General features: G+C 68.4%; 54 protein-coding genes and 1 pseudogene (1 of these 55 running past the window's edge). 31 read left to right on the forward strand and 24 right to left on the reverse strand.

The genetic code is table 11. The features are described 5' to 3' along the window. Positions 1-45: 45 nt before the first annotated feature. Positions 46-1,170: a peptide chain release factor 2 gene (prfB, locus tag IT779_RS04825; RefSeq protein ID WP_196147968.1), complete on the reverse strand. Its 1,125-nt coding sequence runs from the start codon at positions 1,168-1,170 to the stop codon at positions 46-48. 144 nt (positions 1,171-1,314) lie between these two features. Beyond that, positions 1,315-2,172: a helix-turn-helix transcriptional regulator gene (locus IT779_RS04830; RefSeq protein WP_196147969.1), complete on the reverse strand. Its 858-nt coding sequence runs from the start codon at positions 2,170-2,172 to the stop codon at positions 1,315-1,317. Positions 2,173-2,316: 144 nt separating this feature from the next. Between IT779_RS04830 and IT779_RS04835 the strand changes: the two genes are divergently transcribed. Further along, entirely contained in the window at positions 2,317-2,913 is a 597-nt protein-coding gene (locus tag IT779_RS04835) for an NADPH-dependent FMN reductase (protein ID WP_196147970.1), read from the forward strand. 149 nt (positions 2,914-3,062) lie between these two features. Here the strand turns inward: IT779_RS04835 and IT779_RS04840 are convergent, their stop codons facing one another. After that, positions 3,063-3,569: a GNAT family N-acetyltransferase gene (locus tag IT779_RS04840; protein WP_332838656.1), complete on the reverse strand. Its 507-nt coding sequence runs from the start codon at positions 3,567-3,569 to the stop codon at positions 3,063-3,065. 143 nt (positions 3,570-3,712) lie between these two features. Next, a complete protein-coding gene (locus IT779_RS04845) occupies positions 3,713-3,985 on the reverse strand; it encodes a hypothetical protein (RefSeq protein ID WP_196147971.1) in 273 nt (90 codons plus the stop codon). 290 nt (positions 3,986-4,275) lie between these two features. Between IT779_RS04845 and IT779_RS04850 the strand changes: the two genes are divergently transcribed. Both IT779_RS04850 and IT779_RS04855 read left to right on the forward strand, forming a co-directional pair. Further along, the gene (locus IT779_RS04850) at positions 4,276-5,682 is read left to right on the forward strand and encodes an acyl-CoA dehydrogenase family protein (RefSeq protein ID WP_196147972.1); all 1,407 of its coding nucleotides are present in this window, start codon (positions 4,276-4,278) and stop codon (positions 5,680-5,682) included. Between the two features lie 52 nt (positions 5,683-5,734). Then, a complete protein-coding gene (locus IT779_RS04855; RefSeq protein ID WP_196147973.1) occupies positions 5,735-6,964 on the forward strand; it encodes an acyl-CoA dehydrogenase family protein in 1,230 nt (409 codons plus the stop codon). 757 nt (positions 6,965-7,721) lie between these two features. Here IT779_RS04855 and IT779_RS04860 read toward each other — a convergent pair. Beyond that, positions 7,722-8,303, reverse strand: a complete 582-nt coding sequence (locus IT779_RS04860) for a hypothetical protein (protein WP_196147974.1) — start codon at positions 8,301-8,303, stop codon at positions 7,722-7,724. Positions 8,304-8,511: 208 nt separating this feature from the next. Between IT779_RS04860 and IT779_RS38435 the strand changes: the two genes are divergently transcribed. Then, positions 8,512-8,634 (forward strand): hypothetical protein, encoded by a 123-nt coding sequence (locus tag IT779_RS38435; protein WP_269781536.1) that lies wholly within the window; start codon positions 8,512-8,514, stop codon positions 8,632-8,634. 582 nt (positions 8,635-9,216) lie between these two features. Here IT779_RS38435 and IT779_RS04865 read toward each other — a convergent pair. After that, entirely contained in the window at positions 9,217-9,909 is a 693-nt protein-coding gene (locus IT779_RS04865) for a hypothetical protein (protein ID WP_196147975.1), read from the reverse strand. A 148-nt stretch (positions 9,910-10,057) separates the two neighbouring features. On the opposite strand from IT779_RS04865, the gene IT779_RS04870 reads away from it, so the two are divergent. The 6 genes from IT779_RS04870 (at position 10,058) to IT779_RS04895 (ending at position 17,653) form a co-directional block, all read left to right on the forward strand. Then, a complete protein-coding gene (locus tag IT779_RS04870) occupies positions 10,058-10,564 on the forward strand; it encodes a winged helix-turn-helix domain-containing protein (protein WP_196147976.1) in 507 nt (168 codons plus the stop codon). A 147-nt stretch (positions 10,565-10,711) separates the two neighbouring features. Beyond that, the gene (locus IT779_RS04875; protein ID WP_196147977.1) at positions 10,712-12,334 is read left to right on the forward strand and encodes an acyl-CoA synthetase; all 1,623 of its coding nucleotides are present in this window, start codon (positions 10,712-10,714) and stop codon (positions 12,332-12,334) included. A gap of 150 nt (positions 12,335-12,484) precedes the next feature. After that, positions 12,485-14,143 (forward strand): acyl-CoA synthetase, encoded by a 1,659-nt coding sequence (locus tag IT779_RS04880; protein WP_196147978.1) that lies wholly within the window; start codon positions 12,485-12,487, stop codon positions 14,141-14,143. Positions 14,144-14,518: 375 nt separating this feature from the next. Beyond that, positions 14,519-15,082 (forward strand): hypothetical protein, encoded by a 564-nt coding sequence (locus IT779_RS04885; protein WP_332838657.1) that lies wholly within the window; start codon positions 14,519-14,521, stop codon positions 15,080-15,082. Between the two features lie 290 nt (positions 15,083-15,372). After that, a complete protein-coding gene (locus IT779_RS04890; RefSeq protein WP_332838658.1) occupies positions 15,373-16,833 on the forward strand; it encodes a PepSY-associated TM helix domain-containing protein in 1,461 nt (486 codons plus the stop codon). Positions 16,834-16,954: 121 nt separating this feature from the next. Further along, on the forward strand, positions 16,955-17,653 hold the full coding sequence (locus IT779_RS04895) for a hypothetical protein (protein WP_196147979.1): 699 nt from the start codon (positions 16,955-16,957) through the stop codon (positions 17,651-17,653). Positions 17,654-17,698: 45 nt separating this feature from the next. On the opposite strand, the gene IT779_RS04900 is transcribed toward IT779_RS04895, so the two are convergent. The 3 genes from IT779_RS04900 to IT779_RS37460 form a co-directional block, all read right to left on the reverse strand. Next, positions 17,699-17,947: a hypothetical protein gene (locus IT779_RS04900; RefSeq protein ID WP_196147980.1), complete on the reverse strand. Its 249-nt coding sequence runs from the start codon at positions 17,945-17,947 to the stop codon at positions 17,699-17,701. 12 nt (positions 17,948-17,959) lie between these two features. Then, positions 17,960-19,657 carry a sodium:solute symporter family protein gene (locus IT779_RS04905; protein WP_196148504.1) on the reverse strand — a complete coding sequence of 566 codons (1,698 nt, stop codon included), beginning with the start codon at positions 19,655-19,657 and terminating at the stop codon, positions 17,960-17,962. A gap of 182 nt (positions 19,658-19,839) precedes the next feature. Then, positions 19,840-21,267 carry a galactokinase gene (locus tag IT779_RS37460; protein ID WP_232541453.1) on the reverse strand — a complete coding sequence of 476 codons (1,428 nt, stop codon included), beginning with the start codon at positions 21,265-21,267 and terminating at the stop codon, positions 19,840-19,842. A 204-nt stretch (positions 21,268-21,471) separates the two neighbouring features. On the opposite strand from IT779_RS37460, the gene IT779_RS04920 reads away from it, so the two are divergent. The 3 genes from IT779_RS04920 to IT779_RS04930 are packed head-to-tail and all read left to right on the forward strand — an operon-like array spanning position 21,472 to position 24,211. Next, positions 21,472-22,068: a pyruvoyl-dependent arginine decarboxylase gene (locus tag IT779_RS04920; protein WP_232541454.1), complete on the forward strand. Its 597-nt coding sequence runs from the start codon at positions 21,472-21,474 to the stop codon at positions 22,066-22,068. Further along, positions 22,065-22,664 (forward strand): polysaccharide deacetylase family protein, encoded by a 600-nt coding sequence (locus tag IT779_RS04925; RefSeq protein ID WP_196147981.1) that lies wholly within the window; start codon positions 22,065-22,067, stop codon positions 22,662-22,664. The genes IT779_RS04920 and IT779_RS04925 overlap by 4 nt, the downstream gene beginning before the upstream one ends. Next, on the forward strand, positions 22,664-24,211 hold the full coding sequence (locus IT779_RS04930; protein WP_232541455.1) for a GGDEF domain-containing protein: 1,548 nt from the start codon (positions 22,664-22,666) through the stop codon (positions 24,209-24,211). The genes IT779_RS04925 and IT779_RS04930 overlap by 1 nt, the downstream gene beginning before the upstream one ends. 183 nt (positions 24,212-24,394) lie before the next feature. On the opposite strand, the gene IT779_RS04935 is transcribed toward IT779_RS04930, so the two are convergent. Both IT779_RS04935 and IT779_RS04940 read right to left on the reverse strand, forming a co-directional pair. Beyond that, positions 24,395-25,165 carry a DUF6319 family protein gene (locus IT779_RS04935; protein ID WP_196147982.1) on the reverse strand — a complete coding sequence of 257 codons (771 nt, stop codon included), beginning with the start codon at positions 25,163-25,165 and terminating at the stop codon, positions 24,395-24,397. Between the two features lie 125 nt (positions 25,166-25,290). Further along, a complete protein-coding gene (locus IT779_RS04940; protein ID WP_196147983.1) occupies positions 25,291-25,917 on the reverse strand; it encodes a TetR/AcrR family transcriptional regulator in 627 nt (208 codons plus the stop codon). A gap of 215 nt (positions 25,918-26,132) precedes the next feature. Between IT779_RS04940 and IT779_RS04945 the strand changes: the two genes are divergently transcribed. The 5 genes from IT779_RS04945 to IT779_RS04965 all read left to right on the forward strand — a co-directional run bounded on the left by IT779_RS04945 (position 26,133) and on the right by IT779_RS04965 (position 32,155). Beyond that, positions 26,133-27,173 carry an NAD(P)-dependent alcohol dehydrogenase gene (locus IT779_RS04945; protein WP_196147984.1) on the forward strand — a complete coding sequence of 347 codons (1,041 nt, stop codon included), beginning with the start codon at positions 26,133-26,135 and terminating at the stop codon, positions 27,171-27,173. A 225-nt stretch (positions 27,174-27,398) separates the two neighbouring features. Further along, positions 27,399-29,069 carry a class I adenylate-forming enzyme family protein gene (locus IT779_RS04950; RefSeq protein ID WP_196147985.1) on the forward strand — a complete coding sequence of 557 codons (1,671 nt, stop codon included), beginning with the start codon at positions 27,399-27,401 and terminating at the stop codon, positions 29,067-29,069. Positions 29,070-29,140: 71 nt separating this feature from the next. Continuing rightward, positions 29,141-30,001: an alpha/beta fold hydrolase gene (locus IT779_RS04955; RefSeq protein WP_196147986.1), complete on the forward strand. Its 861-nt coding sequence runs from the start codon at positions 29,141-29,143 to the stop codon at positions 29,999-30,001. Positions 30,002-30,121: 120 nt separating this feature from the next. Beyond that, positions 30,122-31,408, forward strand: a complete 1,287-nt coding sequence (locus IT779_RS04960; protein WP_196147987.1) for a DoxX family protein — start codon at positions 30,122-30,124, stop codon at positions 31,406-31,408. A 543-nt stretch (positions 31,409-31,951) separates the two neighbouring features. Further along, positions 31,952-32,155 carry a hypothetical protein gene (locus tag IT779_RS04965; protein WP_196147988.1) on the forward strand — a complete coding sequence of 68 codons (204 nt, stop codon included), beginning with the start codon at positions 31,952-31,954 and terminating at the stop codon, positions 32,153-32,155. Between the two features lie 37 nt (positions 32,156-32,192). Here the strand turns inward: IT779_RS04965 and IT779_RS04970 are convergent, their stop codons facing one another. Beyond that, on the reverse strand, positions 32,193-33,353 hold the full coding sequence (locus IT779_RS04970) for an alpha-hydroxy-acid oxidizing protein (RefSeq protein ID WP_196147989.1): 1,161 nt from the start codon (positions 33,351-33,353) through the stop codon (positions 32,193-32,195). A 94-nt stretch (positions 33,354-33,447) separates the two neighbouring features. After that, on the reverse strand, positions 33,448-34,257 hold the full coding sequence (locus IT779_RS04975; RefSeq protein WP_196147990.1) for a nuclear transport factor 2 family protein: 810 nt from the start codon (positions 34,255-34,257) through the stop codon (positions 33,448-33,450). A gap of 164 nt (positions 34,258-34,421) precedes the next feature. Here IT779_RS04975 and IT779_RS04980 point away from each other — a divergent pair, with 164 nt between their 5' ends. Further along, entirely contained in the window at positions 34,422-35,183 is a 762-nt protein-coding gene (locus IT779_RS04980) for a hypothetical protein (protein ID WP_196147991.1), read from the forward strand. A gap of 225 nt (positions 35,184-35,408) precedes the next feature. On the opposite strand, the gene IT779_RS04985 is transcribed toward IT779_RS04980, so the two are convergent. Continuing rightward, positions 35,409-35,951: a DUF2231 domain-containing protein gene (locus IT779_RS04985; RefSeq protein WP_332838659.1), complete on the reverse strand. Its 543-nt coding sequence runs from the start codon at positions 35,949-35,951 to the stop codon at positions 35,409-35,411. Positions 35,952-35,994: 43 nt separating this feature from the next. Continuing rightward, positions 35,995-36,591, reverse strand: coding sequence for a lipocalin family protein (locus IT779_RS04990; RefSeq protein WP_196147992.1), 597 nt, complete (start codon positions 36,589-36,591; stop codon positions 35,995-35,997). Between the two features lie 122 nt (positions 36,592-36,713). Between IT779_RS04990 and IT779_RS04995 the strand changes: the two genes are divergently transcribed. The 5 genes from IT779_RS04995 (at position 36,714) to IT779_RS05015 (ending at position 41,888) form a co-directional block, all read left to right on the forward strand. Next, positions 36,714-37,076: a hypothetical protein gene (locus IT779_RS04995; RefSeq protein ID WP_196147993.1), complete on the forward strand. Its 363-nt coding sequence runs from the start codon at positions 36,714-36,716 to the stop codon at positions 37,074-37,076. An 86-nt stretch (positions 37,077-37,162) separates the two neighbouring features. After that, on the forward strand, positions 37,163-38,023 hold the full coding sequence (locus tag IT779_RS05000) for a MerR family transcriptional regulator (RefSeq protein ID WP_196148509.1): 861 nt from the start codon (positions 37,163-37,165) through the stop codon (positions 38,021-38,023). A gap of 252 nt (positions 38,024-38,275) precedes the next feature. After that, the gene (locus tag IT779_RS05005; RefSeq protein WP_196147994.1) at positions 38,276-39,694 is read left to right on the forward strand and encodes an NAD(P)/FAD-dependent oxidoreductase; all 1,419 of its coding nucleotides are present in this window, start codon (positions 38,276-38,278) and stop codon (positions 39,692-39,694) included. A gap of 227 nt (positions 39,695-39,921) precedes the next feature. Next, entirely contained in the window at positions 39,922-40,593 is a 672-nt protein-coding gene (locus tag IT779_RS05010; RefSeq protein WP_232541508.1) for a DUF1365 domain-containing protein, read from the forward strand. Beyond that, a complete protein-coding gene (locus IT779_RS05015; protein ID WP_332838662.1) occupies positions 40,590-41,888 on the forward strand; it encodes a cyclopropane-fatty-acyl-phospholipid synthase family protein in 1,299 nt (432 codons plus the stop codon). Before IT779_RS05010 ends, IT779_RS05015 begins: the two co-directional genes overlap by 4 nt. On the opposite strand, the gene IT779_RS05020 is transcribed toward IT779_RS05015, so the two are convergent. Beyond that, complete coding sequence (locus IT779_RS05020; RefSeq protein ID WP_196147996.1) at positions 41,864-43,213, reverse strand: TIGR01777 family oxidoreductase; 1,350 nt, start codon at positions 43,211-43,213, stop codon at positions 41,864-41,866. The genes IT779_RS05015 and IT779_RS05020 overlap by 25 nt on opposite strands. An 88-nt stretch (positions 43,214-43,301) precedes the next feature. On the opposite strand from IT779_RS05020, the gene IT779_RS05025 reads away from it, so the two are divergent. Continuing rightward, positions 43,302-44,276: an SDR family NAD(P)-dependent oxidoreductase gene (locus tag IT779_RS05025; protein WP_196147997.1), complete on the forward strand. Its 975-nt coding sequence runs from the start codon at positions 43,302-43,304 to the stop codon at positions 44,274-44,276. Positions 44,277-44,567: 291 nt separating this feature from the next. Next, the gene (locus tag IT779_RS05030; protein WP_196147998.1) at positions 44,568-45,248 is read left to right on the forward strand and encodes a nuclear transport factor 2 family protein; all 681 of its coding nucleotides are present in this window, start codon (positions 44,568-44,570) and stop codon (positions 45,246-45,248) included. 856 nt (positions 45,249-46,104) lie between these two features. On the opposite strand, the gene IT779_RS05035 is transcribed toward IT779_RS05030, so the two are convergent. The 5 genes and pseudogenes from IT779_RS05035 to IT779_RS05055 form a co-directional block, all read right to left on the reverse strand. Then, positions 46,105-46,734: a sigma-70 family RNA polymerase sigma factor gene (locus IT779_RS05035; RefSeq protein ID WP_196147999.1), complete on the reverse strand. Its 630-nt coding sequence runs from the start codon at positions 46,732-46,734 to the stop codon at positions 46,105-46,107. A 471-nt stretch (positions 46,735-47,205) separates the two neighbouring features. Continuing rightward, positions 47,206-48,012 (reverse strand): ABC transporter permease, encoded by an 807-nt coding sequence (locus IT779_RS05040; RefSeq protein ID WP_196148000.1) that lies wholly within the window; start codon positions 48,010-48,012, stop codon positions 47,206-47,208. Then, positions 48,009-48,935: an ABC transporter ATP-binding protein gene (locus IT779_RS05045; protein WP_196148001.1), complete on the reverse strand. Its 927-nt coding sequence runs from the start codon at positions 48,933-48,935 to the stop codon at positions 48,009-48,011. Before IT779_RS05045 ends, IT779_RS05040 begins: the two co-directional genes overlap by 4 nt. A 305-nt stretch (positions 48,936-49,240) precedes the next feature. Continuing rightward, positions 49,241-49,728 (reverse strand): annotated as a pseudogene (locus IT779_RS05050) (MFS transporter); the annotation flags it as partial. Positions 49,729-49,733: 5 nt separating this feature from the next. Further along, positions 49,734-51,098: an NAD(P)-binding domain-containing protein gene (locus IT779_RS05055; RefSeq protein ID WP_196148002.1), complete on the reverse strand. Its 1,365-nt coding sequence runs from the start codon at positions 51,096-51,098 to the stop codon at positions 49,734-49,736. 102 nt (positions 51,099-51,200) lie between these two features. Here IT779_RS05055 and IT779_RS05060 point away from each other — a divergent pair, with 102 nt between their 5' ends. After that, positions 51,201-52,058 carry a helix-turn-helix domain-containing GNAT family N-acetyltransferase gene (locus tag IT779_RS05060; RefSeq protein WP_332838663.1) on the forward strand — a complete coding sequence of 286 codons (858 nt, stop codon included), beginning with the start codon at positions 51,201-51,203 and terminating at the stop codon, positions 52,056-52,058. A 56-nt stretch (positions 52,059-52,114) separates the two neighbouring features. Here IT779_RS05060 and IT779_RS05065 read toward each other — a convergent pair whose 3' ends face one another. Then, complete coding sequence (locus tag IT779_RS05065) at positions 52,115-52,825, reverse strand: cation transporter (RefSeq protein WP_196148004.1); 711 nt, start codon at positions 52,823-52,825, stop codon at positions 52,115-52,117. Continuing rightward, complete coding sequence (locus IT779_RS05070; RefSeq protein ID WP_196148005.1) at positions 52,825-53,154, reverse strand: ArsR/SmtB family transcription factor; 330 nt, start codon at positions 53,152-53,154, stop codon at positions 52,825-52,827. Before IT779_RS05070 ends, IT779_RS05065 begins: the two co-directional genes overlap by 1 nt. Positions 53,155-53,283: 129 nt before the next feature. On the opposite strand from IT779_RS05070, the gene IT779_RS05075 reads away from it, so the two are divergent. The 3 genes from IT779_RS05075 to IT779_RS05085 are packed head-to-tail and all read left to right on the forward strand — an operon-like array spanning position 53,284 to position 54,822. Further along, positions 53,284-53,652 (forward strand): ArsR/SmtB family transcription factor, encoded by a 369-nt coding sequence (locus tag IT779_RS05075; RefSeq protein WP_196148006.1) that lies wholly within the window; start codon positions 53,284-53,286, stop codon positions 53,650-53,652. Beyond that, positions 53,649-54,395 (forward strand): aquaporin, encoded by a 747-nt coding sequence (locus IT779_RS05080; protein ID WP_196148007.1) that lies wholly within the window; start codon positions 53,649-53,651, stop codon positions 54,393-54,395. The genes IT779_RS05075 and IT779_RS05080 overlap by 4 nt, the downstream gene beginning before the upstream one ends. A 16-nt stretch (positions 54,396-54,411) precedes the next feature. Next, positions 54,412-54,822, forward strand: a complete 411-nt coding sequence (locus IT779_RS05085; RefSeq protein ID WP_196148008.1) for an arsenate reductase ArsC — start codon at positions 54,412-54,414, stop codon at positions 54,820-54,822. A gap of 55 nt (positions 54,823-54,877) precedes the next feature. Here the strand turns inward: IT779_RS05085 and IT779_RS05090 are convergent, their stop codons facing one another. Beyond that, complete coding sequence (locus tag IT779_RS05090) at positions 54,878-56,089, reverse strand: MFS transporter (RefSeq protein ID WP_196148009.1); 1,212 nt, start codon at positions 56,087-56,089, stop codon at positions 54,878-54,880. A gap of 591 nt (positions 56,090-56,680) precedes the next feature. Here IT779_RS05090 and IT779_RS05095 point away from each other — a divergent pair. Continuing rightward, positions 56,681-56,895, forward strand: the 5' portion of a protein-coding gene (locus tag IT779_RS05095; protein ID WP_196148010.1) for a gamma-glutamylcyclotransferase family protein. 55 nt of this gene lie beyond the right edge of the window; only the first 215 of its 270 coding nucleotides appear in the window; the start codon lies at positions 56,681-56,683; its stop codon lies beyond the right edge, outside the window.

Raw genomic sequence — 56,895 nt, forward strand, 5'->3', positions numbered from 1 at the left:
CGTTTCGACCCCGCCGATATCTTCGAACGGGGACGAATTCCGTTTCTACGCCGACTGATTCGCCTGCTCCCGCATCCGCCATCTGATACCGGACTCGATGAAGGAGTCGATTTCGCCGTCGAGCACCGCACTCGGATTGTTCACCTCGTAGTTGGTGCGCAGATCCTTCACCATCTGGTACGGATGCAGCACATAGGAGCGCATCTGGTTACCCCAGGACGCGCCCTCGGTGGTCTTGAGCGCGTCCATCTGGGCGCGCTCCTCCTGACGTTTGCGCTCGAGCAGCTTCGCCTGGAGCACACGCATGGCCGAGATCTTGTTCTGCAGCTGCGACTTCTCGTTCTGGCAGGTGACGACGATGCCGGTGGGGATGTGGGTCAGGCGCACCGCCGAGTCGGTGGTGTTGACGCTCTGGCCGCCCGGACCCGAGGACCGGTACACGTCGACCCGGATGTCGCCCTCGGGGATCTCGATGTGGTCGGTGGTCTCCACCACCGGCAACACCTCGACCTCGGCGAACGAGGTCTGGCGGCGGCCCTGGTTGTCGAAGGGGCTGATCCGCACCAGCCGGTGGGTGCCCATCTCGACGGAGAGGGTGCCGTAGGCGTACGGGGCCTTCACCACGAAGGTGGCGCTCTTGATGCCCGCTTCCTCGGCGTAGGAAGTGTCGTATACCTCGACCGGGTAGTCGTGGCGCTGCGCCCACCGGATGTACATGCGCATCAGTTTCTCGGCCCAGTCGGCGGCGTCGACGCCACCCGCGCCGGAACGGATGTTGACCAGCGCCTCGCGCTTGTCGTAGCGCCCCGACAGCAGGGTGCGCACCTCCAGCGCCTCCACGTCGCCGTGCAGCGCGGCGCGCTCGGCGTCGGCGTCGGCGAGCGCGGTGGCCCTGGTCTCGCCTTCCTCTTCCTCGGCGAGTTCGTAGAGCACGGGTAGGTCGTCGAGGCGCCCGCGCAACTCCTCGACGCGACGCAGTTCGTTCTGCGCGTGCGAGAGTTCGCTGGTGACCTGCTGGGCGTGGTCCTGGTCGTTCCACAGATCGGGATCGGCGGCCTGGTGCTCGAGTTCATCGATGCGTCGGCGTAATTCCTCGATGTCGAGCACCGACTCGACCGTCTTGAGGGTGGCGTCGAGTTCGGCGAGGTCGGCGGAAACGTCGGGATGCACGAGGGTCAAGCCTAGCGGCCGTCCCGACGCACCTGCTCTTCAGGCCGGACGAGCCGATGCGGGACGGTCCGCCGAGGGAATGGAGGTGGAATCACTCATGCGCCGAGGATACCGGCGGATCCGGGGTGCGAGCGAGGCGAATTCTCAGTCGTTGACCGCGCGCAGCGCACCGGGACGGCGACCGCACAGGGTGTCGAGCGCGGTCGCGGTGGCCGGGTCGGCGGGCAGGTGCACGATCAGGCGCTGATCGTCGTCGGCGGGCAGGTCGAGCGTTTCGAAGGCAAGACGCAGGGCGCCGACGACCGGATGATCCATCCGGGTGACACCGCTGGCGGCGGGCAGGCTCGGCACGGTGTCGAGCCTGCGGGTGAACTCGGCGCCGCCGATGACCGTGAGCTGGTCGATCAGGCCCGCGATGTTCGGGTCGGCGCGGAACGGACCGTGTTTGAGCGAGGCGACCACCTCGTCGGCCACCCGGTCCCAGTCCGGGTAGGCGCCGCGGGCGCGATCGTCGGCGAAGGTGAAAAAGGCGAGGCTGCCGTGGCTCGGATCGTCGAACAGACCGAGCGGCGCCATCAGCCGCCGGTAGGTGTCGGTGTGCGCGAGCACCTCGCCGAGTCGGTTCACGATCACCGCCGCCGCGGGTTCGAGCCGGTCGAGCAGGGTCGCCACCGTCGGGCGCACCGTGCGGTTGATCGGCGCGTCGCCCACACAGGTGAATCCCGGATCGGAGGCCTTGCTCAGTCGGTGCAGGTGCACACGTTCGCTCGGGGTCAGACGCATGGCGTCGGCGAGGGCGGAGAGCACCGGCGGTGACGGTCTGCGATCACGGCCTTGTTCGAGTCGCGTGACGTATTCCACGCTGACGCCGGCCAAGGTGGCCAGTTCGGCGCGGCGCAGTCCGGGGGTGCGGCGGCGCGGACCCGCCGGAAGTCCGACCCGTTCGGGGGACACCGCCTCGCGCCGGGTCCGCAGGAACAGTCCCAGCTCGTTGTCGCTCACCCTTTCCAAGCTAACAACGATCGCGGTGCGGAGGGTGTCCCTGTGACTACCAGTCTCGCGGCGGTCTCCCGGCCGCACCGTCGCCGATCGCAGACTCGATCGGCACGGTCGATCCAGACCGTGACCGAAGCCAAGGAGTGCGAAATGTCTTTCACACCGGTCAAACTCGCGGTACTGGTCGCCAGCGTTCGGGAAGGGCGATTCGGGCCCGTGGTCGCGCGATGGTTCGTCGACCAGGTCGACCGGCACGGCGAATTCGAGGTCGACCTGATCGACCTGGCCGACGCGGAACTCCCGCTCGCGCTGCCCGCGACCTCACCACGCCTCGACCCCGACCCGGTCCGCCCCGACGGCATGCGCGACCTGACCGCGCGCCTCGACGCCGCCGACGCGTTCGTCGTCGTCACCCCCGACTACAACCGCAGCTACCCGGCCGCGCTGAAGACCGCCATCGACTGGCATTTCACGCAATGGGACGCGAAAGCGATCGGATTCGTCGGCTACAGCGGCGCCTCCGGCGGTTTGCTCGCCATCGAACACCTGCGCCAGATCTTTACCGAACTCAACGCGCACACTGTCCGCGACTATGTCTCGTTTCCGCGCTACTACCTGCTCTTCGATGAGAACGGCGAGCTGCGCGAGCCCGCCGAACCGGCCGCGGCGGCCTCGGCCATGCTCGACCAGTTGCTGTGGTGGTCGCGGGCGTTGAGTGCGGCGCGCGCGACGCCTGCGCTCAGCTGAATCGCGGGTGACCGCGACGTTGTGAGTGCGGCGCGCGCTCCGCTGAGCCGCGACGGACATGTACGAGCGAGCGCCCGGCTCCCGAGCCCCCGCCAGTGCGGCAGAAGGGTGCCGCACGATCCGGTGGCGCGGCGTCCGCACGCTCGAGTTCAGAGCGATTTCTCCATGAGCACGACCCGGTCGGTGCCGTGGAATTGCGGTGGCAGCCGTGCTTCCCGCACTTCGCGGAAACCCTGTGTGGCGTAATACTTCCTGAGCACCTGGTTGCCTGCGGCGGTGTCGAGTCGCTGTCGGCGCAGTCCGTTCGCACGTGTCCGCTCGGCGCAGAAACGCAGGATTCGCTCCCCCAACGCACCGCCGCGCCGTTCCAGGGCGACCATCAGGCCGTGCACATATCCGGCGGCCGCGTCGTCGGCGCCCCAGAATTCGGGATCGCTCCAGATCAGTCGCACCGCCCCGATCAACGCGCTCTCGTCCCGCCAGACGAACCATTCGCCACGCGAAATCTCGGCGGCGACGGTGGCGGCCGGATACTCACCGGGCAGCCACTGGGCGATGCCGTTGTCCACCATCCAGTGCGCCAGCCGGTCGCGCAGTCCGGCGATGGCGTCGGCGTCGGCGTCGGTGGCGCGGCGCATCGGGGCGGGGTCGGTCACCGGCCGCGCGGGTCGGCGGGTGTGAGGTCGACCTCGGCGGGCGGACCCGGCGTGCCGTCCATTCCCCATCCCTGTCCCCATGCGGCACAACATAACAAACCGGCGGCCGTCGCCCCTTCATCGCGCGACGGCCGCCGGTCTCGCTAGCCCGACAGGCTCGGGGGACGTGCCGAACCGGTGCCGGAACCGGAGGCCGAGCCGGTGCCGATCTCGAAGACGCCGGAGCCGAGGTCGATGCCGGTGCCCGCCTCGCCCGAGCCGAAGTTCAGGACGGGCAGGGCGGAGCCGAGGTCGATGACCGGGCCGCCGGGGTCGAAATCGACGGGTCGCGGCGGTGGGCCGGGGTCGGCGATCGACGGCGCGGCGCCGAGTCCTATCGATGCCGCCGCCGCAGCGAGGACGATGAGACGTTTCATGGTCGGAACCTTCGTGGACGAGGTGAACGGGGTGTCGACACGGTAGCGGAGAATCGGACATTCTGAAGTGGATTCTTTTCACTAATTGCGACTAGATTTCGCCGAATGGAAACCGGCGGTGCGACAGCGGAATACGCACCGTTCCAGATGTGTACCGAACGCTCCGCGACTATCCGGTATCGAATCCGTTCCAGACGGGTCGACGCTCTTCTTACTCTAGAGTAAGATAGACTTACCGAGGAGTAAGATAGCTGGGGCAGCCGCACCCGACCCACCCGAGAAAACAGGTGATGATGAGCACTCGAGACAGCGCAACGACGCGACGTCAAGGCAACGGCCGCAGCCACGAGAGCGCTGTCGGCCTCTACCAGCCCAAGCGGGACTGGATGGGCACCGCGATGCGGGTCATGACCACGATCACCGGCTCGGAACTCGCCGAGAAGTACAACCTGCGCAAACCGATCGAGCGCGCCACCTACGAAGGCACGCGGACCGGCTTCCGCACCCTCGGCGCCGCCACCCGCGCCTTCGCCAAGGTCGCGGGCGGCGGGCAACCCAAGCGGCTGTCCGACAACGAGTCGAAGAAGAAAGACCTCTTCGACATCACCCCGTCCGACGAACAGCAGATGATCACCGAGACGGTGCGTGAATTCGCCGCCGAGATCCTGCGCCCGGCCGCCTACGAGGCCGACAACGCCGCCAAGGCCCCGCGCGACCTCCTCGAGCGCGCCGCCGAACTCGGCATCACCCTCATCAACGTGCCCGAGGAACTCGAAGGCGCGGCCGCCGAACGCGGCGCGGTCACCAACTCGATGGTCGCCGAAGCGCTCGCGCACGGCGACATGGGTCTCGCGCTGCCGATACTCGCGCCGAGCGGCGTCGCCGTCGCCCTGTCCCAGTGGGGCAGCGACGCACAGCAGCAGACCTACCTGCCCGCCTACACCGGCGAGAACGTGCCGCAGTCCTCGGTGGTGATCGCCGAACCGCGCGCCCTGTTCGACCCGTTCGCGCTGCGCACCAAGGCCACCCGCGCCCCGAGCGGCTACCGCCTCAACGGCGTCAAGAGCCTGGTCCCCGCCGCGGCCGACGCCGAACTCTTCATCGTGGCCGCCGAACTCGACGGCCGTCCCGCGCTGTTCATCGTCGAATCCGACGCGCCCGGTCTCGTGGTCGAAGCCGACCCGAGCATGGGTCTGCGCGCCGCCGGACTCGGCAGGCTGCACCTCAACGACGTCGCGGTCGGCGGCGACGCGATCCTCGGCGACGGTGACGCCGCCACCCGCGCGGCCGACTACGCCGACGCCGTGCGGCTGGCCCGCCTCGGCTGGGCCTCGCTGGCCGCGGGCACCGGACAGGCCGTGCTCGACTACGTGATCCCGTACGTGAACGAGCGCGAGGCCTTCGGCGAGCCGGTCTCGCACCGCCAGGCGGTGGCGTTCATGGTCGCCAATATCGCCATCGAACTCGACGGCCTGCGCCTGGTCACCCTGCGCGGCGCCGCCCGCGCCGAACAGGGCCTGTCCTTCGCCCGCGAGGCCGCCCTCGCCCGCAAGCTCGCCACCGACAAGGGCATGCAGATCGGCTTGGACGGCGTGCAGCTGCTCGGCGGCCACGGCTTCACCAAGGAACACCCGGTCGAGCGCTGGTACCGCGACCTGCGCGCCATCGGCGTCGCCGAAGGCGTCGTCCTCATCTGACCGGCCCGTTCCACCTTTCAGGAGACCTGCTCCACCTTTCAGGAGACCTTCCATGATCAACCTCGAACTCCCCAAGAAGCTGCGGGCCAGCGCGAACCAGGCGCATCAGGTCGCCAAGGAGATCTTCCGCCCCGTCTCGCGCAAATACGATCTCGCCGAACACGAATACCCCGTCGAACTCGACACCATGGCCGCCATGGTCGAGGGCCTCAACGATTCGGGCACCCAGAAGATCGGCGGCGCTGCGGGCGGTCGCTCCGGCGACGGCGAAAAGGACACCCACGCCACCGAACTGCTCGGCAACAGCAACGGCGGCAATATGTCCGCGCTGCTGAACGCGCTCGAAACCTCTTGGGGCGACGTCGGACTCATGCTGTCGATCCCCTACCAGGGACTCGGCAACGCCGCCATAGCCGCGGTCGCCACCGACGAACAGCTCGCGCGCTTCGGCAAGGTGTGGGCCGCGATGGCCATCACCGAACCGTCCTTCGGCTCCGACTCCGCCGCCGTCACCACCACCGCCGTGCGCGACGGCGACGAATGGGTGCTCAACGGCGAGAAGATCTTCGTCACCGCCGGTCAGCGCGCCACCCACATCGTGGTGTGGGCCTCGGTCGACAGGAGCCTCGGTCGCGCCGCCATCAAATCCTTCGTCGTGCCGCGCGACGCCCCCGGCCTCTCGGTGGCCCGCCTCGAGCACAAACTCGGCATCAAAGCCTCCGACACCGCCGTGCTGCTGTTGCAGGACTGCCGCATCCCCGCCGACAACATCCTCGGCAGCCCGGAAGTCAACGTGGAGAAGGGTTTCGCCGGGGTCATGCAGACCTTCGACAACACCCGCCCCCTCGTCGCCGCCATGGCCATCGGCGTCACCCGCGCCGCCCTCGAGGAATTGCGCACCATCCTCGCCGACGCAGGCGTCGAGATCTCCTACGACACCCCGCCCAACAACCAGCACGCCGCCGCCGCCGAATTCCTGCGCATGGAAGCCGATTACGAAGCGGCCTACCTGCTGGCCCTGCGCGCCGCCTGGATGGCCGACAACAAGAAACCCAACTCCCTGGAAGCCTCGATGTCGAAGGCCAAAGCGGGCCGCACGGGCACCGACGTCACCCTCAAGGCCGTCGAACTCGCGGGCACCATCGGCTACTCCCAACACACCCTGCTGGAAAAATGGGGCCGCGACTCCAAGATCCTCGACATCTTCGAGGGCACGCAGCAGATCCAACAACTGATCGTCGCCCGGCGGGTTCTCGGACTCACCAGCGCCGAACTGAAATAGTCTGTCGGACAACGGTAATCCGGTGCCGCTCGGATCGTCGACTGGCACCGGATTTCCGGTCTCCGTCTGGACGCTCACACGCTCGGCTCTTTCTGGGCCGCTGTTGGGCCGTCATCGACCACCCAGGCCGGGAACGCGTCGTCCACAGCCCACCGCGCCCGCTCATTGCTCGATGGCAGCAGGTGCCTATACACCCGGCTGAAAGAATCCGGCGGTATCGACAGACGTGGTTGCGTGGTCCCCTGCCTCCTCATGGCCCGATTGTCTGACCTCACTCGGCCGAATCAAGGGAAAGAACGCCCTTGACACGACCTCCCTCCGCTCAGGGATGGCCAGGACGAGGAAGCCAGGGGAAGGGAGTCACCGGAGCCGCCTAGAGGCCGCTCTTCGACCGGATTGTCAGACAGTTCACGCACTGATACATCCTCCCCACACCGAGGGAAGCTGCCGGGATGAAGTCAGCAGCCCGCGAGGCCATTTGGCACGTGGATGACACAACCCGCCCGGACAGTGCCGAACAGTCGGATACTGAATCGCCAAGTGACGAGACTTCACCACCCACCTGGAAATCCCGGAAACCAGCCCGAGCTTACCTCCGGAGCAGAAGGCCGGTTCAAACAGATGACAACGGCAGATGCCCTCTGTCGAGCACTTGACCACCGAGGAGAGACCCGCACGAACACAGGGCTGGAAGCAAGGAAAAGACGACGCCGAGAGGTAGAAAGAATTCAAAACGGCCCGGACATTAGGGCTCCAGCTATTGACCTTCGATCGATCGCTCAGCTGTGCGCATAACTTCGGCGATCTTTTTAGGTATGAGCTCGTCGAGTTCAACAAGGTTTGCATGACATGCAGCCAGAGAACTAATTGCTAGATCGCGGTCAGTCGGAAGCATCCGGAGCGCTTCACCAACTTCATCGTCAAGACGTTGAAGAGCACGAGAGATCGGACGCAACTCGTCGTGGAGAGGCACATTTAGGCCAGCCACAGTGGCGAGCGCCGCCATCATCCGCGGGTCCGTTGCTTCAATCGCTGCATAGTAGCGTCTGACCATATCGGAATTGACTTCGACTGGAATATTCTTGGCGAACCAGCAGATCTGCTCTATCGCACTGAACTCAGCATATATTTCACTAAAGGCGGTCGCCGCTTCTTTTCGGAGTGCGGCGACATATGCTGCGTGGCGGCTTTCCTTTTGCCGTGAATTTTCGTTTCGGATTGCAACGATGTTAGTTATTACACTTCCAGCGATAGCAGACGCTGAGCCGATTGCAGCGCCAAGAAGAGCGATAATGGCCTGATTCATCACCGTATCCAGTCTTCCCCCAAGTAGCTGCACCAGCTTACGGTGGCGGTCTACCCGATTCAAGCGCATCGGATCGATTCGCCCTACCATCGTGTCAGGTGCGCCTGCGCCCGGCAATGTGCGAACACGTACGTGTTGTCGCCCATCTGGGCCGTATTCGGGCCGTCAACCGTTCGAAACGGCCCAGAACCGGCAAGAACCAGGAAGTACTTGCCTCGCAGTTCAAAGCCACTTTTCGAGCGTGTTCGCCAGTTCGCCCGAAACCATCTGCAAGATCCTCGACCTCTTCGAGGGCACGCAGCAGATCCAACAACTGATCGTCGCCCGGCGGGTTCTCGGACTCACCAGCGCCGAGCTGAAGTAGGTCGGACACGGGATCTGTGCGAGTCGAGTCCTCGACCGCACCGATCCTCTCCGGATCGTTCGAAAGATGTTGCGACCGTCGACATCTGCGCGGACGACCAGTCGAGGCCGTCACATATGCACCGATGCTCGCACTGCGGTGACGTGAGCGCCGCGACTTGTTACTATGTGTGCGTCACGTAAGTGACGCCGAGGGTGTGGTGCCGCTCTAACGGCACCACACCAGGTTGGGCTAGCTAGCCCGCCAAACTCGGCGGACCAACAGGAGCGCTCCGGCGATTGCGGCACTGCCTATGAGCAGAGTGCCGTAGTCGACCGGAGCCTTGCTCTTTTTCCGGCGATGTTTCGCCATCCCCACCACCTCCTCCCTGGGCGCGATGTCTGGACCTTCGATCCATCGCCCCTCGGGAGGAGGTGCCATCACTCTACGTGATCACAGTGCGGTCGAGTAATTGAAACATGTTGTAGCACAACGGGAACCGTGCGCTTTGGAACCTTCGTGAGCCCCGATGCAAGCACTACCGCACGTCGGAGGAACTCGCCGCGGCGGTGGGTTTCGCATGTCTGCCGCGGCGTGGGTCGATCAGCAGGTGTAGTACTCGCCCGCGTTCACCTCGCGCGGCGTCGCTTCTTCGGACAGGCAGCCGAAGGGGACGATGCCCGCGTCGCTGGCTCGGAAACCTGTGCCCGCCTGGGAGTTCACGCAGAACAGGCCCGCGCTGTCCATGCGGCATTTCGTGCCGTGCACGGTGATGCGCGAACCGTAGGCGAGTTGTTCACCGTAGCCGCGGACGAAGGGGCCGGGATCGCCGTGCAGGCCGCCTACGGTCAGGACCTGGCCTTCGTACTCGACCCAGCCGCCGACCCAGTTGCCCTGCGGGCCCGATGGTTTCGCGGGCGGGTTCTTCAGGTCGACCAAGCAGACCAGACTGTGGCGCCCCTCGTGGCCGTCGGTGATGCATTTGATCTTCCCGGTGGGGCTACTGAAGGCGCGGTCGCCGTCGACGAGGGTGCTCGATGTGCCGTCCTCGGTGCTCGCCGAGGCGAACTTCGCGCTGTCGACCTGGGTTCCCGAGTCGACCCAGCTCGACACCTCACCCAGCGCGGCGCTGTTGCCCGGCGCGGGTTTCACCGCCGCCGCGGCCGAGGTGGTGGCCGCACCGACCACGGCTGCGGTGGAAGTCGGGGCTTCGTGCGAGGTGTGGTCGGGCGCCGATGAACAGGCTGCGGTGAGACAGGTCAGTAGAACAAGTGCCGCCAAGGCCGGGATACGCATGGGTGCACCATAGTGCCCGCATCCGCCGGTCTCGATCGGCGTCCGAATACTCAAGGGTAGAACGGTGATTCGATCGTCGCCCAGGAGACCTCGCACTCCGGGCACGCTCGAATTGTCACAATGTACGTACTTCCATAATCTCGTAGACGTGAATCTGGAAGGACGTGTCGCGGCGCTGGAGCGTCGGATCGCGGCGCTCGAGGCAGTGCGGCCACCGAAGTCGGACGGCACCGTGCCCAGCGGGGAGAACTGGGCGATCGAGCGGATCAGCGCGGATTTCGCGGAGGCCGATATCGTCAACGGCGGCGTGATGCTGGCGGGGTCGGGACATCTGCCCGCGGGCGACCGCTACGGCTGGCAGATGGATTTCAGCACCGACGACCTGCTGCTCGACGACGCCGACAGCGCGGCCGAATGCCTTGCGGCACTGGGCAGTCCGGTGCGTCTGCGATTGCTGCGCGCGGTGCTTTCGGGTCGACGGACGGCCGCCGAGTTGGCCGAGCTGGACGGGGTCGGCACCTCCGGTCAGATCTATCACCATCTGCGTCAGCTCGCGGCGGTGGGCTGGTTGCAGACCGCAGGTCGCGGACGGTTCGAGGTGCCGCCGAACCGGGTGGTGCCGCTGCTGGTCGCACTGGCCAGCGCGCAGCGCTAGCGCGCCCGAGGAGCGAACACAACGACTCGATGTCCGCTTTGTCGGCTTCTAATGTGATACGCGACACATCCTGCTACGGTGTGCGGACTATGTCGTTTCACATTCGTCGGGACGAGTTCCCGGCGGGTTGCCGCGGAGGTGTTCGATATGAAGGTTGCGCACATGCTCGAGGTCGTGAAAGCGCTCGGACTGCTGCGGCACAACGGCATCTCCGATCCGACCAAACCGCTCGAGACGGTGCGGACCCTCCGGGAAGCGAAGGTCTTCGGCCCGCAGGCCACCCTCGTCCAGCACACCGCACGGATCACGCCGAACAATCCCGCACTGGTAGACGAGCGCGGCGAGCTCACCTACGGCGAACTCGACCGCCAGGCCAATGCGATCGCCCGCGGTTTGCGAGAAGCGGGACTCACGGAGGGCACCGTGATCGGGGCGCTGTGTCGCGATCATCGCGGCCTGATCCTTTCGATGGTCGCCGCGGGCAAGCTCGGCGTGAAGATCGCCCTGATGAACACCGGTTTCGCCAAACCGCAGTTCGCCGAGGTGTGCGCTCGCGAGAATGTCAAGGCCGTGCTGCACGACAGCGAGTTCCTCGGCCTGCTCGACGCGCTGCCCGCGGACCTACCGCGCTACCTCACCTGGGTCGACGACGGCGCCGACACCGGCGGCGAAGCGACCCTGGACGACCTGATCGCCGCCAACCCCGCGGACCCGCTGCCCGCGCCCGCCGAGCCGGGCGGCTTCATCATCCTGACCAGCGGCACCACCGGCCTGCCCAAAGGCGCGCCTCGTCACAAGGCATCGCCGCTGGCCACCGCGCAGTTCGTCGACCGCATCCCGTTCCCGCGCCACGGCACCCAAGTGATCGTTTCGCCGATCTTCCACAGCACCGGCCTCGGCACCTGGCTGGTCGGCGCGGCCATCGGCAACAAGGTGGTGGTGCGCCGACGTTTCGACGCCGAGGCGACGTTGCGGATGGTCGCCGACCACAAGGCCGAAATGCTGGTCGCGGTGCCGACCATGCTGCACCGGATGACGGAACTGCCCGCCGAGATCCGCGCGCGCTACGACGTGTCCTCGCTGAAGTGCATCGTGCTCGCGGGCTCGGCGCTGTCGCCGGAGCTGTGCGTCAAGGCCACGCAGGTGTTCGGGCCGGTGCTCTACAACCTCTACGGCTCCACCGAATGCGCCATCGCGACCGTCGCGCGACCCGACGAACTCGCCGTAGCGCCCGGCACGGTGGGACGCTCCCCCGTGACCTGCGAGGTGCGACTCTACGACGACAACGACGAACAGGTCACCGCCGTCGGCGCCACCGGTCGCATATTCGTGCGCAGCGGCGCGCCTTTCGAGGGCTATACCGACGGCAGGCACAAGCAGATCATCGACGGCTATATGTCCAGTGGCGATATCGGTCATTTCGACGAGCACGGACTGCTCATGGTGGACGGCCGCGACGACGACATGATCGTTTCCGGTGGTGAGAACGTATTCCCGCAGGAGGTCGAGAATCTACTGCTGGAACGGGCCGACGTGTTCGACGCGGCGGTCATCGGCGTGGACGACGCCGAATTCGGAAAACGGTTGCGCGCCTTCATTGTTCCCGAGCCGGGACATGCTCCCGACGGAGCGGAGATCAAGTCGTTCGTGAAAGAGAATCTGGCTCGCTACAAGGTGCCGCGCGAGGTCGTGTTCCTCGATGATCTGCCACGGAATCCGACCGGCAAACTGCTGCGGCGAGTACTCGTGGAATACCGGGTGGACGCCTGAGGACCTGGCACTTCTCCGAAGACGACGCCACCGCGACGATTCCGTCTTACCGCGATTCGCGGTTGCTATTGTGGGCGACAGCACTGGATCTCGAAGTTGCGGTCCACACCACCGCTAACCCCCGTGGGTGGATCGCGGAAGGTTGTGTCGATGTCTCTGTCTCTCCCCGCCCTATCGGGCACCGCTCGCAAGGCAGCCGATGCCGCGCTGGGCGTGAACGTCATGGTCAAGCGGCGGCTGTTCAATCCACTGCGACTCGACCAGGCCGCCCGCTCGGCCTTCAACGTGGTGAAATTCGGACCCTTCGCCGGTGTGGTCATGCACGCCGCGCAGACGCGGCCGGGGGCAGCGGCCATCGTCGACGAACTCGGCGAGGTGACCTTCGGCGAGCTGAACGAGCGATCCAGCGCGCTCGCGCGCGGCCTGCGGGCGCGCGGCCTGCAGCCGGGCGACGTCGTGGCCCTGCTGGCGCGCGACCATCGCGGCATGGTGCTGAGCCTGCTCGCGACGGGCAAATTGGGCGTGCGCGCCGTGCTCATGAACACCGGATTCGCCAAGCCGCAGTTCGCCGATGTCGCGGCGCGTGAGAAGGTCAAGGCCGTCCTGCACGACAGCGAATTCATCGACCTGATGAGCGCGATCCCCGACGATATCCCCCGCATCCTGACCTGGGTGGACGAGAAGGACGGCGCCGACCCGGCCATTCCAACGCTGGAGCAGGTGGCGGCGGGCCAGTCCACCGACGCCATACCCGCCCCCGCCAAGCCGGGCGGCATGGTGATCCTCACCAGCGGCACCACCGGTACGCCGAAGGGCGCGCCGCGCGACCGGGTCAGTCCCTTCGCCTCGGCCCAGTTCGTCGACCGGGTCCCGCTGCCGACCAACGGCACGATGATCATGGCCGCGCCGATCTTCCACGGCACCGGACTCTCGCAGTTCACCATCGGACTCGCGCTGGGCAATCGGGTGGTCTTCCAGCAGCGGCGGTTCGACCCGGAGCTGACGCTGGCCAATATCGCGCGGTACCAAGCGGATTCGCTGGTCGTGGTGCCGACCATGCTGCAACGCATCCTCGACCTCGGCGACGACGTGCTCGGTAAGTACGACACGAGCAGTATGCGGGTGATCTTCGCCGCGGGCTCTGCCATCGCGCCCGATGTGGTCACCCGCGCGCTCGACCAGTTCAACGACAGCCTCTACAACCTGTACGGGTCGACCGAGTGCGCGGTCATGACGGTGGCGACGCCGGAGGACCTGCGCAAAGCGCCGACCACGGCGGGCAAGGCGCCGGTCGGCATCAGGATCGTGCTGCTCGACGAGAAGCGCGAGCCGATCACCGAGCCGAATGTCACCGGCACGATCTTCGTCGACAACGGATTCGCCTTCACCGGATACACCGACGGGCGCACCAAGGAGATCGTGGACGGCATGATGTCCAGCGGCGACGTCGGCCACTTCGACGCCGACGGCCTGCTCTACATCGACGGACGCGACGACGACATGATCGTCTCCGGCGGCGAGAACGTCTTCCCGCTCGAGGTGGAGAACCTGATCGCGGGCCGCGACGACATCTTCGAAGCCGCCGTCGTCGGCGTGGACGACCGGCAGTTCGGCAAGCGACTGCGCGCCTTCGTGGTGCCTGGCCCGGATTCCAAGCGCGACCCGGATGAGATCAAGGAGTACGTGCGGGCCAATCTGGCGAGGTACAAGGTGCCCCGCGAAGTGGTGTTCCTCGACGAGCTGCCCCGCAACGCGACCGGCAAGCTGCTGCGTAAGCCGCTCGTCGAGATGGAAATCGACGCCTCCTGACCCCGGTGCGCACCGATCCGGCCTGCGCCCGACAGGCCCTGCCGGATCGGTGCGCCCCTTCCCCAGCACGCCCGCAGGCCCACCTGCGCCGCAACCCACAGCACGGCCCGTGCGGTTCGCCGCCTTCCAGCGGGGAGTGATGTCCTTGCAGGACGACGGCGTGGACGACACCGGCCTCGGTGGCGGCCTCGGTCAGTTCGCGCGCTTCGTCGGCGTCGATGCCGAGCGGCCACTCGGACACGACGTGTTTGCTCCGTCGAGCGCTGTCCCCCGGTCCCGGCGAGATCGTGGGTATCCGCCCGCCGCGAAGGATGGATATCGGGTAGTCCACTCGCCCGGGGTAAGTAATCGTTACAGCTCGGTTATCATCAGCGGGTGAGCATTGGGTTCGGTCGATCGTCGCGGGCAGACCGCGGCGCTGTCGCGCGGTTGCGCGGCGGTTCGGCCGGCGCGCTCTCGGGGGCGCTCGCGCTCGCCGCGCACGGCTGGGCGAGCGGTGCGATGTCGCCCGACAGCACCACCGTGGCGCTGCTGGTCGCGGTGTGTGCCGTGGTCGGCGCGGTGGTCACCGGACTCGGTCCGTTGCGCGAGACCGCCGCCGGTCTCGTCGCCGCGCTGTTCGGTGGCCAACTGCTCGGACACGTCGCGATGGGTTTCGGCTCCGGTCATCTGCACCACGGCGACACCCAGCTCACCCCGCGCATGATCTTCGCGCACCTGCTCGCCGCCTTCGCCGCCGCCGCACTGATCCGCGGCGCGGAGGCCGCGTATCGAATCGGCACCGCCGTGTTGGCGCGAGTCGTGCCGGTGGGCACTGTCCTGCCCGTCGTCGCGGAACCCGCGCCCTTGCGCACCACGCACCGCGACCGGGTCGTGCTGCGCATCCTCGCGGCGGAGTCGCTGCGCACGCGCGGCCCGCCGATGCTCGTTCGTCTCTGATTCCCTTTTCCGGTGCGCGGACTTCGGTTCCGCGTGTCGTCGTGCCGTCGTTGTGGGTGAACCACTGCGCCGCAGAATATTTCGCGATGTCCTCGGTGCAGCGCGCGGCCGACCGTTCGCGGCATGTGGCTATGACCTTCGAGCAACCGATGCTCCACGTGACGGCAGCTGCTCACTCGCGGGCATGCCCGAATTCCGCGTGACGGCAACGGCTCATGACCGAGGCCAACGCGTTCGTGGCGTAGTCGCGGGCGACGTACCGGATTCCATTTCTCAGAATCGAAACGATCGTGAGCACAACAGAAACCATTCTTCGCGACGCCGATGATCCGGCGCCGCCGCCCGAATCCGCGTCCAAGCGTTCGGCGGGATCAGGACTCCAAGCGCTGGCTTTACGCCTGCATTTCTACGCGGGCCTGTTCGTCGCGCCGTTCATCCTGATCGCGGCCGTGACGGGCGCGCTGTACGCGATCTCGCCCACATTGGAGCAGTTCGTGTCCCGCGACCTGCTCAGCGTCGAACCGGGCGAGGCGGCGCGACCGCTGTCCGAACAGGTCGCCGCCGCCGTCGCCACCCGGCCCGACCTGGCGTTGGTCGCCGTGGCGCCCGCGCCGGAGTCCGACGACACCACCCGCGTGCTGTTCAGCGACCCGTCGCTGGGCGAATCGGAGCGCCGCGCGGTCTTCGTCGATCCGTATACCGCGCGCCCGGTCGGCGAATCGGTGGTGTACGGCAGTTCCGGGGCGCTGCCGCTGCGGACCTGGATCGACCGCCTGCACCGTGACCTGCATCTCGGCGAGACCGGACGCCTCTACAGCGAACTGGCCGCCTCCTGGCTGTGGGCGATCGGCCTGGCCGGACTCGTGCTGTGGATTCGGCGGGTCCGCGCTCGGCGCACCCGGAATTCGGTCGGCAGGCTGTTCGCGCCCGACCGTTCGGCGCGCGGTCGGCTGCGGAACCTGAACTGGCACGGCGCGATCGGCGTGTGGGTGCTGCCGCTCCTGCTGCTGCTCTCGGTGACCGGCATGACCTGGTCCACCTATGCGGGCGAGAACATCGGCGACTTGCGCAAGCAACTCGACTGGACGACACCGACGGTGGTGACCGCGTTGCCGGGAGTGCATGCCGACGCGCCCGCCGCAGGCGGTGACCATCACGGCGGGCAGGACGCGACGCCGCCGAACCCCGACACCGCGACGCGCATCAGGCAACTGGATTCGGTATACGCCGCGGCCCGATCGGCGGGAATCACCCGCGCCGTCGAAATCGCGGTGCCCAAAGGCGATACCGCCTTCACCGTGAAGCAGCGCAGGATGCCGGGCACCTACACCGTCGACTCGGTCGCGGTGAACGGCGCGACCGGCGCGGTGACCGCGCAGCTGAACTACGCCGACTGGCCGCTCATGGCCAAACTGACCAACTGGGGCATCCAGTTCCACATGGGTCTGATGTTCGGCCTGCTCAATCAGCTGCTGCTGTTGGCGGCGATGATCGGGCTGATCACGGTGATCGTGCTCGGCTACCGGATGTGGTGGCAGCGGCGTCCTACCCGCGACGCGGCCCGGTTCTCGCTCCCCCGCCCGCCGCGACGCGGTGCGCTGCGCAAGACCTCGCCGCTGCTGTCGCTGCCGCTGATCGCCGCGGCTCTGGTGATCGGCTGGTTCGCACCGCTGATCGGTGTCAGCCTGCTCGCGTTCCTCGTCATCGATGTGATCCTCGGCCTGCTCGCCCGCGCGAGAACCGCCGCCTGACAATCGAATCCACCTCCGCGCCGGACGATTCCGGCGCGGCGATCCGGCATGCCGCCGTTCGCCACCGCGAACGCCGGTCACTGCCGCGCGCCCACATACTTTTCGAAAGGACAACTCCCCCATGAAGTTCCGCTCGCTAGCCCTGGCTGTCGCGTCCACCTCCCTCGCCCTCGCCGCGACCGCCGGAGTCGGTTCGGCCGCGTCGGAGCAGAGCATCGGCTTCTCCGCGCACGCCACCGACACCGCCTCGATCATCTCGATCAACGCCGGTTCGCTGGTGGTGGCGGACAACGTGCTGCGGATCGAGACAGCCGACGGCGCCGTGGTCGCGGGCGCACCGCTGACCTTCCGCGTCGAGGAATTCGAATTCCCCATCGACGCGGCGGTTTCCGGTCGCGAAGCCGTGCTCACCCCGCGATTCGACATGGATCGCGCCATCTACAAGCCGGTCGCCCTCCCGCACGAGGACAAGGCGCCGTGGAAGAACGAATACGATCGCGAACAGGCCGCCTGGAGCCGGATGACCAGCACCATCGGCATGGGCGCGAGCCTCGGCACCCTCATCGGCGGCATCGCAGGCGGCGGCATCGGATGTGTGCTCGGCGGCATCGCGGGCGCCACCGTGGCGTCGGCCACCATCGTCGGCCTGTTCGGCCCCTTCGTGCCCGCCGCCGTCGTCGGCTGCGTCGGTGGGATCGCGGCGGTGGGCGCCATCGGCACCCTCATCGGCCAGATCGCCATCACCGCACCGGTCGCGATCGGCGCGGCGATCCAGTACGCCGTCACCACCAACCAGCCCTTCGTCGCGCCCGCGAAGTAGTTTGGCGGGTCCCCACCCGGTCGCGCGCCGGGTGGGGGTCGCGGGTCACTCGACGGAGTCCTCGTCGGACTTCGGGATGTCGGTGGTCGGGGGAACCCGCACCGGGCGCAGCAGTGCCCACGCGAGGAAGGCCAGCGCGACGACGGCCATGCCGATGCCTGCCCAAAGGTTGACGTTCACGTCGCCGGTTTTGGCCTGCTGGTCGGCGGTGTAGTCGACCAGGCCCATCACGATCAGGACGACGCCGTAGCTGCCGAGCAGTCCGGCGACGATGGTGCGGATGTCGAAGAGCATCGTGGCGACTCCTTAACCGACGAGCAGGTTCAAGCCGATGACCAGGACCAGGGCGATGCCCGCGAGCAGGACCGGGCGCTGATACCAGGGCAGGCTCGACTCCTCCGGATCGGTGCGAACTTCCTTGGGTGTCTCGGAGTAGACCAGACCGACGAGTTCCGCGGCCGGTTTGGGTGTGGTCACCTGGGTGACGGCCACGCTGACGACGATGTCGACCACGAACGCCGCCCCGGCCGCGATGAAACTCGCTCCCTGGCCGGACAATTCGAAGACCTCGGCCTCGTGCAGCACGAATATCACTATCGCCGAGACGGTTCCGCACACCAGTCCGAGCCAGCCCGCGGTCGGCGTCATCCGTTTCCAGAACATGCCGAGGATGAATGTCGCGAACAGCGGTGCGTTGAAGAAACTGAACAGCGTCTGGAGGTAATCCATGATGTTGCTGAAGTTTCCGGCGATGAAGGCAGTGAAGATCGCGGCCACGGTCGCGCCGACGGTCGCGAGTCTGCCCACCGACAGGTAGTAGCCGTCGGGTCGATCCTTGACGACGTACTGCTGCCACAGATCGAAACTGAAAACCGTGTTGAAGGCCGAGATGTTGGCGGCCATACCGGCCATGAACGCCGCGAGCAGTCCGGCGATGCCGATGCCGAGCAGGCCGTTGGGCAGCGTGTCCTTCATCAGGTACAGCAGCGCCTGGTTGTAGGTGACGTCGCCGGTGTAGTCCGGGTTCGCGGTGACCGCCTGCTTGTACTCGATCATCTGCGGCACGAGGACCGCGCTGATCATGCCGGGAATCACCACGATCAAGGGGATGAACATCTTCGGGTACGCGCCGATGATCGGGGTGCGCCGCGCCGCGGAGATGGAATGGGTGGCCAGCGCGCGCTGGACCTCCACGAAATTCGTGGTCCAGTAGCCGAACGACAGCACGAAGCCGAGTCCGAACACGATGCCGAGGATCGACAGGAAGTCGTTGGCGAATCCGGACAGCGCGTTGCCCGGCCAGGATTCCAGTTGCGCCGCGCCGCCCGGCGATGCGGTCACCTTGTCGCGCAACCCATCCCAGCCGCCGACGCGGTGCAGGCCGACCAAGGTCAGTGGCAGCAGCGCGGCGACGATGACGAAGAACTGCAACACCTCGTTGTAGATCGCCGCCGACAGACCGCCGAGGGTGATGTAGGACAACACGATCACCGCGGCCACGATCACCGACACCCACAGCGGCCAGCCCAGCAGCACATTCACGATGGACCCGAGCAAATACAGGTTCACACCCGCGATCAACACCTGCGCGACCGCGAAACTCAGCGCGTTGACCAGATGCGCGCCCGTGCCGAAACGCCGCCGCATGAACTCCGGGACGCTGCGCACCTTGGAGCCGTAGTAGAAGGGCATCATCACCACGCCGAGGAACAGCATGGCCGGAACCGCACCGATCCAGAAGTAGTGGAAGGTCGGGAATCCGTACTCCGCGCCGTTGGCCGACATGCCCATGATCTCGACCGCGCCCAGATTCGCCGAGATGAAAGCGAGGCCGGTGACCCACGCGGGCAGCGAGCGGCCCGACAGGAAGAAATCGATGCTGGAGGAAACCCGCTGCCTGGCCAGGACGCCGATACCGAGCACGAAGACGAAGTACAGCGCGACCAGCGCGTAATCGACGGCGCCCGCGTCCAGTCGCAGGGTTGAGGCGGCTTCGACCCGCACCGGCCCGGCGGCGGACACGAGAACGGATGCATCGGCAAGCGGCACAGCGTCGTCCCTCCTGGCGGTGACCGGGCGTCGAGCGTGATCCTGCGCGGGCGGCGATCCTCGTGTCGCCCACCCCTACTGTACGCGCTCGTGCCGTACCTGCGCGGCACATTCGCACATAAAGCCTGGACGGTCGCTCAAGCCAGCCGGTGCGCACCGGCCGAGGGACGCACCGCGAACGTGCGCGGCGGACGGAACCCGGATCGGTCGAATCGCTCCCGCACACGCTCGATCACCGCGTCGGCTCGCCCTCGGTCGACCAAGGCGATGGCGCTGCCGCCGAATCCGCCGCCGACCATGCGCGCGCCGAACGCGCCCGCGTCCAACGCGGCGGCGACCGCGGTGTCGAGGGCGGGCGTCGACACCTCGAAGTCGTCGCGCAGCGAGGCATGTGCGGCGGTCAGCACCGGGCCGATATCGCGCGGATTCGCCCCGGTCCGCAATTTTTCGGCAATCTCGAGGACTCGGGCGTTCTCGGTCACGACATGCCGCGCTCGACGGCGCGTCACCGGGTCGTCGATGCGGTCGAGATCGGCCGGATCGGCTACGTCGCGCAACGACTGGACGCACAGAGCGGCGGCCGCGGCCTCGCATTCGGCGCGCCGCCGCGCGTATTCGCCGTCGGCGAGTCGGTGCGGCTCGCCGGTGTCGATCACCAGGAGTTCCAGACCGAAGCTCGGCAGGTCGAACGGGATCTGCTCGCAACCGACCGGATCGCTCCCGGGACCTACGACACCAGGGCCGGTAGAGGTAGGCAGTTCGGCGTGGCCGTGGGCATCAGCACGGCTTTGGGCACCAGCATGGCTTTGGGCATCGGCGCGGCCGTGAGCGTCAGCACGGCGGCGAGCGTCGGCACCTTGGTGAGTGTCAGCACGGCCGGCAGCATCAGCACGACCGTCAGCGTCAGCACGGCCGGCAGCGTCGTCGGCACCTTCGTGAGTGGCAGCGCGGCCACGGGCATCGGCACGGCCGTCGGTATCGGCGTGGCCGTGGCGTTCGCGGGTCGCGTGCGCGGGTGTGTCGCCGAATCCGCGGGTGAAAGCGCGGACGTCGATGAACAGCGCGTGTCCCGGCGTGCACAGCAGCGCGGCGGACTGGTCGAGCACGCCGGTCGGCGCGCCCGCGTAGTCGTTCTCGGCGGCGCGTGCGATGTCGACGAGGGTGAGATCGGTGAGGTCGGGGGCGAACAGGTCGCGCAGCGCGATCGCCACCGCGCAGGTCAGCGCCGCCGAGGAGGACAGTCCGGCGCCGATCGGCACCGCGCCGTCCAGGTCGAGGTCGACGCCGCCGATTCGCAGGCCGCGTGCCCGGAACTGCGCGGCGACGCCGAGCGGGTAACGGGACCAGTCGGGGACGCTGTCGCGTGCGGCGGCCAGATCGGGTACGGCGACCCGGACCGACCGTCCCGGACGCTGGCGCGAGGACACCGTCACGAGGTCGTCGGCGCGCGGTTCGGCTCGACAGGTCACCGTCATGGGCAGGGCGATCGGCAGGACGAAGCCCGCGTTGTAGTCGGTGTGTTCGCCGATGATGTTGACCCGTCCCGGGGCGGCCCAGACACCCATGACGATCTCCTCCCGCTCCGGTGCGTTCTCGCCGACCATCACATACTGCCCGGTTCGACACCGTCCGAGACACGCCGCCTCAGCACCGCTTTCACCGGAGCGAGGTGCGCGATCGAAAATCCTGACGCACAGTCGAACTCGAGGCAACGACGACCGGCATGAACGACGACCGGCAAAACAGGTCGGTGGCTACGGGAGGGCATTATGATTCACACCACCCCCTACAGCGGCCCACTCGGGCGGCAGTGGATCGATCGACTCCGTCCGACCCTCGGCAGACCGCGCGTCACAGCTGCTCCCGGCGGCTCGGGGGCGCCACTGACGATCGAGATAGGCGCCGCGACCGGGGTCGGTCCGACCGCCATGTCCGCCTTCGACGCCGCGCTGCGCGAACTGGGAGTGGGTGATGCCAACTTGATTCGCCTGTCGTCGGTGATTCCGCCGCGCGCGGTGCTGCGCCGGGGCGCGCGGGTGCGCAAACCCATCGCGTGGGGCGATCGGCTCTACTGCGTGTATGCGGCGCAACACGCCATCGAATACGGCGAGACCGCCGCCGCGGGCATCGGCTGGGTGCTGCGCGACGACGATTCCGGCGCGGGACTTTTCGTCGAACACGAGGGCGCCCGCGCCGGTGAGGTCGAAGAACTCATCCGCGCCAGCCTCGACGATATGACCAGGCACCGACCGGCAACGTTCGGACCGGTTCGCTCGACGGTCACCGAAGTCCGCTGCGCGGGCGATCCGGCCTGCGCACTGGTGCTTGCCGCTTATCACACCGCTGGTTGGGAGCCGGGGAAATGACGCGCGACATCGCGCGTCCCGGCGCGACGCAGGAGGTGCACGTCACGGTGGAGACCACGATTCCCGAGGACGGGATAGCGCTGTTCCACCGCCTCTACGAGGAGGCGTTCGGACCGCTGCGCACGAAGGCGATCGCACGACAAGTGTTGCACCGCTCCGAATTCCGCGAGGAGATGATCGATCCTCGGGTCACAAAATACGTGGCGCGCACCGGCGACGGCGAACCGATCGGGGTGACCACCCTCACCAGACACCTGGAGACCGTGCCGTGGATCAGTCCGGATTATTTCGCCGCGCGATATCCCGAGCACGCCGCCCGTAACGCGATCTATTATGCGGGATTCACACTTGTTGCCCCAAGTGCGCGACAAGGCGCCGCATTCCATGCCATGATCAAATCAGTTGTCCAGGTTTTGGTGGCCGAACGTGCCGCGGTCGGTTGGGACATCTGCTCGTACAACAACACCCAGCTCTCATTCGCCGACAGCATTCGGGCGGTACTCGATGAGCAAGCGAACGTCGAAGTCGCGGTGGAGGATTCACAGACGTATTACGCCGCACGGTTCACCGAGGACGGAGCGACCAAGGGGGGCTGATGACAGTCAGCGAAGCGCAGTCGACACCATCGCCACCCTGCGGCATGAACGCTCGGTGCGCGCTACTTCTCACCGGTTGGTCCGCGCTCATCGCGCTACCGATACTCATTCGGTCGCAGGCGCTGACGCTCGTCGTCATGATCGCGGTGGTCACGGGTGCGCTGGTCATGATCTGCGTCGGTCTGCGCAGGCACCGGCCGACGCGACCGCTGCCCTGGTACCTGCTTTCGGCCTCGGCGATCCTGTTCGCCGTCGGCACCACCCTGCGCGACTTCACCGCCGCGGGCTACGGCCCCTTGGACGACCTGTGCACGCTGGCGGGCTACGTCGGGATCGGGGTCACGGCGGCGCTGTGGCTGCGGCCGCGCCACGAGGGCCGCAACCACGAACTGATCCTCGATTCGGGGCTCATCGGACTCGCCGCGCTGCTCGCGTCGTGGACCTTCCTCATCTCCCCGATCCTGCACACCGGCAAGACCACCGCGCACACCGTGCTCGCGGCGGTGTATCCGGTGCTGGACGCACTGCTGCTCACACTGATCGCGCATTCGGTGGCCACCGCGAACCGCTCGGAGACCTCGCTGCGGCTGCTGCATCTCGGACTGTTCGCGGTCCTCGTCGGCGACCTCGGCTACAGCCTCGACGCCGCAGGCACCGCGAGCATCGGACACGACCTGCTGCTGACCCCGCTGCTCGTGGCCTACGCGACGGTCGGCATCGCGGCGCTGCACCCGACCATGGCCTCGCTCGGCGCACCTCGGCGCATCCATCCGCACCGGTCGCGGCAGCGGGCCGGATTCATCGCGGTCGCGCTGATCGTCGCCTCGCTGGTGCCCGTGGTCGGCGCCGAACTCGGCACGGTCGACCGGATCGTGGTGTCCTCGTTGTTCGCGCTGCTGCTCATCGGCGTCCTGGTGCGCAGCGAACGCGCCATCCAGCGGTCGGCACGCAGTGAGCGGCGCGCCCAGTACCAGGCCGATCACGACATGCTCACCGGCTTGCTGAACCGTTCCGCGCTGCTGCGCGCACTCGGTCGCGACGGCGGGCAGTGGGCCGATCGGCCGATGTGCCTGCTGTTCATCGACCTCGACGGGTTCAAGCTGGTCAACGACAGTTACGGACACGCCGTCGGCGACGAACTGATCGCGGGCGCGGCCTCGCGCATCCGTCGCATGGTGCGCCGCGAGGACTTGGTGGCGCGCTACGGCGGCGACGAATTCGTCGTCCTCGCACCGCTGGACCGCAGCGCGGCGGCCGGACTCGCGGACCGGCTGCTCGGCGCGTTCGTGCGGCCCTTCGAACTCAGCGCGGGCGAGGTGCCGATCACGGTGAGCGTCGGAATCGCCTGCGGCGGACCGCGTGCCGAGGAACCGAGCGTGTACGACCTGATCCGCAACGCTGATTCGGCGATGTATCACGCGAAGGAGTTCTCACTGGGCTACGCCTTCGCCGAGGATGTGCGGCACGGCACGTTCGGCGCCGCACCCGCGCATCCGCCGGAGTCGCCCGCCTCGCGCCGGACCAGGCGGCGCGAGACCGCGGTGTGAGAACCGCGACAACGCCGAACCGCGTGGTCGCGGCGTAGCCATGCACCTACCGATGCCACGATCGCATCGACGCACCAGGCGCCGCGCACGCACTCAGCGCGAGCCGAGGCCGCTGAATCGTTCCAGCGCAACGGCATTCGGTCTCCGCTGAGGTCGGGCACCCCTGCCAGATCACGCAGCCTGCTACTCGGACAGTTCTTCGAGCACCTTGCGCGCCTCGGCCAACTCGGCCTGCAACTGCTCCACCTTCGCCTGCTGCGCGCCGCGCGCCGCCTCCAGGATGCCCGCGACCACCTCGGCGACCTCGGGATGCAGCACCTTCGCGGCCTGCGCGACCGCCGCGCTCGGCACCGCGAGCCCGCGCACCGTGCGCTTCTTGCCGTTCACGACGTCGACGGTCCATTCGCCGTCGGCGCTGCCGGTGAGGGTGACCGTCACCTCGGGTGAGACCCGCGCCTTGCGCACCGCGGGCGCCTTGGCGGGTTTCACACCGGCCGCTTTGGCCGCCGCCTTCGCCGCCGAGTCCTCTGAATCGGAGCTCCGGTCAACAGGATTCGGCGCCGCAGGGGCGGTGACGACGGCGGGCGGTGTGGACGGTGTCGCAGCGTTCGTCAGGGTCGACGGCTGGGTCACGGTGGGTTCATCCTTCCTTGTGGTCGTCTTCGGCCGGGCGGTGGCCTTCGGCGCGGGGGTGGCCGGGCGCGGCGGCTTGGTCAAGGTCACCTCGGTCGGCGAGAAGGACAGTACATCCTTGGATCCGGTCGGCCTGACCTGGAGGAAGTCACCGTCGGCCGGATCGCCTAACGCTACGACCTTGCCAGAGCGCCCTTCCTGCACGCCCACCGCCGTGGCAGTGAACCACACCATCGGTGGGCGACCACCGGCGATCTCGGTGGCTATCTGCTGAATCTCGGTGTCCGACAATGGTTTGGGCTTGGTTCGTGGCGACGGCATGGTGCACTCCGGGCGGTTTTCGTGGACAGCTGCGTGCACAGATGATGCCGCACACCACCGACACATACACTCCCCGCGGGCGAATCGGCCGCCCGGTGACCCACCCGCGACGGTTCGGCGAACTCTCAGCTACGCATGCGCAGCGCGGGATGCCAGATATCGGTGAGCACCTCGACGGCCCGCTCGGGCGACACCTCGACCACACCCGGAACGGCCCATCGGGTGAAGAATCGTTCCAGCTGCGCGACGAAGAGTTCGAGCCGCAATCTCGCCTCGGCGCGGTCCTGCGGCGGCCTGCGGCGCAGATAGGTCGGCATGGCGTCGGGCAGCGCGCGCACGCCCTCGTGCGCGATCTCCCTGAACCCGGGATCCAGGGCCATGGCCTCGTTCCAGGCGGGCAGCAGATCCTTGAAATCGTCGAACCACGAGACGGTGCGGGCGACCCATCCCGCGAACTCGTCGCGGGAATCGGTGGCGAGCACGCGATCGAGGTCGGCGCACAGTTCGAGCACCTTCGGCACCACCGTGCGGTCCGCGAGGGCGCGCAGCACCTCCGGCTTGCCGGAGAAGTGCAGATAGAAAGTGGCGCGGCTGCATCCGACGGCGGCGGCGATATCGTCCACCCGCACCGCCGCGTAGCCCTGGCGGCCGAACATCGCCCGCGCGCTGTCGATCAGCGCGGCCCTCGTCCGCGATTTCTGTTCGTCACGCAAGGTGCGGCCCGCGCGATCGGACCCCGCGGGGTTCGGCATCGACCTGATCACCTCGATCCGCGCGCGGCGCGCACTCGTTCGACATCATGTCACTCAGTGGACACCACGTCCAGCGAATGTTAATTTGTCAGCTACGTCACGCCGCTCTCGGAACGGTTCCGACGGTGTCGGCGCCCACACCCCGCGGGCGGACCGACGGCGGCGAGTTCCGGAGGACTCGATATGACCAACTCCAACACCCCGCGAGCGACCCGATGAAGGCGCTCCAGCTCACCGGACCCGAAACCCTGGAACTGCGCGACGTGCCGGTCCCCGAGATCGGGCCGAACGACCTGCTGCTGCGCGTCGGGGCGGCAGGCATCTGCCATTCGGACCTGCACGTCCTGCACGTGCCGTTCCGCATGCGCGACGAACCACTCACCATGGGCCACGAGATCGCGGGCACGATCGAGGCCGCCGGCGCCGACGTCGCGGGCCGCACCGAGGGCGAACGCGGCATCGTCTACCTGTGCTGGTCCTGCGGGATCTGCCGGGAATGCGTGAGCGGCAACGAGAACGTGTGCCTGGCCGCGGGCCGCACCGCCATGCCGCCATGCCCCGGACTCGGACCAGACGGCGGCATGGCCGAATACGTGCGCATCCCGGCGAGTTCCTTCGTCCCCATCGGCGACCTCGACTTCTTGCAGGCCGCGCCGATCGCCGACGCCGCGCTGACGAGCTACCACGCCATCGAGGGCGCGCGCGCGGTGCTGCGCCCCGGATCGACCGCCGTTGTCATCGGCATCGGTGGCCTCGGCCACGTGGCGGTGCAGATCCTGCGCGCCACCACCGCCGCGACGGTGATCGCCGTCGACATCGCCGAGGACAAACTCGCGCTGGCCGCCGACGTCGGCGCCGACGCGGGCCTGCTCGCCGACGCGGGCGCCGCCGCCGCCATCCTGGATCGCACCGGCGGACGCGGCGCGGAAGCGGTCTTCGACTTCGTCGGCATCGACTCAACGGCGACACTCGCGGTGGAGTCGGTCGCCCCGAACGGCGCGTACCGGATGGTCGGACTCGGCGGCGGCGCGCCCGAGATCACCTCGGGGCCCGCGGGCGGTCCCGGCTGGCCGTGGGGCGCGACCGTGCGAAAGTCCTACGGCGGCACCAGATCCGACCTCATCAACTCGGTCGAACTGGCCAAGGCGGGCAAGCTGCGCGTCGAGGTCGAGCGGTTCGACCTCGCCGACGGTCGCGCGGCGCTCGACCGCCTCGATCGCGGGCTGATCAGGGGGCGCGCGGTGCTGGTTCCGTAGCGAAGCGTGCCCGTCCTCCGGCTCGACCCGGCTCTCGAACGTGCGGCGACACCGCGGGCGAGCCGAGGGACCCACGCGGAAGGCGGCCCGACCACGTGCGGGACCCATTACCCGGCCACGAGCGGAGGATCGTTCGGCGCGAAGTGGTCCGGGTCTCAGCCGCGGGCAGGCGGGTAGCGGGTAGCTTCCGATTCGATCGCGATCCATCGACCCCTAGGGACATCCATGACGAACCCGGTAGACCTGCGGGCGCGGGCGGCGCAGGCCACGGCACGGCTGACCGGGCCGGGCGGTCCGTTCGAGACGGTCGTCGAGAACGTGCTCGGCGCGCCCGTTCCGGTGCTGCGGCATCGGCGGCGCAGTCTGACCGAGGTGCTGGCGGCCTCGAAAGAGCTGGGCGGGCGCGACTACCTGGTGACCGAGAACCGGCGGCTGTCCTATGCCGAACACGCGGCGCAGGCGCGCGCGTTGGCGGCGGCCCTGCGCGACCGGTTCGACGTCGGGGTCGGCGACCGGGTCGGCATCCTGGCGGCGAATACCCAGGAATGGGTCGTATCCTTCTGGGCCACACAGCTTCTCGGTGCGATCGCGGTAGGATACAACGCGTGGTGGACGGCGCGTGAGATCGGCTACGGTCTCGGTCACACGACGCCCGCCGTGCTGATCGTCGACGACAAGCGGGCGCGGCAGGTCGCCGAACTCGACATCACGGTTCCAGTTTTGACGATGGAACGCGATATCCCCGCGCTGATCGCGGAATTCGCGGAAGCGCCGTCGCCCGCGGTGACCGTGGACGAGGACGATCCCGCGATCATTCTCTACACCAGCGGAACCAGCGGCCGACCGAAGGGCGCGGTGCATTCGCAGCGAAACCTGTTGGCGGTCATCGACTATCACCGTTTCAACGACGCACTCGCCGCCGAGATACGTGGCGAGCGGCCGGACGACGGACCCCGCGGACGGCGATTCCTGTTGACCTCACCACTGTTCCACATCGCGAGCCTGCACAACCTGGTGATCCCGCGCATGGTCACCGGCGACACCGCCGTGATCTATCAGGGCGGATTCGACGCCGACCGGGTGGCCGCACTCATCGAGCGCGAGCGGGTCACCAACTGGGGCGCGATGCCGACGATGGCGACCCGCCTGCTGGAGGCGGACCTTTCACGCTACGACCTGTCTTCGCTCGCCGCGTTCTCCTTGAACTCCGCACCGTCCTCGGCGGCGCTGCAACAGCGTCTGCGGGAACGGCTTCCGGTCGCGAAGACCGCACTGGTGACGAGCTATGGCATGACCGAATGCAGTACGGCCGCCACGCTGGCGAGTCCGGCCGAACTGGCGGCGCACCCCGACACCGTCGGCAGGCCGGTGATCGGCGTGAGCCTGGAAATCCGTGATGCGCAAGGCAATTCGGTCGAAGAGGGCGTCGAGGGCGAAATCTGCGTGCGCGGCCCCTACGTCATGCTCGGCTATTGGAACGACACGGCGGCGACCTCGGCCGCCATCACCGCCGACCGTTGGCTGCGCACCGGTGACATCGGCGTGCTCGAAGAGGGCAGGCTGCGCTTGTCGGGGCGGCGGTCGGATCTCATCCTGCGCGGCGGGGAGAACGTCTACCCCACCGAGGTCGAACAGTGCCTGGACGAACATCCCGCGGTGCGCGAGTGCGCGGTGATCGGGATAGCCGACGAGGATCTGGGGCAGCGGGTGGCGGCGCTCGTGGTGGTCGAGGACACCGAGCGGGTGTCGGAACGTGAACTCCTCGATTTCGCGCGCGAACGGCTCGCCTACTACAAGGTCCCGGCCCGATGGCTGCTGACCACCACCGCTTTGCCCCGCAACGCCACCGGCAAGGTGATGCGCGCCGCGATCGCGGAAACCCTGGGCGAACACTGACCCGTACGCCCGGTAGGCGGTACCGTCGTTACAGCGAACATCAACGTTCGCATTGCTCGCAAGGAGGCGAGATGGCGGTGTTCGCGTACCGAGGCAGGTCGGTGGTCTACGACCGGGTCGGCAGCGGGCCGCCCGCCTTCCTGCTGCACAACGCGGGCACGCAGCGCCACATCTGGGACGACCAGGTCGCCGCGCTGCGCGGGCGCCACACCGTGATCGCGCTCGACCTGCCCGGATTCGGCGAATCCGACCCCGCCACCGGCCACCGTCTCGACGACTACGTCGACATGTTCGCGGCCTTCATCGACGACCAAGGGGGTCGCGAGGCGATACTGATCGGCAACTGCGTCGGCAGCGCGATCGCGCTGAGTTACGCCGACCGGCATCCGGACCGGGTGCGCGCGCTGGTCCTGTGCAATCCGCTCACCTGGAACACCGTGCACGGCGGCGCATCGGCCGGTCTCGCGCGGGTGGACGCGCTGCTGCCGCTCGGACCGCTCGCGCGCAGGCTGACCTTGCCGGAACCCGCAGTGTCGATGATCGTCGCCACCCAACTGGGCGCGCGCGGCAGACGCGTCGGACTGCACCGCAGCCCGCGACTGCGCGCACACCTGAACGATCGCGGGCGGCTGTTCGCACTGGACCGACTCGTCCAGGATTTCCCCGCCTACCGTGCGCTCGACACGCTGCGCCCCGGCCCGGAATTCCCGCCGATCTGCACCCTGTGGGGCAAGCAGAACCGCGTCCTGTCGGCGGCCGCGGGCGCGCGCCTCGACACCACCCTGCGCCCGCACACCAGCGTCGTACTCGACGACTGCGGGCACCTGCCGATGGCCGAGGACCCCGACGCCGTGACCGCCGTCGTCACCGGCTTCCTCACCGCCGTCACGGCGGACCGCGCGACCCGCGCGACCTCGACACACGCCGTCTGAACGCCTTTCGGTGGTTACGATCGAGCTGGTCGCCGCCCTGCCGGTGACCGGCTCGACGTGGTGTTTGACCTTGGGGTTCGCGGGAACCCGACCGAAAAGCCACCGAGAAAGGGTTGTCCCATGCTGTTGCGCCGACTTGCCCGTCCACTCCTCGCGACCGCGTTCATCGCCGACGGTGTCGATACGCTGATCCATCCCCAGCCGCGCGCCAAGGCCGCCGCCGCGCTGGTGCAGCGGGGCGAACGCTCGCTGCCGGACAATGTCGCCGCGAAATTGCCCGCCGACCCCGGAACCGTGGTCAGGGTGAACGCGATCGCCCAGGTCTCGGCGGGCACCCTGCTCGCCCTCGGCCGCGCGCCGCGCCTCGCCGCCTTCGTGCTGGCCGCGACGGTCATCCCCGCGACCGTGACCGAACAGGACTTCTGGGCCGAAACCGATCCCGACCGCAAGACCGCCAAGCGCAATGCCTTCCTGAAGGACATCAGCCTGCTCGGCGGACTCATGATCGCCAGCGCCGACACCGCGGGCAAGCCCTCGCTCGGCTGGCGCGGCAAGCGGGCCGCGCACAAGACGGCCGCGGCGGTCACCGCCGCGCTGCCGCTGGGCGCCTCGGACACCGCAACCGGCGCCGCGCTGCGCGAACAGGCACAGGAGGCCGCGGCCCGCGCACGCGAACTCGGTGGCGTTGCCGCGAGCAAGGGCGCCGAACTCGCCGAATCCGCCCAGTCCCACGGCGCGGAATGGGTCGACCTCGCCAAGGAACGCGCACCCGAGGTGGCGGCGAAGGTCCGCAAGTCGCGCTGGGCAGGCGCCGCCCGCGAACACGGCGCCGAACTCGCCGAACTCGCCAGACAGCGGGGTGCGCAGTTCGCCGAGGTCGCCAAGGATCGCGGCGCGGAATTCGGGGAGGTCGCCCGTGATCGAGGAACCGAATTCGCCGACGTCGCCCGTCACCGCGGCGCCGAACTCGCCGACGTCGCTCGACACCGCGGCGCGGAGTTCGCGGATGTCGCACGGCACCGTGGCGCCGAACTCGCCGAGACGGCGCGTCAACGTGGCGCCGAACTCGCCGATACGGCCCGCGACCGTGGCGGTGACCTCGCCGAAGTGGCGCGCAACCGAGGCGCGGATCTCGCGGACGTGACACGCGATCGCGGCGCCGAATTCGCGGGCGTCGCGCGGCATCGCGGCGCGGAACTCGCCGAGACCGCGCGCGACCGAAGCGCCGAATTCGCGGAGGTCGCGCGACACCGTGGCGCGGAGTTCGCGGATACGGCCAAGGATCGCGGCGTCGAACTCGCCGAGAAGGCCCGCAAGCGCGGCCCGGAGATCGCCGCGAACGCGCGGGAGCGCGGCACCGCCCTCGCGGAGAACGCCCGCGACCGCGTGGAGTCCCGTCGCGGCTGACGCGCCGGGAGGCACTTGCTCCAGCAGCCGCATGGCAAAGCATCGGCCCGCACTCGAATCCGAGTGCGGGCCGAAGCCGTACATCGGCGCGTTCGGTGGCACAGGGCGCGTTGCTCCACCGGCCACAGTCCTCCCTGATTCCCAGCTCACCGCCTCGGCCCGCGTTGCGCACGCCGCGTCCGGTGAGCACTGCGACGAATCAGCGCGGAGCGCAACGGGAATCCGAATCTGGCCGGGTTCAGATGGTGCGTCGGCGGGCAACCTCGCGGCATACAGGGCAAAACAGACCGATCGGAGTGTGGGAAAGTCCCCAATATTCGGCGAAGCAGGCTCCGATTCGCGCGGGGCCGACGACAATCGCTTGCGGGATTCCGGTAGAACAGACGGGTAGTCGCTGGACTCCGACCGCGATCGGCGTCGGTGCGTACCGGTTCGTCCGATGGGCGGACGGTGTTCTACGCGCCACGTCGCACCGCCGGAATCCCGCGCGGGGCGGCCGGGAAACCGTTCCGCACCGTGTCCAAGGGCCCGAGCAGTCAGATTGTGAGTACCGCAGTGGATCTCGACCTTCTCGACCGATACCGCGACCGAGACGACGTGCTGGCCTGCCAGCTCTCCGGCCCGAAGCTGCGCCGCCTGGTGCGCACCGCGGTCGGCCTGTCGGAGGAGTCGATCGATCTGCTCACCCGGCTCAGCGAACGCCTGCGCACCGCCGAGGGCGCGCTGCCCGATCCCGCGATGACCTGACGACCCGCCGCCGTGGCCTGATGTGTCGCAGCGTTTTTCACCTACCCGTCGTGGTCCTGCGGATGTTCTCCCGTATCGCGGCGAGATCGCGGTAGCCGTTCACCGCCATCAGCAGGTCGGCCTCGGCGAGGAACATCCGCAGCAGGTGCACCAGTCCCGGCACTCCGCCCAGGGCGAGCCCGTAGACGTAGGGCCTGCCGATGCCGACCATGGTCGCGCCGAGTCCGATGGCCTTGACCACGTCGGAGCCGCAGCGCACGCCGGAATCGAACAGCACCGGCACGCGATCGTCGACGGCCGCGACCACCTCGGGCAGCGTCTCCAGCGCGCTGAGGCCGCCATTGGCTTGGCGCCCACCGTGATTGGAGCAGTAGATGCCGTCGACGCCGTGGTCGATGGCACGGCGGGCGTCCTCGGGATGGGAGATGCCCTTGCAGATGATGGGCAGTTCGGTGAGCGAGCGCAGCCAACTCAGGTCGTCCCAGGTCAGCGAGTTGCCGAAGGTGCCGACCCAGTGCAGGACCAGCATCTTCGGATCGTCGGTGCCCGCCATCTGCTGGAAGACGGGATCGCTGGTGTAGTTCTTCAGCACGTGGCCGCGCAACTGCGGGAAGTTGCCGGTGGACAGGTCGCGCGGACGCCAGCCGGGGATCCAGGTGTCGAGGGTGACCGTGATGCCTCGATACCCGGCTCGTTCGGCCCGGTGCACGAGACTTTCGGCGAGATCGCGGTTCTTCGGCGTATAGAGCTGGAAGAAGCTCGGCGTGTCCTGCGCGTGCGGTATCACGTCCTCGAGCGGGTCCTCCATGAGCGTGGAGAAGATCGCCGGCACCCCGGTGCTCGCCGCGGCCTTCGCCACCGCGATATCGCCGTGGTGGTCGCCGGTGACGAGTCCGATCACGCCGACCGGCGCCATGAACACCGGTGACGCGAAGGTGTGGCCGAACGCGGTGACCGACAGGTCGCGTTCGGTGGCGCCGACCAGCATGCGCGGGACAAGACCCCAGTCGCCGAAGGCCTCGGCATTGCGCCGCTGGGTCAGTTCGTCACCGGCGCCGCCCGCGATGTAGGAGTGCAGACCGGCGGGCAGCGCGGCGGCGGCCTTCGCCTCGAGCGTCGCGTAGTCCATCGGGAATTCCGGGAGGTTCCCACCGAGTGCGGCGAAGTAGATCTCGTTCTGGTAGTCGGCGAACGCCATCGTTCGGCCCTTCCGTCGGCGCGAGGTCACATACGGGGGCCGAAGCGCTCCCGTTTCGGATCCTAGCCGTGTCTGCGCCCCGGTCGAGAGCGGACTACGGCGCGGTGTCCAGGTACACGGTGACGCCGACGATCACCCGCCGATCACGCGCGAAGTCCACGACCGCGATACCGTGCGCGCGCCCGAGCGCCACCGACGCCGTCACGGTGCGGCCCGCCGCGATCAGCTTCTCCCAGCGCATATCTCGCACACCCTCGGCGAATTCCGCGACCGGCACCGGATTGCCCGATGGCAGTTCGAGCACCGCGCGATCGTCGAGCAGTACTCGCATATCCGCGACAGCACCCCGAGTCGCCGCGGTGAACAGCGCCTCCACCGCGCGCTTGCCCGCACCGCCGACACCGAACAGCGCCCGCGTCATGCCGAGAACGCCGCCCAACCCCTGGTTGGCGATCAGTTGCGGACCGAGTTTCGTGGCCGCGCCGATGCCGGCCCACCCGGTGCGCAGCAGTTGGACGATCATGGGCGCGAGTTCCCAGTGCGCCGCGAGCCTGGCGATCTTCCAATCGCCGCCGACCTCGGCGAGTTCGTAGCGCAGATGCATCGGGACGCGCACGGTGGCGCCGGTGGACATGGTGGTGGCGACGGACAGGTCGCGCAGCACCGTGCGGTCGGCCACGATATCGCGGCGGACCTCGAAGACGATGGTATTCGGCCCGATGAAGGTGTCGTAGAAGCGGCCGATGGCGATCCGCCCGACGTGCGGCCGCGAGCCGACCGGATCGTGCACCGCGGCATCGGGTCCGAACAACTCGGTCCAGGCCGTCCTGTCGCGCGCGGCGACGGCGCGCGGCGAGGCGCACACGGCCGACAGCAGATCGTCGGCGATCGGTTCCAGCGGCATGGCGGCATCCTCCACGGTCCTCGTGCGACTGGGCACCATATTAGAACAAGTTCTAATTCCAACGCCGCCTTCGCATCCGACCCACTAGCAAATGACAATCATTTTCAGTAATCTGCTTCGTGGCCGCACGGCCACAGATCGAATCGTGGATGAGGGTGAAGCACATGAGGATCAGGAAGTCCGCGACGCTCGCGGCGCTGTTGGTCGCCGCGTTCGGAACAGCCGCGGGCGCCGCGGGCGCCGCACCGAACGAGGCGGTCGCCTACACCGCGACGACCGGCCCGGACGCGACCGTGATCACCACCGATACCGGGTCGATGGCGGTCGAGAACAGCGCGTTCACCATCAGGGCGCAAGACGGAACGGTCCTCGCGGGCACCGAATTGCGTTTCCGCGTGGACGATTTCGAATTCCCGATCACCGCGACCATCCGGGACCGCACCGCGACGCTCACACCCCGCTTCGACGCCGCGCACGCCGTCTACAAACCGATCGCGCCACCTTCCGACGTCGCGCTGCCTTCCGACGTCGCGCTGCCTTCCGACGTCGCGCTGCCTTCCGACGTCGCGCTGCCTTTCGAGGACAAAGCGCCGTGGAAGACCGAATACGACCGCGAGCAGGCGGCGTGGAGTCGCATGACGAGCACGATCAGCATGGGCGCCACCATCGGCACGCTGGTCGGCGGACTCGGAGGCGCGGCCGTCGGCTGTCTGCTCGGCGGCATCGCAGGCGCGACGGTCGCTTCGGCGACCATCGTCGGCCTGTTCGGACCGTTCGTGCCCGCGGCCGCGGTGGGTTGCGTCGGCGGCATCGTCGCGGTCGGGGCGCTCGGCACCGTCGCGGGCCAACTGCTGGTCACCGCGCCGATGGCGGTCATGGCCGCCGCGCAGTACTTCACGACGGTGAACGCACCGTTCGGGAGGTGAGTCGATGGCGAGGGAGCGCCGAGGTTACGTATCCGAGGGCGCTCCCTCGCTGCAACGGCAGTGGACGTGTTGGGCGCACGCGCCACTTCCGAATGTTCCGGTACGGAACAATTCGAGCGTACGAAACTCAATGGTCCGTATTGCGGAGATTTGATATTTCAGATCTAGTTTTAGGGGACCGCACGGAGTCACGGTCCGTTAGAGCGGGTCATCGCAGGCTCGGCGTCAGTCCGAGGCGGTGACACCCCACACCGCGCGAGCACCACTCTCCCCCACCCGGTACACCTGAACCGTCGCCGCGACCCCGGCGATGAGTATCAGCACCGCGAGCCCGGCGGCCAGCGGCCTGCGCAGCGGCTTGCCGCGACCGTCACGCACATGCGCGAACAGCAGCAGGCCCGCCAGCACCACCAGGGGGAACACGAAGTAGTTCATGGTCGACCCCAGATCGGCATGGGTCCGGACCGCCTCGGACTCGCCGAACCTTTCGGCCAGCGACTCGCCCGCTTCGACCGTGAGCGGGGTGAGCACCGCCGTGACCACCGCGAGCGCCGCGACCAACCAGATCAGCGAGCGCCGCGCGGCGGGCCACAGCGCGGCCAGCGCGAGCAGGACGGCGGTCAGCGGGACGAGCACGACGACCGCGTGCACCAGCAGGATATGGGCGGGCAGTCCGTCGATCGTCCGCATGAGGGCGCCTTCCTCGGTGAGATATCGCTGTCGATGGATATCACCCCAGACCACGAAACGCCCACTCGAACGGTTCACCGGAGTGCGGCAATCCCGGCGTGTCGGACGCGGCGGGCGTGTCTCACGCGGCGCACAGGGGCGTGATGTCGGAGCGCCCGCCGGTGGTCGGCGAGGTCAGGTACATGCAGCGACTCTGGCCGACGACGTCGATCGCCGCGCCGACCTGCGCCCACTGCCCCGCATCCAGGGCGGGCGTGCGGGAAAGCACGAAGCCGGACAGCCGGGTCGGATCGGTGACCAGCGCCCACGAATAGTCGGGACCGAGCGCGGTGACGATGTAGTTCGTCGGGCCTTCCAAACTCTCCTGGGTCGGCACGCCGGGGAAACTGACGTGCAGCTGCGCACCGGTGACCCGGTCGTTCACCGTCGCGGTTCCGCTGATCTCGTTCGGCGCGCCCGCCCAGGTCGTGCAGCGGTTGCGCACGGAGACATTGCCCTGCGGATCGAGGGCATAGGTGGCGCGAGTGTCGCGGGCGCACACCAGGCTGAAGTACTGCGGGACGGCGGCCAGCTGGTACCAGGTGCCCAGGTAGCGGTCCAGCTCCAGGGACGGTACGGGCGCGGGTTGCGCGGTCGCGACACCCGCGGCGAGGGTGACGGCGGCGAACGCGCCCGCGAGCGCGGCGGCGATGCGGCGGTGGGGGCGATGAGCGAACATGAGACTTCGTGACCTCCTCGGATCGGCGGCAAACCATGCGGACAGACGTCTGGACTACTACCCACCCTACCCACAACGATGCATAATTGATTCAAACCGTTTCATATCTTTCGGGAGGTCGCATGCGCTACGGCTGGATTCCCCGCACCGCGGGCGTCGCGACGGCCGCCTACGGACTCGCGGTCGCGGCCCGCCCGTCGATACTGCTCGGACCCTGCGGCTGGTCCGACGAATCTCCGCAGGTGCGCGCGGTGACCAGGATGGTCGGATTACGCGATGTCGCCTCGGGTCTGGCGATGGTCGCGGCGCCGGGACCGCGGGCCATGCGGCTCGCCGTCGCCGTCCGGGTCGGGGCGGATCTCGCCGACACGGCGGTGCTCGGCGTCGCGCTGCGCGGCAGGCCGCAGCACACCAAGGCACTCGCGGTCACCACCGGTTGGGCACTGCTGTGCGCGGCGACCGCCCTCGTCACACTGCGGCAGTGACATCCGAGCCCGCCGCACCGGAACCCGCGCCGCGGCGCGGGCGGGCCACGGCGCGGCGCCGGTACGCCACCGGGCAGAATGAGGCAATGCCCGCCGGATCCGCCCCCGTCTCCGACGCGGCCGGGTTCACGGTGCGCGCGGTGGCCGAACGGCTCGGCATACCCACCGCGACCCTGCGCAGCTGGAATCGCCGGTACAACATCGGCCCGCCGCAGGACCGCCCCGGCAAACACCGGCTGTACTCCGAACGCGATATCGCGCTGCTCGGCCAGATGGTCACCCTGATCCGCGACGGCGCGACCCCGGCGGGCGCGGCGGCCGCCGTGCGCGGCCCGCTGCCGGTGCGCGGCGACCGGATCACCCTGCTCGACGCGGCGTTCGCGTTGGACACGACGACGGTGTCGGGCCTGCTCACCGCGCACGTGCGCGACTACGGCGTCGTCGCGACCTGGGACGAACTGTGCAGGCCCGCGTTCGCCGACATCATCGCCCGCCAGTTCGGCGGCGAGGGCTGCATCGACGTGGAACACCTGCTCTCGTGGTGCGTCACCTCGATACTGCATCGCACCGTGCCGCCGCCGGACCTGCCCGCGCACGCGTCGATCCTGTTGGCGTGCACCAGCGGCGAGACGCACGCGCTGCCGCTCGAAGTGCTGCGCGCGGCACTGGCCGAGCGCGGGGTCGGCGCGCGCATGCTCGGCGCCGACGTGCCGACCACCGCGCTCCTCGACGCGCTGGCCCGCCACGCGGATCCGACCTCGGTGGTGCTGTGGTCACAGCAGGAGTCCACGGCGCTGACCTCGGCGGCGCGGGCCTGCGCGGGCGCGCGGGCCGCGGTGTTCGTCGGCGGGCCGGGCTGGGACGAGGTCATCCTGCCCGAGCGGGTCACGCGCCTCACGAGCCTGGTCGAGGCCACCGACCGGCTCACCGCAGCCTCCCAGTTGTGAAGAACTGACCTTTCCGAATTCGGCCCGCAGAATGGTGGCCGCGAGGTGGAATCCCCGCCTCGACCAGTGAGGTTGTGAGCCGGACCGCGCGCCCGGCGTCGACCCGATCCCCCCGCTTCCGGCCGATGCGCGGCGCCGGAGCGATCCCCATCGAACCCATCCGACGGTTCATGCCCGGCCGATACTTCCGGGCGGGTGGCCCGTGCGCAGTAAACGATGCATAATTGATGCACCCGTACCTCAGGAGGAGCAATGGTCCAGCCATCGACGGATCGCACGCGGCGTGTGGCCGTCATAGGCGCGGGCGTATCGGGCCTGACCGCGGCGTGGGCGCTGGCACCGTCCGCCGAGGTCACCCTCTACGAAGCCGACGACCGACTCGGCGGACACGCCGACACGCACGAGGTCAGGTCGACCTCCGGCGCGAAACTCGGCGTCGACACCGGATTCATCGTGCACAACGACCGCACCTACCCCACTCTGCTGCGACTGTTCGGCGAACTCGGCATCGCGACACAGGAATCCGATATGAGCATGTCGGTGCGCTGCGACGGATGCGGACTGGAATACGCGGGCGCCCGCGGCCTCGCCGGACTGTTCGCGACCCCGAGATCGCTGCTGCGCGGCCCCTACCTGCGCCTGCTCACCGAAGTGCCGCGCTTCCACCGACTGGCACGCGCGGAACTCGACCGTCCCGGCGACGAAGCCATGACTCTGCGCGAATTCATCACCGCCGCAGGGTTTTCCGAGTACTTCCAGGCGCACTTCCTCACCCCCCTGGTTGCGGCGGTGTGGTCGTGCGCCCCGACAACGGCACTGCGTTATCCGGCCCGTTACCTGTTCACCTTCCTCGCCAACCACGGCATGCTCACCGTCTTCGGCTCCCCTACCTGGCGCACCGTCACCGGCGGCTCGGCCACCTACGTCCGCGCCGTCGCCGCACGGCTGGACACCGTTCTGGTCGGCACACCCGTGCGCGCCCTGCACCGCGTCGCCGACGGCGTCTCGGTCCGCGACGCGGCCGACGAGGTGCGCCACTTCGACGCCGCCGTCATCGCCACCCATCCCGCGCAGGCACTCGCGCTGCTCGCCGAACCCACCGAGGCCGAACGCGAAATACTCTCCGCCATACCGTATTCGGTGAACCACACGCTGCTGCACACCGACGATTCGGTGCTGCCGCGCGCGTCACGCGCCAGAGCCTCGTGGAACTATCGCCTGCCCTCCTGCGCGGCGCGCCCCGACCGCGTCCTGGTCAGCTACGACCTCACCCGCCTGCAACGCCTCGAACAAGCCGACGAACGCCGCTACCTGGTGACCCTCGGCGATGACCACCCCCGCGCCCCCCCCCCCAGGAAAGCCCCCCAGACAGAACAAAAAACCCTGAACACACCCGCCGGCCACCGCGCAAAGTGGGGGCCCGCGGCCGTAACCTCGGGCGGCGCCGACGCGCTCGTGATCGACCGCATGAGCTACGAACATCCGGTCTACACACCGGATTCGGTTGCCGCGCAACGCAGACTCGACGAAATCGGCGACGACCGCGTGCGTTTCGCGGGGGCCTACCACGGCTGGGGATTCCACGAGGACGGCGCGGCCTCGGGTCTGCGCGCCGCCGCACGGCTCGGGGCGCGCGTGGCGGGCGAGGTCGCCGCGGCGCGTACCTCATGAACGGGCACAGCATGAACGGGCACCTCACGAACAGGCAGAGCGTGAACGGGCAGCTCACGAACGCGCACCCTACAAACGGGCAGACCACGAACGCGCAAAATACAAACTCGCACCGCACAAACGGGCAGAGCACGGACGTGGACCTCGTGAACGAGCAGAGCGCGAGCGGGCAGAGTACGAGCGCACGCATAGTTCGGACGAGCATCCGGCACGTGCGGATCGCCCCGATGCGCCACGAATTCCGGTACCGCAGCTACAGCTGGCTGGTCGATCTCGACGCCATGCCCGCGCTGCCGTGGTGGCTGCGCCCGTTCGCGCGCTTCGAAGCGGCCGACCATCTCGGCGACCCGACCGCGTCGCTGCGCCGCAATGTGGACGACTACCTCGCCGAACACGGCATCGACCTGCGCGGCGGCCGGGTGCTGATGCTGGCCAACGCGCGCGTGCTCGGCTACGTGTTCAACCCGCTCAGCCTGTACTGGTGTCGCGACGCCAGCGGCACGCCGACCTGCGTGATCGCCGAGGTGCACAACACCTACGGCAGCAGGCACCGCTACCTGCTCCGCCCCGGCGACGCGGGCCGCGCGCACACCGACAAAGCCTTCTACGTCTCGCCGTTCAACGAGGTCAGCGGCGCCTACCGGATGCGCGTCCCGGAACCCGACGACCGGCTGCGGGTGTCCATCGTGCTCTCCGACGGCGGTCCGGTCTTCGCCGCCGCGATGACCGGCCGTTGCCGACCCGCCACCGTGCCGACGATCCTGCGCGCGATACTCGCCGCACCGCTGGCGCCGCTCGTGGTCTCGGCGCGTATTCGCAAACAGGGTGTGCGCCTGTGGCTGCGCGGCCTGTCCGTCGTCCCCCGACCTGCCCCCTCACTTCAGGAGCCAACGCGGTGAGTATCGAATTCCCCTCGCGGTCCGTATCCCGCCCGACCGCGCCGACATGGCCCGATGTCGAAACCGTTCCGACCGGCGTCCGCGCGCGGGTGGCCGCGGCGGGTGCGGAGTACCTGTTCCGGCGCGCGGTCCGCGACCTGCCGGTGCGCGTCGAGCTGCCCGACGGCGCGCTGCTCGGCACCGACACCTCCGACCCCACCTGTCCGCGACTCATCCTGCACCGCCCCCGCGACTTCTTCGCCCGGCTCGGCACGGCCGGACTCATCGGCTTCGGCGAGTCCTATATGGCGGGCGACTGGTCGGCGCCCGACCCGGCCGCGACACTCGAGGTGTTCGCCGCGCGGGTGGCCACGCTGATCCCCGCGCCGCTGCAACGCCTGCGCCGCCTGTACGTGGCGCGCCATCCCGAGCGTGAACGCAATACCGAGGACAACACCCGCGACAACATCGCCAGGCACTACGACCTGTCCAACGAATTCTTCGACCTGTTCCTCGACGAAACCCTCACCTACTCCAGCGCGTTGTTCGCCGACCTCGCGACGCCGCCGTCCTTGACCGATCTGGCTGCGGCCCAACGCGCCAAGATAGATCGCATCCTCGACACCGCATGCGTCGGACCGGGCACGCGCGTGCTCGAAATCGGCACCGGCTGGGGCGAATTGGCGCTGCGGGCGGCCGCGCGGGGAGCCACCGTGCGTTCGGTGACACTGTCCAGCGAACAGCGTGCGCTTGCCGTCGAACGGATCGAGCGGGCCGGGCTGTCCGATCGCGTCGAGGTGGATCTGCTCGACTACCGAAGCGTCACTGGCGATTACGACGCGGTGGTCTCGGTGGAGATGATCGAGGCGGTCGGCTACGAATACCTCGACACCTTCTTCGCCGCCATCGACCGTGTCCTCGCGCCCGGCGGTCGCGCGGTGCTCCAGGCCATCACCATGCCGCACGACCGCATGCTCGCCACCCGCCGCACCTACACCTGGGTCCAGAAGTACATCTTCCCGGGCGGATTCCTGCCGTCGAACCAGCTGATTGTGGAATCCGTCACTCGCAGCACCGGATTGGCCGTGCGCGAGAACTTCTCCATGGGTCCGCACTACGCGCACACCCTGCGACTGTGGCAGCAGCGGTTCGACAGCCACCGCGAACAGGTCGCGGCACTCGGCTTCGATCCGGTCTTCCGGCGGATGTGGCGGCTGTACCTGGCCTATTCCGAGGCCGGTTTCCGGTGCGGCTATCTCGACGTGCGCCAGATCCTGCTCACCGGCGCCGGTCAGCGGGAGCGACCGAGCAGGTGACGCAAGGTCTCGTCCAGGTCGGGACGGCGAAAGACGTGTCCGCGCCGCGCGAGTCGCGCGGGCGCCACCCGCTGACTGGCCTGCGCGAGTTCGCGCGCACCTTCCGATCCGAGCAGCAGTTCCGGGCCGAAATTCGGAACCGGCACCAGCGCGGGCCGATTCAGCACCCCGGCCAGCACCCGCGTGTACTCGGCGTTGCGCACCGGCTCCGGCGCGACGGCGTTGACCGCGCCGGACAGTTCGGCATCCCAGAGCGCACGATGGTAGACGTCGATCAGATCATCGATCCCGATCCACGACAGCCACTGTTCACCGTCGCCGACCCGGCCGCCGAGCCCCGCTGTGAACAGCGGCCGCAGCAGTTTCAGCGTTCCGCCCCTCGGCGACTGCACGATTCCGGTGCGCACCCGCACCACCCGGACACCGGACTCCGCGGCCGGGGTGGTCGCCGCTTCCCAGTCCTCGACCAGGCCGGCGAGGAAACCGTCACCGCGCGAAGCATTTTCATCGAGGACTTCGTCGCCGCGGTCGTAGCCGTAGTAGCCGATGGCCGACGCGCTGAGAAAGGTGCGCACGCCAGCGCGGGCGGCGAGTTCGGCCAGCGCGCGCGTCGGAGCGATACGGCTTTCGGCGAGTACGCGTTTGTGGGCGTCGGTGAATCGGCCCGCGATGGACGCACCGGCCAGGTGGATCACGGCGTCGATGCCGTCGAGCAGGTCGGGCGCGGGATCATCGGGCCGCCACTGCCTTTCGTTCTCCGAGCGCGGCGTGTGGCGAACCAGCCGAACGACATCGTGTCCGCCGGTGCTCAGGAACGCGCTCAACGCCGTGCCGACCAGGCCCGTTGCGCCGGTCACCGCGATCGTGGACGGGGCGTAGCCGTGTCGCGCGGCGCGGCCGTGCGCGGCGAGGTCGTCGGCGAGTTGGCGATGACGGTAGGCGAACATGGCCCGCAGCGCGAACGCGGGCACCGGGGAATGCACCCGGTCCACGACGAGGGTGTGCCCTTCGTCCACGGCCTCGAATTCGTGGATGTGGCGCCAGCGCAGCAGCGTTCCGGCGGGCAGCGAGGCGAGCCCGCCGGTGGTGAGGACGTCGACGAAGCGGTGCGGCGGATCGTAGTCGGCGGGATCGTGCCGGGCGACCCAGCGCAGACCCGCGGGCAGTGCGAGCACCGCCCGGCCATCGCGCAGGGAATCGGACTCCGCGACCGGACTCAGCGGCTGCCACGGCGGGGCGAGCCTGCTGAACGCCCCCGGTCTGGCATGCCAGGCGAAGACTTCGGGGCGGGGGACGGCGACCACGCTCGAACACTCGATGCCCATGTATCCGACTGTAGCCACGAATCGACGTTTCGCACCGTTGACGCATCGTTTCGGCGCGTTCGTCGGGAAAATTACGGAGGATGAAGTGATGAACGATGCATCCGGCACCGCGTCCCGGCTGGACACCCTGCTCGACCGAACCATCGTCCCCGGCTACACCAGCCTCGGCATCGCCCTGCGCCGCCGACACTGGCCCGCCGACCCCGCACCGGACGCACTGCGCGGCAAGACCGCCGTGGTGACCGGCGCCAACTCCGGCATCGGACTCGCCGTCGCCGAAGGACTCGCCGCACTCGGCGCCCGCGTGGTGCTCGCCGTCCGCAACCCCGGCCGCGGCGAAGAAGCGCGACGCCGAATCCGCGCCGCTCACCCCGACGCCGACGTCGTCCTGACCGAATGCGACATCTCCGACTTCGCGGCCGTCGACGCCTGCGCCCGACGCCTCGCCGACCAACTCTCGAGCCTCGACATCCTCGTCCACAACGCGGGCGTACTCCCCCCGGAACGCACCGAATCCGCCGACGGCCACGAACTCACCCTCGCCACCCACATCCTCGGCCCGCTACGCCTCACCGATCACCTCGTCCCCCTGCTCGCCGCCACCGAGGACGGCCGCGTGATCCTCATGTCCTCCGGCGGCATGTACACCCAGCGCCTCCCCGTCGACGACCTCGAATACCGCCACGGCGACTACCGCGGCGCAACCGCCTACGCCCGCACCAAACGCCTCCAAGTCGCCTTCACCCCCGTGATGGCCGAACGCTACGCGGCCAAAGCGATCACGGTGCACGCCATGCACCCCGGCTGGGTGAACACCCCGGGCATAGCCGACGCCCTCCCCGGCTTCCACCGCCTCCTGCGCCCCCTCCTACGCACCCCCGCCGAAGGCGCCGACACCGCCCTCTGGCTCGCCGCCACCCGACCCACCCCACCCACCGGCCAGTTCTGGCACGACCGCCATCCCCGTCCCACCCACTACCTGAGCCGCACCCACTACACCTCTGGCCAGCTGTGGCGGCTCTGGCTGGATTGCGCACGCGCGGCAGGCGTGTCGACGGACTGACAGCACCGACGCCATGGCCGCCGGAACCCACACCTTCGCCCGACCTCGGTCGCGAAACCCGAAGAGCCACGGCGGAAAGTCGCCTTCATCGAAGCGGTCGCCGCGAAAGGCGCGGCGAATGGACAACTTTCCACCGACTCGGACTCGCGTGTCCGTCATGTGCTCATGGAAGTCAATGTCTCAGGTGCGCAGCGGCTTTCATCCAGTAACAACCCGTTCCCGTCGTGACAACTGGACGGTCTGCTGTTAACGTCTTCGCGTCCCAAACACAGCCTACAGGACGAGAACGAAATGACAGTTGATGCAACGGATTCGACGTCGGCCGCAGAAACACCGCTCTGGCTGCGAGGCCGGGACGCCGTGGTCGCGGCGGCCGCACCGGAGGACTGGCGCGAAGGCGCGCCGGACTACCACCTCACCGAGCTGACCGTGCCGCGCGAGCGGACCACCGAACACGCTCCGGGTTCGCTGGAAGCGATCGTCGAAGACCTGGTCCGGGTGTTCGAGATGGAGATCTCGCACAAGAAGGACCCCGCGACCTGGGTTTCGCTGGTCGCCGAGCACTACCGAGGCCGCGTGAACGGCGGCCAGTGGCAGGACGCCGAGGAATTCGCGCGAATCGGCAGCTACAACATCCTCATCGGCGACAACCCCTACTACGACGCCGAGAACGAAACCTTCGAGAGCTCGCACCACATCTTCCACACCGCGATGCCGGGCGGATTCTTCTGGGAGGTCCTCGAAGTGATGGCGGGCCCGCCCAACGTCACCTTCCGCTGGCGCCACTGGGGCAAATACGAGGGCCCCTACCGCGAACACCAGCCGACCGGCGAACTGATCGAAATGTTCGGCGTGACCATCGCCAGGGTCAGCGAAGACCTGCGCATCCTCGAACTCGAGCACTTCTACGACAACAGCACTCTGCTCGGCCCCCTCGCCCACGGCTGCCCGGTCACCGGCCCGAAGTCGTAGTCGCTCGAGGCGGGCGCGACACATCGATCGCAGTCCGTATTTCGAATGGGCGGAATGTTTCTGCTCGCCTGGCGGTGCGGGTTTCACGCGGGTGAGGGTGCGCACAGGGCTTCCGGAGTCGGCAAGACGGCATCCGTGCGGAGATGCGTCGAGCGGGTCAGGGCGGCAAGCGAATTCGCCGACGGTGATCTGCATGTCGACTTCGGCCTCGTCGGCAGCGCCCGCCGCTCGGTAGCGGACGGCTTGTGTACGTACCTACGTTACGTCTGGCTCACCTGAGCTGGCCGACGGCAGCGTGGATCTCACGCCGAGGCGTGTCGGGTGTCGTAGGCGTATGCCCTCGTAATCAAGCACAGCGACCGCACGGGCCACCGCTCTCGCACATGAGTAGCGCGGCATCACGAGCGCGCTGACCGAGCCCACAGCAGGATCATCGGGCGCGAGAACCGAACAGGGCCGAACGGCAAACGCGTGAGCTGTCCCCGTGCTCACGGAATCGGCGTCGCCCGTGTGGCTGTCGCGTCCTTTCTCGTCTTGTTCCGTCTGTCTTGGTGCCCATCCCATACGGATCAAGGAGTCAGCATGATTACCAACCCGAGTGAATTCGAGGCGGCGGCTCGCACCGATGCACCGGCCCGGAACGAGACATGTTGCGGCAGTGATCGACAGAGCACCTGCTGCGACGAGAGCGAGAAGTCGTCGTGCTGCGCTCCGGCGGCGACGGCCGAGGGCGGGTGCGGCTGCCAGTAGCCCTTCGGGACCGAGGACGCGGTGCGGGCCAGGTGGCTCGCACCGCATCGTCGTCCGGTGATGGGAATGCCGATGACCGGTGGTCGTTTCGAGACCGGGGCGGGAGCTATCGGTCGGTGTCCGCGCAGGCGCAGGTTCGGCTGCGTGGTTGGTAGTCGTGGACGCGGCCTGCGTGGTCCTGGCTGATCCGGCAGCAGGCGTGGAGTTGGGCGTGCAGTGCGGCGCGGCCACGTTGGACGCGGGATTTCATCCCGGATACCGAGATGCCCGCTCGTTCGGCGGCGGCGGCGTGGGTGTTGGCGTCGAGATCGACCATCTTCACCGCGGCGGCTTGCTCGGCGGGCAGCGCGGCGAGCATCGGCACCAGGCACTTGGCGAGTTCCTTCTGCGCCGCGGCGTCGGTGTCGACTCCTCCGTCACCGATGGTCGGTTGTTCCGGGACGGCGTCGACGGATAGTTCGCGGCGATGCGGTGCGGAGCGGTAATAGTCGGTGATCGCGTTGCGGGTGATGGCATACATCCAGCCGAGTAGGCGATCGTGGTCACGGAGATCGTCGAGGCTTTTGGCCATGCGCAGGAACACGATCGAAAGGATGTCGTCGGCGTCTTCGGGGCGCGAGACGCGCCGGGCGATGAAGGTGCGCAGGTCGTCGGAGAAGCCTCGCCACAGTTGTTCGAGATCACTGTGTTCCTCCGGTGGCGTGGCCGCGGTGGTGGCCGCTGTCTGATTCGTCATCTCGCCTCCTGTTCTGTGTCCAGCATCCTCGCCCGCCGCCGCGATCGCGACCCCCGATCGGCTCTGAACTGCTCCGATGCTGTGGGCCGCACCCCGGTGTCGTCGTGCGTCCATCGGCGGGAAGTCACGTCTGTACGGGTGTCGATGTCGATATCGGGTTCTCCGGTTCGACGTATCGGTAGCAGCGTCGAGGAGGTGAGAGAGCGATGCTGACCACACATCTGTTGTCGGGTCTGACCGACGAAGAGGTCGAACTGATCGTGGAGCAGGAACTGCATCTGCTCGACGCCGCCGCATGAGCGCCGCCGACGCCCGCAGCGGGCAAATCCGCTGAGACCACATTTCTGCCGAGCCTCTACCCCACCGGTAGCGGCCATCGGCATGTCCAGCTGCGAGCGAACGGGGTGGATACCCACAGCCGCCCCGCCCTGTCCCTGCCGGGAACTAGGACGGAGCGCGTGTGTCATCGCTTCAGCGAGCACGGGCCGACCGGATCATGCTGGTGAGGGCCGGGACGGCGGCGACCACGACCCACAGGCCGAGTGCGGCGATCAGTGCGGTGGCGGTGTCGGTGAGAGTGGCGGTGCCCAGGACGTGTCCGCGGAGGGCGTCGGTGGCGTGGGCGACCGGGTTGATCGTGGCCAGGGCTTGCATCCAGCCGGGCATGGTCTGGATCGGGGCGAACGCGCTGGAGATGAACATCAGCGGCATCATCGCCATCATCCCGGCGAACTGGACGACGTCGGGGCGGCGCAGCCGGTCACCGATGAGTCCGAACAGGGCGCTCATCGCGCCCGCGAGCACCACCAGGACCACGACAGCCGCGAGGGCGTCGATCGCGGTGCCGTGGAAGCGGAAACCCAGCGCGAGTGCGGCGATGCCGAGCAGGGCGGCGCGGGCGAGGGTGAACAGGGCTTCGTTGATGGTGCGCGCCAGGCCGGGCAGGGGCGCGCGCATGGGGAGGGCGGCGAAGCGGTCGTGTAGGCCGTTGGTGTGGTCGATCGCGGCCGAGACTCCGGCGTTGGTGCCCGCCATGACCGTGGATACCGCGAGCATGGCCGGGGTGAGGAAGTCGATGTAGCTGATCCCGGTCGGGAAGCCGGGGCCGGTGGCGACGCTGCGGAACACCTGGCTGAACAGGACGAGCATCGCCATCGGCATGGTGAGTGAGAACATCAGCAGCTGTGGGACGCGGGCGCTGGTGCGCAGGTTGCGGACGGTCAGGGCGGCGAGCTGGTCGCCGATCGGGGAACGTCGGGCCGTGGTCGTGGTGGTCATCGGGTGGCTCCGGTGGTGTGGGTGAGGTGGGTGAAGACGTCGTCGAGGCTCGGCGAGGTGACGTCGAGGTCGGTGATTTCGAGGCCGCCGCGGTGTAGGTCGGCGACCAGCGCGGTCGCGGTGGGGGCGTCGACGACGGTGACCGATACCCGGACCCGAGAGCCGTCGGTGCGATCGTCCTCCGGGATGAAGGGCAGGTCAGGGACCTGTTCGGCGGGGACGGTCAGGTGCACGACCTTGCCGCCGATAATCCGCTTCAGCTCGGCGGGGGTACCGGACGCGGCGATGCGGCCGCGCTCGAGGATCACGATGTGGTCGGCGAGGCGGTCGGCTTCTTCCAGGTATTGGGTGGTGAGGACCACGGTGGTGCCCGCGCCGGTGAGTTCGTCCACGACCTCCCACAGCCCGGCGCGCGCCAGGGGGTCGAGGCCGGTGGTCGGTTCGTCGAGGAACAGCACCGCCGGGTCGGCGACCAGGCTCGCGGCCAGATCGACCCGGCGGCGCGAACCTCCGGAAATTTCTCCGACGCGGCGAGCGGCGTATTCGTGCAGACCAAGGCGGTCGATCAGGGCGTCGGCGCGCGGGCGGGCACGGCGACCCAGTCCGGCCAGTCGGCCGACCAGCTCCAAATTCTCTCGGGCGGTGAGGAATTCATCGAGACCCGCGTACTGGCCGGTCACCCCGATCCGGCGACGGACCTCAGTGGCGTCGGCCACCACGTCCAGGCCCGTGATCTCCACGCGGCCGACCGTCGGCCGGACCAGGGTCGTGAGCGCGCGGATCAGGGTGGTCTTCCCGGCGCCGTTGTGACCGAGTACCCCCAGCGTCGCCCCGGCGGCGACTCGCAGGTCGACACCGTCGAGCGCCCACGTACTGCCGTAAGCGACGTGCAGATCCTCGACCACGACCGTCGGGGCGCTCATCGCGCACCACCGAGACGCTGATCGGCGAAGTGGTGATGGAGCGAGGGAGTGGTCATCGTTGGGATTCCTCTCGGAAGGCGGTGTGCTCGCATCCGGGTGGATGGGAGTCCGCCTCTACAGACGAACCGGGCGCGAATTGGACGCAGCACCGCCGATTCGGGGTCGCTATCCGGACCCGACGGTGGTGCCGAGCCCGAGCAACGCGGTGGCGACGGCGGTGGCGGCGAAGGCCGCGACGATCCCTACACGCGGGCCGGTGGCGGCCGCGAGAGGAAGGTAGCCGATGCGGCCGAGGACTTGCCCGGGTGCTGAACCAATGCCGCCGTGATCGGCGCGAACACGGTACTGGCCAGTCCAGCGGCGAGAGTCGGGATCATGAGCGCTTCAACGTAGGCGGTGCCGTACCAGCGAGTGAGCGCGGCGAAGGCGGGCGGGTAGAGCACCGCGCCCATCGCCACCCCGGCGACCAGCCGGCCGAGGAAGAATACGGCGGGGTTCGGTGCGAGCGCCACCACGACCAGTGACGGGACCGCGAGGATCGAGCCGCCGGTCATGATGGCGCGGGGCCGGTGCGGTCGAGGAGGCGTCAGACGGGGATGCCGGTGAGTGCGGCGGTGATGGTGGACGCGGACCAGCCGGTGTCGGTGGTGATGGATACGGACAGGACGGGGAAGGCATAGCAGAGGATTCCCCAGCTGGTGATCTCGGTGAGGCACAGGATCGCAGGCACCCGCCGCAGACCGGCGGCGGTTAGTCCGCTGCCGGTCCGCGGCGTGAGGATGGTGTCGCTCAACGGTTCTACACCCGAGCGGGAGCGGTCAGCGTGATGAACTCCGGCTCAAGTTGCGATTGCGACGGTGCGCCGCAGCAACCGCCGCCGTCGCCTGCGGTGTCCTCGGCGATGTCGGGGTTGTCGAAGACTCCGGCGCCGCCGCAGACGCCGGTGTCGGGCAGGGTGAGTTCGAGGCGGGTGGCGGCGTCGTGGTCGCCTGCGAGGGCGTCGGCGATGGAGCGGACCTGTTCGTAGCCCGTCATGGCCAGGAAAGTCGGCGCGCGGCCGTAGCTTTTCATCCCGGCCAGGAACATGTTCGGTTCGGGGTGGGACAGTTCGGTGATGCCGTGGGGGTAGACGGTGCCGCAGGAGTGCACGTTCGGGTCGATCAGCGGCGCGAGCCGGGTCGGGGCTTGCAGGACGGGGTCGAGGCCGAGGCGGATTTCTGAGAGCCAGGACAGATCGGGCCGGAATCCGGTCAACACGATCACGCGGTCGACGTCTTCGAGGCGTTGTCCGTTGTCGGCAACGAGGGTGTGTCGGCCGCTGGTGTCGGGTTTGATCGCGGCGGTGCGGAATCCGGTCACCACCCGCAGGTGCCCCGCCTCGACCGCGGCCTTCGCGCGCTGCCCGAGCGCGCCGCGGGCGGGCAACTGGTCGGAGTCCCCGCCGCCGAAGGTGTTGGCGGTGTCACCGCGGCGCAGGACCCAGCTGATCAGGGTGCCCGGCTCCTTCTCCGCGAGGGAGGCCAGGGCGATGATGGCGGTGAGCGCGGAGTGCCCGCTGCCCGCGATGACGATGTGGCGTCCGGCGTAGCGGGCGCGCACCTCGGGATTGTCGAGGTCGGGCACCCGGTACTCGATCGCCTCGGCCGCGGCGGTTTCGCCGAGGGCGGGCAGTCCTTCACCGCCGAGCGGGTTGGGGGTTCCCCAGGTGCCGGAGGCGTCGATCACCGCGCGGGCCAGGACGCGGTCTTCGCTGCCGTCGGCGCGGCGCAGGTGCACCGACAGCGGTTCGGTGTCGCGGCCGGAGTCCACGACCAGGTCGCGGCCGCGGCGGGCGACGCCGACGACCTCGGTGTTCGTCTGGACGGTGTCGCCGAGCGCGTCGGCGAGGGGGATGAGGTAGTCGCGGGCCCAGTCCTGCCCGGTCGGGTAGGCGTTCGGGTTGGGGGCAGTCCAGCCGGTGGCATCCAGGAGGCGGCGGGCGGCGGGGTCGACGAGTTCGCCCCAGCGGGAGAACACGCGTACGTGGTTCCACTGCGACACCGCCGCACCGGCGGTGGCACCGCGCTCGAACACCAGGACGGGAAGGTCGCGTTCGCGCAGTTGGGCGGCGGCGGCCAGGCCGATCGGTCCGGCTCCTACGACAACGACGGGCAGCTCGTTCATGACCCAGATTCCTTTCATCGACGGTCATCGATCAATCACCTCGAACTATATCGACGTTTGTCGATGAATGCAACCATCGACGGACGTCGATATAGTGGAGGGGTGACCGATCTCGAGATGCCCGCCCTGCGCACCGAGCGCGTCGATGCGCTCTCGCCCGCCGACGCCACCACCTACGCGGCCTGGTTCGCGTGTCTGGCCGACCCGACCAGGGTGCGGTTATTGCACCAGGTCGCGACCCGCCCGGCCGGGATCACCGTCGGTGAACTCGCCGAAGCCCTGGGCATCGGGCAGCCCACGGTCTCCCACCACGTCCGCAAACTCGCCGATGTCGGGTTCGTGAGCGTGCACAAGGACCGCACCTCGACGGTGGTCACGGTCAACCCGGCCTGCTGCACCGGCCTGCCCCACGCCGCCGACGCGGTCATGGGCGTGCTCACCCAGCGCCCCTGCTGCCCGACCGACCTGCCCGCCGACGTCGCGATCCGCGCCATGACCGACGCGGATTGGGCGCCGGTGCTGCGGATCTACGACGAAGGCATCAAGACCGGGAACGCGACCTTCGCCACCGAGGTCCCCGACCGCGCCGACCTCGAAGCCCAGTGGCTGCCCGCGCATCGCTGGGTCGCCGAGATCGACGGCATCGTGGTCGGGTGGGCGACCCTCAGCCCGGTCTCGTCTCGCGACTGCTACGGCGGAGTCGCGGAGAACTCGGTCTACGTCGCCGAGAATGCGCGCGGGCGCGGCGTGGGGAAGGCGTTGCTGTACAAGCAGGTCATCGCCGCCGACGACGCCGGACTGTGGACGTTGCAGACCTCGATCTTCCCCGAGAACCGCGCGAGCATAGCCCTGCACCACTCCGCCGGATACCGCACCATCGGCCTGCGCGAACGCATCGCCCAACACCACGGCGTCTGGCGCGACACCGTCCTGCTCGAACGCCGCAGCCCCGTCAACTGACGCGTCTTCGCCTGCGGGCGAACAGGTTCCACCGCTGGACGGGTTCGGCTACAGACTCAGTCGCAGCAGTCGCAGTTGTGGCCGCCCGGATCGCTCGGGCCGAGTCGGGGTGGTGTCGGGCAGCAGGTGTCGCCGCGCCAGGCGTTGCGTCCTTCCTTGACCGCGATGGCGGCGATGACCAACGCGGCGATCGGGTCGGCCCAGGACCAGCCGAACAAGGTGTTGAGCAGCAGACCGACTAGCAGCACGGCCGAGAGGTAGGTGCACAGCAGGGTCTGTTGGGAATCGGCGACCGCCGAGGCGGACCCGAGTTCGCGCCCGGCGCGGCGCTGAGCGGCCGAGAGGACCGGCATGATCACCAGACTCGCTGCCGCCAAGGCGATTCCGATCCTCGAGTGTTCGGCCTCGCCGACCCCGGCGAGCGCGCGGATCGAGTCGACGGTGACGTAGAGGGCCAGAGCGAAGAACGAGAACGCGATGACCCGCAACGCGGCCTTCTCCCGCGCCGCCGGGTCGCGTCCGGCGAACTGCCACGCGACCGCCGCCGCCGAGGTGACCTCGATGACCGAGTCCAACCCGAACCCGATCAACGCAGTCGAGGACACCCGAGCGCCCTCGGTCAGAGCGACGATCGCTTCGAGCACGTTGTAGGAGATCGTCGCCGCGACCAACCCGCGAATCCGCCGCGCCAACACCGCGCGCCGCCGCGACGACCCCGCCGGTCCGGCGGCCGAAGGCAGTGACGGCATACCCAACGGCGCGGTCATCAGCAGCACCCTTCCGTCGCGGCGTCCGGACAGCAGGTCGGATCGACCGCCAGAACCAGGCCGAGCAGATCGACCAACGCGGCGCCGATACGCGGATCAGCCAGTTCGTAGCGGGCGCGGCGACCTTCGGGGACCGCGACGACCAACCCGCAGCCGCGCAGGCAGGCGAGATGGTTGGACAGGATCTGGCGCGAGACCCCGATCTTCTCGGCCAGATCCGAGGGGTACCCCGGTCCGCTCCGCAGGCTCAGCAGGATCTGGGTGCGGGTCGGGTCCGACAGCGCGTGCCCGAACCGCGCCAGCGCGTCCGAATGCAGTACGGTCTCCACCGCTCGAATAATACAGATCCTGATGTATTCACAAAAGAGTGAACTATCGCCACCCGTCTCCGGGCTGCCGCCGGGATGTTCACTCGATGTTCGCTTGCCCTCAGGTTCGATATTCATCAATATCGACTCATGTCTAAATCGGAGCTGGCGATCACGCCGGTGCAGGAGTGCGTGAGCGCCCCGGTGGTGCGGGCACCGCTCTCGGCCGAGGCGGCCGTGCCATTGGCGGCGGCGTTCAAGGCGTTGTCCGATCCCGTGCGGTTGCGGGTGTTCAGCGCGGTCGCGGCGCGCGCCGACCACGAAGCGTGCGTGTGCGATCTGTCGGAGGGGATCGATGTGACCCAGCCGACGATCTCTCACCACTTGAAGGTGTTGCGCGAGGCGGGGTTGCTCAGCAGCGAGCGGCGCGCGTCGTGGGTGTACTACCGGGTCGAGCCCGCGGTATTGCGGCAGGTGGCGGCGTTCCTCGCCGTGGTGACGCCGGAGGGGGCGCGGTGAGCGGATTGGCGCGGCGGCTGGTCGCGGAGTTCGTCGGCAGCGCCCTGCTGGTCGCGGTGGTGGTCGGTTCCGGTATCGCCGCCCAGCAGCTGTCCCCCGGCGATGTCGGGTTGCAGTTGCTGGAGAATTCGACCGCGACGGTGTTCGGGCTGGCGGTGTTGATCCTGGTGTTCGGTCCGGTGTCGGGCGCACACTTCAACCCTGTTGTCTCGCTCGCGGATTGGTGGCTCGGCCGCCGCACCGGCACGGGTCTGCGCGGTGGTGAGCTGGTGGCCTATGTCGGCGCGCAGGTCGCGGGGTGCTCGGTGGGGGCGGTGCTGGCGAATGTGATGTTCGAGGTGGGCGCGTTCCAGGTCTCGACCCACGACCGGGTCAGCGACGGCCACCTCGTCGGCGAAATCGTCGCGACAGCAGGGTTGCTGGCGGTGATCTTCGCCCTCGCACGAACCGGCCGCGCGGCGCTGTCGGCGGGCGCGGTGGGGGCGTATATCGGTGCGGCGTACTGGTTCACCAGCTCGACATCCTTCGCGAACCCGGCGGTGACGGTGGGGCGGATGTTCTCCGACACCTTCGCCGGAATCGCACCGGGCTCGGTGCCCGCGTTCGTCGGCGCGCAACTTCTGGGCGCGGTGCTGGGATTGGGGTTGATCGTGTGGCTCTACCCCGACACCGGTGCGAACGCGGACAACGTCGTCGTCCCGCACGAGCACACCACCGAATCCGACACCCTCTCCCACCGCTGATCAGGAGCACCGTCTCATGACATCCAAGCCCAGTGTGTTGTTCGTCTGCGTCCACAACGCGGGTCGCTCGCAGATGGCCGCCGGTTTCCTGGCCCATCTGGGCGGGGGCGAGATCGAGGTCCGCTCGGCGGGCAGCGCCCCGGCCGAGTCGCTGAATCCCGCCGCCGTCGCGGCGATGGAGGAGGTCGGGATCGATATCACCGCCCAGCTCCCGAAGGTCCTCACCTACGACGCGGTGGAAACCTCCGACGTGGTGATCACGATGGGCTGCGGTGACACCTGTCCCGTCCTGCCGGGAGTCAGCTACCGCGACTGGGAGCTGGAAGACCCGGCGGGCAAAGGGGTGGAGGCGGTGCGCCCGATCCGCGACGAGATCCGCGCACGAGTCGAAGCGCTGATCACAGAACTGCTCCCCGCGCACGGCTGAACGCCGACGGTCGATCTGGTCGTCGCCTCGGTCGTGAAGTCCACATGTCTGGCCGTCACCTGTGCGCTACGGGTTCGGTTGCCGGGTTCAGCGCGACCGTCTTCATCGACATGGCGACGGCGACGGCGAGGGTGCTGAACACAGCGCCGAGCAGGATCGGGGTCGAGGCGCCACCGGTGTCGATCCCCAGCGCACCGAACAACGCTCCCGCGGCGATCGAACAGTTGAAGACCAGGACATACAGCGATGTCGCGGCTTCACCACCGTCGGGGCCGGTGGCCAGGACCAGCGTTTGGAGTGCCACGGGCAGTCCGGAATAGGCGACGCCCCAGACGATGAGCACGACAGCGACCAGAGGTATCCAGTTCGTCACCAGTAGGCAGGTCAAGGCGAGGGCGAGTACGACAGTGAAGACCACCAAGACCCCGCGCACCGACCCGGTCCTGGTGATGACGGCACCGGAGAGGAAGTTCCCGACCACGCCTGCGATACCGTAGGCCAGTAGGAATGGGCCGATGAGTGTGAGGTCCACGCCGCGCTCGGTGTTCAGGAATGGTGCGATGTAGGTGTAGGCGGCGTAGTTTCCGATGACGATGATCGCGGTGAGCGTGCACGCGGTCAGTAGCGTCTTCGACCTCAGTAGCGGCCGGAATTGGGCCGGGCTCAGCTGTCCGGTCGCGGGCAGTCTCGGCAGCAGCAGACGCACGAGCGGCAGGCAGGCCGCACTGAGCACGGCGAGCGCGAGAAACGCCCAGCGCCAACCGAACACGGCGCCGAGCACAGATCCGAACGGGACACCCAGTACCAGCGCCAACGAGATCCCCGAGAACACCACCGAGGTCGCGCGCACCGAATCTCGCTCATGAACGAGCCGGATCGCGATACTCGCGACGATCGACCACATCAAGCCGTGGATCACGCCGGTACCGAAACGCGACACCATATACATCAGGTAGTTCGGCGACAGTCCGCAGGCGGCATTACCCACGGTGAACACCGTCGAGATCACCAGCAACAGCGTTCTGCGGTCTACCCGCCCGCTCAGCATCGTCGCCGGTGGCGCCAGGAAACCGGCCAGCACGCCGAACAGGGTCACTCCCAACCCGGCGGCGCCTTCGCTGACACCGAGGTCCGCGGCGATATCGGGCAACAGCCCGATGGGCATCATCTCGGTCGCGGTCACCGTGAACACCCCGACCGCCACGACCAGCACCGATAGCCAGTCACGTCGGGTGGTGGATGTGCCGGTCGGTACCGATGCCGCCACGATGTGCTCCCTATCAGAGATCGGACTCGCGCGATCGGCCGATCGAGCTGTCCCGCACGTCGACCGATGGCGATGTGGTCGGCAACGATGCCCCTCGGTCCAACTGTATTGGGGGTAGAGGATGCGTGACGAAGTTGTCGGCCGGATCGTCGACCGGTTGGAGGCGATCCGGTTGCCGCATCCACCGCGTGTGGCGGTGGACGGGATCACCGCGGAACCCGCCGCGTTCGGCGGGGTCGAGGCCGCCGCGCCGGCCTACGAGCAGCGTTATCACGCTGCCTGCCGTGAATATCTCGATCAGGTTCGGCCGGCCGAATTAGCCGATATCGTCAACGCCAACAAACGACCCCACCCGACCGGTGCTGCACCGGGCGTCCGCGGACACCGACAAGTCCGTCCCAGATCCGACGGTCCGATGACGTTGCTCGGTGCGTGGATTCAGGTGGCGATCGAAGCCGGTGCGGTCGAACCGCATTCGATGCCCCTCTCGACCGTCGACGCACCGGGGCGGCCCTCGGCTCGGGTGTTGCGCGCGACTGAGAGACACCTCATACCAGCGAGCGTGAGCGCGGTATGGTTTGCTCGGCAACCATGTCGACACATCTGCTGTTCTCCTACGGCACTTTGCGCCAACCCGAAGTCCAGCGCGAGGTGTTCGGTCGAGAACTCGACGGACGCGCCGACGAGATCACCGGCTACGCACTGAGCGAGCTCACCATCACCGACCCTACGGTCATCGCCACCAGCGGAAGCGCCGTGCACCCCGTCCTGCGTCCCACCGACGACGAAACCGGTATCGCGGGAAC

The sequence above is a fragment of the Nocardia bovistercoris genome, from assembly GCF_015674855.1.
GTDB classification, from domain to species: Bacteria; Actinomycetota; Actinomycetes; order Mycobacteriales; family Mycobacteriaceae; genus Nocardia; species Nocardia bovistercoris.

Bases quoted from the DNA above. Each gene is read 5' to 3' on its own strand.
- IT779_RS04835 (WP_196147970.1), top strand. From the start codon at position 2,317: ATGTCTTTCACACCGGTCAAACTCGCGGTACTGGTCGCCAGCGTTCGG.
- IT779_RS04845 (WP_196147971.1), bottom strand. From the start codon at position 3,985: ATGAAACGTCTCATCGTCCTCGCTGCGGCGGCGGCATCGATAGGACTC.
- IT779_RS04850 (WP_196147972.1), top strand. From the start codon at position 4,276: ATGATGAGCACTCGAGACAGCGCAACGACGCGACGTCAAGGCAACGGC.
- IT779_RS04855 (WP_196147973.1), top strand. From the start codon at position 5,735: ATGATCAACCTCGAACTCCCCAAGAAGCTGCGGGCCAGCGCGAACCAG.
- IT779_RS04865 (WP_196147975.1), bottom strand. From the start codon at position 9,909: ATGCGTATCCCGGCCTTGGCGGCACTTGTTCTACTGACCTGTCTCACC.
- IT779_RS04875 (WP_196147977.1), top strand. From the start codon at position 10,712: ATGAAGGTTGCGCACATGCTCGAGGTCGTGAAAGCGCTCGGACTGCTG.
- IT779_RS04880 (WP_196147978.1), top strand. From the start codon at position 12,485: ATGTCTCTGTCTCTCCCCGCCCTATCGGGCACCGCTCGCAAGGCAGCC.
- IT779_RS04895 (WP_196147979.1), top strand. From the start codon at position 16,955: ATGAAGTTCCGCTCGCTAGCCCTGGCTGTCGCGTCCACCTCCCTCGCC.
- IT779_RS04900 (WP_196147980.1), bottom strand. From the start codon at position 17,947: ATGCTCTTCGACATCCGCACCATCGTCGCCGGACTGCTCGGCAGCTAC.
- IT779_RS37460 (WP_232541453.1), bottom strand. From the start codon at position 21,267: ATGGGTGTCTGGGCCGCCCCGGGACGGGTCAACATCATCGGCGAACAC.
- IT779_RS04920 (WP_232541454.1), top strand. From the start codon at position 21,472: ATGATTCACACCACCCCCTACAGCGGCCCACTCGGGCGGCAGTGGATC.
- IT779_RS04925 (WP_196147981.1), top strand. From the start codon at position 22,065: ATGACGCGCGACATCGCGCGTCCCGGCGCGACGCAGGAGGTGCACGTC.
- IT779_RS04930 (WP_232541455.1), top strand. From the start codon at position 22,664: ATGACAGTCAGCGAAGCGCAGTCGACACCATCGCCACCCTGCGGCATG.
- IT779_RS04935 (WP_196147982.1), bottom strand. From the start codon at position 25,165: ATGCCGTCGCCACGAACCAAGCCCAAACCATTGTCGGACACCGAGATT.
- IT779_RS04940 (WP_196147983.1), bottom strand. From the start codon at position 25,917: ATGCCGAACCCCGCGGGGTCCGATCGCGCGGGCCGCACCTTGCGTGAC.
- IT779_RS04945 (WP_196147984.1), top strand. From the start codon at position 26,133: ATGAAGGCGCTCCAGCTCACCGGACCCGAAACCCTGGAACTGCGCGAC.
- IT779_RS04950 (WP_196147985.1), top strand. From the start codon at position 27,399: ATGACGAACCCGGTAGACCTGCGGGCGCGGGCGGCGCAGGCCACGGCA.
- IT779_RS04955 (WP_196147986.1), top strand. From the start codon at position 29,141: ATGGCGGTGTTCGCGTACCGAGGCAGGTCGGTGGTCTACGACCGGGTC.
- IT779_RS04960 (WP_196147987.1), top strand. From the start codon at position 30,122: ATGCTGTTGCGCCGACTTGCCCGTCCACTCCTCGCGACCGCGTTCATC.
- IT779_RS04970 (WP_196147989.1), bottom strand. From the start codon at position 33,353: ATGGCGTTCGCCGACTACCAGAACGAGATCTACTTCGCCGCACTCGGT.
- IT779_RS04975 (WP_196147990.1), bottom strand. From the start codon at position 34,257: ATGCCGCTGGAACCGATCGCCGACGATCTGCTGTCGGCCGTGTGCGCC.
- IT779_RS04980 (WP_196147991.1), top strand. From the start codon at position 34,422: ATGAGGATCAGGAAGTCCGCGACGCTCGCGGCGCTGTTGGTCGCCGCG.
- IT779_RS04990 (WP_196147992.1), bottom strand. From the start codon at position 36,591: ATGTTCGCTCATCGCCCCCACCGCCGCATCGCCGCCGCGCTCGCGGGC.
- IT779_RS04995 (WP_196147993.1), top strand. From the start codon at position 36,714: ATGCGCTACGGCTGGATTCCCCGCACCGCGGGCGTCGCGACGGCCGCC.
- IT779_RS05000 (WP_196148509.1), top strand. From the start codon at position 37,163: ATGCCCGCCGGATCCGCCCCCGTCTCCGACGCGGCCGGGTTCACGGTG.
- IT779_RS05005 (WP_196147994.1), top strand. From the start codon at position 38,276: ATGGTCCAGCCATCGACGGATCGCACGCGGCGTGTGGCCGTCATAGGC.
- IT779_RS05010 (WP_232541508.1), top strand. From the start codon at position 39,922: ATGCGCCACGAATTCCGGTACCGCAGCTACAGCTGGCTGGTCGATCTC.
- IT779_RS05020 (WP_196147996.1), bottom strand. From the start codon at position 43,213: ATGGGCATCGAGTGTTCGAGCGTGGTCGCCGTCCCCCGCCCCGAAGTC.
- IT779_RS05025 (WP_196147997.1), top strand. From the start codon at position 43,302: ATGAACGATGCATCCGGCACCGCGTCCCGGCTGGACACCCTGCTCGAC.
- IT779_RS05030 (WP_196147998.1), top strand. From the start codon at position 44,568: ATGACAGTTGATGCAACGGATTCGACGTCGGCCGCAGAAACACCGCTC.
- IT779_RS05035 (WP_196147999.1), bottom strand. From the start codon at position 46,734: ATGACGAATCAGACAGCGGCCACCACCGCGGCCACGCCACCGGAGGAA.
- IT779_RS05040 (WP_196148000.1), bottom strand. From the start codon at position 48,012: ATGACCACCACGACCACGGCCCGACGTTCCCCGATCGGCGACCAGCTC.
- IT779_RS05045 (WP_196148001.1), bottom strand. From the start codon at position 48,935: ATGAGCGCCCCGACGGTCGTGGTCGAGGATCTGCACGTCGCTTACGGC.
- IT779_RS05055 (WP_196148002.1), bottom strand. From the start codon at position 51,098: ATGAACGAGCTGCCCGTCGTTGTCGTAGGAGCCGGACCGATCGGCCTG.
- IT779_RS05065 (WP_196148004.1), bottom strand. From the start codon at position 52,825: ATGACCGCGCCGTTGGGTATGCCGTCACTGCCTTCGGCCGCCGGACCG.
- IT779_RS05075 (WP_196148006.1), top strand. From the start codon at position 53,284: ATGTCTAAATCGGAGCTGGCGATCACGCCGGTGCAGGAGTGCGTGAGC.
- IT779_RS05085 (WP_196148008.1), top strand. From the start codon at position 54,412: ATGACATCCAAGCCCAGTGTGTTGTTCGTCTGCGTCCACAACGCGGGT.